This window comes from Nonomuraea rubra, assembly GCF_014207985.1.
GTDB lineage: Bacteria > Actinomycetota > Actinomycetes > Streptosporangiales > Streptosporangiaceae > Nonomuraea > Nonomuraea rubra.
This window is the reverse complement of the sequence record NZ_JACHMI010000001.1, coordinates 7,110,541-7,167,616: the sequence shown is the minus strand read 5'-3', so window position 1 is coordinate 7,167,616 and position 57,076 is coordinate 7,110,541. Positions and strand designations below refer to the sequence as shown.

Below are 57,076 nucleotides of genomic sequence, written 5' to 3'. Positions count from 1 at the left end.
CCCGGTTGGTCAGGCCGGCCGCCGCCAGCCGGGCGATCTGCAACTCCTGTGCCGACAGGTTGTCGCTGCCGGCAGGGGTGCGCCCGGCGGCGGCCTCGCCGGCGGCGCGGAGTTCCCGGCGAGCCCTCTCGCCCAAGGCGACCAGGCCCAGCGCGTCACAGGTGTCACGGGCGATCCGAAGGGACTCGCGGGCCTCCTTCACCCGCTTGTGCCTGCGCAACCAGACACCGTGGGCCAGCCACAGCCGCGCCCGGGCCGTCGGCCAGCGGGTCAGGTCGGCGGCCAGGGCGGTCGCGTAGAGGGGCTCGGCGTCGGCGAGCAGGGCGCGGGCGTGCCGCAGGCCCACGTGCGCCAGCGGAGCGGGAGCGTCGGCGACGGCCTTCTCCATGTCGGCGAGGATCCCGCGGAAGGCATCCTCCTGTCCGCTGCCCACGGCGGCCTCGGCCAGCTCGCTGACCGACCAGAGCCGCCAGCGAGGGTGGTAGGCGACGTCCTGGGGATCGGCGATCCGCCGCAGGTGGCCGAAAGCCTCGGCGTACTGCCCGGCACACAGCGCGATCACTCCTCTGGCGTGCAGCACGAGGGCCAGCACCGACGCGACGCCCTGGGGCCCGAGCGCCCGCTCGGCCTCGGCGGCGAGGGCCCGGCCGAGGTCGGTCTGCCCGCGCAGGCCCGCCAGCAGGGCGCGGGCCGCCAGTGCCGCGGCCAGCCAGCGTGACTGGCCGGTCTCGCGGGCCAGCCGCTCGCACTCGCCGGCGACGAGGTTGGCGCCGGCCCAGTCGCCGCAGAAGATCTGCTCCCACACCTGCGATGACAACGCCAGGGTGAGGGGACCGAGCCGGCCCTGTGCCCGGAGCTCGGCGACCGCGGCCTCCAGGAAGCCGCCGGCCAGGTCGAAGGCGCCGACGCCGGTCGCCGCCACCCCGAGCAGCCGGTTCTGGACGCCGTCGAAGGGAGTGCCGCGCAACCGGACCAGGCGTTCGATCACCTGGTCGCCGCGCTCCAGCCCGGCGGCCAGGCTCAGGCACGCCAGCAACTCGGGATCGTCCGCCGACGGGGCCAGCCGCTCGGCCAGCTCGGCCACCCGTAGCCGCACGTCCGAGCCGGGCTCGGTCCACCAGCAGCGGATGGCGGCGGCCCGGACGAAGTTCATCGCCAACGCGGTGTCGCCGAGCGTCGACACCGACTCGATCGTGCCGACGAGCCGGCGCAGGGGAGTGCGCCCCTCTTCGAGCACCTCCTGCAGCCACGTCAGCCTCGCCTGGCCGAGGTCGGTCAGGACACCGGGGTCCACCTGCGTGAGCAGGTCGGCCAGGAGGTCGCGGCCGCCCAGCTCGAAGGCGAGTTCCGCGGCCTGCAGCAGCCGGTTGGCGCGCAGGGCCGGCCCTTCGGTCAGCTGGGCCGAACGCCGCAGCGCGGCGACGGCGGCCACGACGGCGCCGCGCTGGTGCGCGCGGCGGGCGACGTTGACCAGCTCGGTGGCGACCGCGGCGTCCGGGTGGCTGACGGCCGCCGCTCGGTGCCAGGCCTGCCGGTCCGGGTCGGCGTCGTGGATCTCGGCGAGCGCGTTGTGCACGGCGAGGCGCTCGGCCGGCGTGGCGCGGTGGTAGACGGCCGAGCGGACCAGCGGGTGGCGGAAACGGAACTCACTCGCGGTGAGTTCGACCAGGCGCCGTTCGGTGGCCGGGGTGAGCGCCGCGACGGTGAGCTGCTCCCCGGTCATGAGGCTTCCCGCGGCCAGGGCGGTGGCCAGGTGCCTGCCGTCGTCGGCGGCCGCCGCCAGCAGCAGGGCACGAGTGGGTGGCGGCAGATCCGCCAGCCGTACGGCGAAGGCCCGCTCCAGGCGCGCCGTCAGCGGCAGCAGACCGGAGACCGCCGGCTCCGGTTCGCCGTTGGCCACCTGCGGCAGCTCCACGAGAGCGAGGGGGTTGCCGTCCGCCTCGGCCAGCACGCGCCGGCGCGCACCGGCGCCCAGCCGGGACGCGCGCTGGTCCAGGAGCGTCTCGGCGGCGGCGTGGTCGAGGCCGCCGAGTGGCAGCTCGGACAGGCCGCAGTGATCGAGGTGGGTGGGATGGTCGTCCCGGGTGGCGAAGAGGACGGCGATGGGGTCGGCGCGGATGCGCCGGGCGACGAAGGCGAGCGCCTCGACGGTGGGCGCGTCGAGCCAGTGCACGTCGTCGACGACGACCAGCAGCGGCCCGGCGGCGGCGGCCTCGGTGAGCAGGGTGAGGACGGCCATCGCGATGAGGAACGGCTCCACCCGCGCCTCGCCGAGGCCGAAGGCGCTGTTGAGCGCCTCGCGCTGCCGGGCGGGCAGCTTGGCCACCGCGTCCTGCAGCGGCAGCAGGAGCAGATGCAGGCCGGCGAAGGGCAGGTGGGCCTCGCCCTCCACGCCGGCCGTGCTCATGACCGCCATCCCCCGCTCACGAGCGGTGCTCGTGGCGGCTTCCAGCAGGGCGGTCTTGCCGATGCCGGCGGGGCCGCGGACGATCAGCGCGTCGCCCTGCTCCGGCGAGCGCTCCAGCATGGCGTCGATCGCGGCAGCCTCACGCTCGCGGCCGATCAAGCTGACCACACTGCCCCCTGCCAATGGCGTCATGTGACGGATACTGGGCCGCTGTCATCGGCAGCGTGGTCGAATTCTACGATTTCGCCCTCTTCGGGCTTGCGGCGGACTTCAACAAGCAGCGGTGCTGGTGGGCTGCGCGATGGAGACGAACCGGTGGAGCCAGGAGACCGCCGTCATGTGACGGATACCGCCCGCCGTGCCCGGAAGGAACGCTGATCGCAGCAACCTTCACCACCACGGAGTACGAGCATGGACAGACCCGTCCTTGAACCGGCGGCACAGGCCTTCGCGGACGCGACCGCGAACCCGCCCTTCCTGTTCCAGCTGCCGCCGGCCGAGGGCCGCAAGGCGGTCGACGCGGCGCAGTCACCGGAGATCGAGGTGCCCGGCACGACCCGGGAGGCGGTCGGGAACCTGACGATCTTCCGGCCCGAAGGCGCCGAGGGGCCGCTGCCGGTGCTCCTTTACATCCACGGCGCGGGCTGGGTGTTCGGCAACGACCACACCCACGGGCGGCTGGCCAGGGAGCTCGCCCTGGGCGTCGGCGCGGCGGTCGTCTTCGTCAACTACAGCCTCTCGCCCGAGGCCCGCTACCCGGTGGCCGTCCAGGAGAACGCCGCCGCCCTGGACTGGGTGGGGAAGCACGGCTCGCGCCTGGGCCTGGACGTCTCCCGCATCGCGGTGGCCGGCGACTCGGTGGGCGGCAACATGGCGGCCGCGCTCGCCCTGACCGCCCGGGACCGGCTCAAGGCCCAGGTGTTGTTCTACCCGGTGACCGACGCGGGCTTCGACACCGGCTCCTACCACCAGTTCGCCGAGGGGTACTTCCTGCGCCGCGACGGGATGCGGTGGTTCTGGGACCAGTACACCACCAGCGAGTTCGAGCGGAACGAGATCACCGCCTCGCCGCTGCGCGCCACCGTCGACCAGCTGCGCGGCCTGCCGCCCGCGCTGGTCATCACCGCCGAGGCCGACGTGCTCCGGGACGAGGGCGAGGCGTACGCCGGCAAGCTGCGCGAGGCGGACGTGCCCGTGATCGCCGTTCGCTACCAGGGCATCATCCACGACTTCGTCATGCTCAACGCCCTGCGCGGCACCCACGCCGCGCGGGCCGCCATCGCCCAGGCCATCGCCTTCCTGAAGGAGAAGCTGTCATGAGCCACGACCTCCGGCCGATCGGGCAGGTTCGTCCGAGCGGGAGCCGATCGGTGATCCGTGCGGTCCCGGCCCCAGCGCGGTGGAGGCGGGCGAGTGGCTGAGCGGGAGTTCGGCTCCCTGCTGAGAGAGCTGCGCGCGGCCGCGCGGCTGACGATCGAGGAGCTGTCGGAGGCCTCGGGAGTGAGCGTCCGGGCGATCGGCGACATGGAGCGCGGCAAGGTGAGCTCTCCGCAGCGGCGCACCGCCGAGGCGCTGGCGGACGGGCTGAAGCTGGCGGCCCAGGACCGGACGAGGTTTCTGGCCACGGTGAAGACGCGCCCGCGGGCGGGGGCCCTGGCGCAGCTTCCGGCCGATCTGCCGGTGTTCACCGGGCGTCGCGCCGAACTCCGGCAGGCTCTCGCGTTCCTGGACGAGCGGAGCCAGGAGGCACGCGCCGTGGTGATCGGTGCGATCGGCGGGATGGCCGGAGTGGGCAAGACGGCGCTGGCCCTGCACTGGGCGCACCGGATCGCGGTCTCGTACCCGGACGGGCAGTTGTGGGTGGACCTGCGGGGTTTCGACCGGGGCGGGCAGGTGCTGGACGCGGGGCAGGCACTGGGCGGGTTCCTGCGCGCGCTGGGTGTCGCCGACAGCCGCATCCCGGCCGGCACCGACGACCGGGCCGCGTTGTTCCGCAGCAAGCTGGCCGGCCGCCGGGTGCTGATCGTCCTGGACAACGCCCGTGACAGCGAGCAGGTGCGCCCGCTGCTGCCGGCCACGGCGGGTTGCCTGGCGATCGTGACCAGCCGCAACCAGCTCACCGGCCTGGCCGCCACGCATGGCGCCCGGACGCTCACGCTGGATGTCTGGAAGCCCGATGAGGCCAGGGAAGCCCTGGCCCGCAGGCTCGGCACGGACCGGGTGGCGGCCGAGCCGGAGGCGGTGACGCGGATTCTGGCGCTCTGCGGGCATCTGCCGCTGGCGGTGGCGGTCGTGGCCGCGCGTGCCGCCGCCCGACCGTCCTTCGCGCTCGCGGACATCGCCGCCGAGCTGAACGAGGCTCACGGCACGCTCGACGCCTTCCACGCCCCTGACGGGATCGACCCGCGTGCCGTCTTCTCCTGGTCCTACCAGGCGCTCAGCCCGGACGCCGCCCGGCTGTTCCGCCTCCTGGGCCTGCATCCGGGCCCCGACATCACACTCCCGGCCGCCGCCTCACTGGCCGCCCTGCCGGCCCGCCGGGTCCGGGTCCTGCTGGAGGAGTGCGGCGCCGCCCACCTGGTCACCGAGCACGCGCCGGGCCGCTGGCGCCTGCACGACCTGCTGCGCGCCTACGCCGCCGGGACCGCTGAGGAACAGGACGGTCCCGCCGAGCGCCGGCGGGCCTTCCACCGCCTTCTCGATCATCTGCTGCACAGCGCGCACGCCGCCGACCAGGTCATCAATCCCGTCGTCTCCACGCCGATCGAGCCGGGGCCCGCGCAACCGGGCGTGGTCGTCGACGCCTTCCACGACCGCGAGCAGGCGGCCGCGTGGGCCGCCCGTGAGCTGCAGGTCGTCTGGGCGGCCCAGCGGCAGGCGGAGGCTCTGGGCGGGTTCGACCGCCACCTGTGGCAGCTCGCCTGGACCACCGTGGACGCGTTCTCCGGCCATGCCTGGACCCTCGGCCGGGAATCGCTCGCCTTCCTCACCCGCGCGGCCGACGCCGTGAAGCGCGACCCCGGAGGAGCGCGGTACGTCAGCGCCGTCGTGGGCTGGGTGGCGGTACAAGAACACCGGATCGGGCGGTCGCAGGAGGCCAAGGCACGCCTCCGCCTGCTCCTGCGATCACCGGATTCGCCCGCCCAGTCCCTGGACCAGGCTCGCGTCCACCACGACCTGGGCTGGATCCACGGCGTACTCGGTGAGTACGACGACGCTCTGCGGCACTCCCTGGCCGCCCTCGGCCACTACCTCGCCGTCGGCAACCTGCCCGGCCACGCCAGGGAGCTCGCCTCCGTCGCCTGGTACCACGCCCTGCTCGGCCACTACGACGACGCCATCACCTCCTGCGAACAGGCCATCGCACGCCTGGCCGAGCAGAACATGACGGCCGCGGAAGCGTCGGCCTGGGACACCTTGGGCTACGTCCACCACCATCTCGGCGACCACCGCCAGGCGATCGGCTGCTACCTGCGCTCCCTCGACCTCTACCGGCACACCGGTCGTCCCGCGCTCGAAGCCGAAGTCCTGGAGCACCTCGGGGACGCACACCACGCCCTGGGCCAGGCGGACGCCGCGGGCGGCTTCTGGCAGCAGGCTCTCGACCTCCTCGTTCCGCTCGATCACTCCAGCTCCGACCGCCTGCGCGCCAAGCTCTCCGCCACCGCGGCGATCGACCGGGGTCGCTGAGGCGGCCGCGCTGGAGCCGGACGCGGCCGGCCTGAAGTTTTCTGCCTCCGATGTGCCTGGAGAGCCGCGCGATCTCCTGCTTGGCTGGTCGAGCCCGGCCAGCGGCGAGATCGCCGGTTCACCTCGTCCGAAGGGAGAGCACCTTGAGCGTGGTGTTGACGACTGCTTCGGTTCCCGATCGCGACAGGCTCGCCTTCTGGCGCGACGCGATGAGCAGAACGCTGGTGCCGGTGGCCGTCGCCCCCCGGGACGACACGCCGTTCAACGGCCGGATCGTCGCCGACACCCTCGGATACCTGCAAGTCTGCTCGATCGAGGCGGACGCCGGACGGATCGACCGTACGCCGGCGCTGCTCGCGCATGGGGCGGAGGGTTTCGTGGCGGTCGGCGTTCAGGTGTCGGGCACGGCGACCCTCGTCCAGGACGGGCGGCGGGCGCAGGTGGGAGAGGGCGACCTGGTGGTCTACGACACGACACGGCCCTACTCCCTCGACTTTCCGCAGCCGTTCCGCGCCTACGTCTTCCAGCTGCCCCGCCGCGTGCTGGGCCTGCCGTACGACGACATCAGGCAGGTCACCGGGACCGCCATCGGCACCGGGGACGGCGTCGGCGCGGCCCTGCTGCCCTTCCTGACCACGCTGGCCGCCTCGGCGACGACCTTCTCGCCCACCGTCGCGGACCGGCTGGCCGGCAACGTCACCGAGCTCGTCGCCACCCTGGTGGCGGAGCGCACCCGCCAGCTCCCCCGGAACGGGGACGGCACCCGGGAGCACTTCGTGCGGCGCGTGCGCGATCACATCAACCGGAACCTGGGCGATCCCGCCCTGTCGCCGGAGACCATCGCGCAGGCGCACCGGATCTCCGTGCGCTACCTGCACCGGCTGTTCCAGGGCGAGGGGATCACCGTTGCCCGGCTCATCCAGCAGCGGCGTCTGGACGAGTGCGTACGCGAACTGGCCCGTCGCGGCCGGCGGGCACCGACCGTGTCCGCGGTGGCTCTGCGCTGGGGGTTCGTCAGCCCCGCGCACTTCAGCCGCGCCTTCCGCGCCGTCTACGGCCTTTCACCCCAGGAATGGCGTACCTTGCGCGCCGCCGAAGGCGACGGCGAGGCGGAGCCGGCCTCTACGGCTGCGTCCGGCCACGCGCTGTCCGTCACCTAGGTGTCCATGGCGTACAGTTCATGCACCGCGCTCGTCAGGCGGCCCACGGCCGCGCTCGCGCAGGAGTCTCCGTGGAACACGACCTTCAGGCCCCGCAGCCGCCGCTCGTCCTCGATCGCCGGACGCGGGCGTTCCTCCAGGAGCACCGCTGCCCCGCGGCTCCGGCCGGCGCGGACGTGGCCGGGGCCAGGGCCGCGATCAGGGCGCTGTGGGAGGAGACCGGGCCCCACCCCGACGTGGAGGAGGACTGGCTCGCGATACCGGGCTGCGACAAGGACCGGATCCGGGTGCGCATCCTGCGTCCCGCCGGTAGCGCAGATCCTCTTCCGGTGATCCTCTACCTGCACGGGCTGGGCTGGATGCTCACCGACGCCGCCGCCCACCAGCAGCTGCTCTGCGACCTCGCGCTCGGCGCGGATGCCGCGATCGTCGTCCCCGAGTACGACCGCTCACCGGAAGCCCGTCACCCGGTGGCGGTCGAGCAGTGCTACACCGTCGCCCGGTGGATCGCCGGCAACGGCGCCGAATGCCGGCTGGACGGCAGCAGGATGGCGGTGGCGGGCACGTCCGCCGGCGCGAACCTCGCGGCCGCGGTCGCGCTGCTCGCCAACCGGCGCGGCGGGCCGCGCTTCGCGCACCAGGTCCTGGTCTGTCCCGTCACCGACGCCGGCCTGGACACCTCCTCCTATCACCGGTTCGCCGAGGGCTACTTCCTGGAGCGCGCGGCGATGCGCGCCTTCTGGCAGCAGTACGCGCCGGACCGGGCTCAACGGGCCCAGATCACCGCGTCCCCGCTGCGGGCCACGACCGGCGACCTCGAAGGGTTGCCGCCCACGCTGATCCTCACGGCCGAGGCCGACGTGCTCCGCGACGAAGGCGAGGCGTACGCGGCCAAGCTGCGCGGGGCCGACGTGCCCGTGGTGTCGGTCTGTTACCAGGGCACGATCCACGGGTTCGTCCTCTTCGACGCGCTGCGCGACAGTGACGCCTCCCGGGCCGCTCGCACCCAGGTCATGGACACCCTGCACGTGGCACTGCACAGCCACGGCGGCTGACCCGGAGCTCACGGGCGCGGGCTGGTGACGGGCCGGTCGTTGTGCACGCGCGGTCAAGGGCCTGTGCACATGACGCTGGGTCACCGGCCCGCCGCCGCAATACCGTCCCTTCTGTGCCCACTCGGCCGAGGCAACGGGCCCATCGACCTCCGTCACCCCACACGAACAGGTTTGATCATGAGCGACCACGTTCCCGCCGGTCCCGTCCTGGAACCCGCAGCGGCCGACTTCGCCAGGGCGACCGCCCAGCCGCCGTTCCTCTTCCAGCTCCTCCCGGAGGAGGGGCGCAAGGCCGTCGACGACGTCCAGTCCGGCCCGATCGGCAAGCCCGCCGTGGACGAGGAATGGATCACGATCCCGGGCGGCCCCACCGGCCAGGTCCGTGCCCGCATCGTCCGCCCGGCGGGCAGCACCGGCGACCTGCCCGTCATCCTCTACATCCACGGCGCGGGCTGGGTGTTCGGCAACGCCCACACCCACGACCGCCTCGTACGCGAGCTGGCCGTCGGCGCGGAAGCGGCCGTGGTCTTCCCCGAGTACGACCTGTCGCCCGAGCACCGCTACCCGGTGGCGATCGAGCAGAACTGGACGGTCGCCCGGTGGATCGCCGCCGAGGGCGCGACCAGGGGCCTGGACCCGTCCAGGATCGCGGTGGCCGGTGACTCGGTCGGCGGCAACATGAGCGCCGCCCTGACCCTGATGGCCAAGCAGCGGGGCGGGCTGCCGCTGGTGCAGCAGGTGCTGTTCTACCCGGTGACCGACGCCGCCTTCGACACCGGCTCCTACCAGCGGTTCGCCGAGGGTTACTTCCTGCGCCGCGACGGCATGCAGTGGTTCTGGGACCAGTACACCACCTCCGACTCCGAGCGAGCCGAGATCACCGCGTCCCCGCTGCGTGCCACCGTCGAGGACCTGACCGGCCTCCCGCCGGCGTTGATCATCACCGCCGAGGCCGACGTGCTGCGGGACGAGGGCGAGGCGTACGCGAACAAGCTGCGCGCCGCCGGGGTGCCGGTGACCGCCGTGCGCTACCTGGGCATCATCCACGACTTCGTCATGCTCAACGCGCTGCGGGGGACGCGGGCGGCCGCCTCCGCGATCGAGCTGGCCATCGGCACGCTGCGCCAGGCTCTGCACAAGAGCTGAGCCGATGACCCGCATGACGCGGATCAACCTGAGCGTGCCGGGATCCCAGCGGGACCGCCAGGCACCGCCCCCACTTCCAGTCACTGAAGGACGGATTCATGTCATCCACGTATGCCCGTGACCTCGCCCAGATCGAGCAGGCCAACGCCACCGGCCGGATCCCGGTCGTCTTCGTGCACGGCCTGTGGCTGCTGCCTTCCAGCTGGGAGCGGTGGGCGCGGCTGTTCGCCGACGCCGGCTTCGCGCCCGTCACGCCCGGCTGGCCGGACGACCCGGAAACCGTGGCCGAGGCCAACGCCCACCCCGAGGTGTTCGCGCACAAGACCGTCGGCCAGGTCGCCGACCACTACTGCGACCTGATCGGCAAGCTGGAGCGCAAGCCCGCCGTCGTCGGCCACTCCTTCGGCGGGCTGCTCACCCAGATCCTGGCGGGGCGCGGCATGTCGGTCGCGTCGGTCGCCATCGACCCCGCCCCGTTCCAGGGGGTGCTGCCACTGCCGATCTCCTCGCTGCGCTCGGCGGCGCCCGTGCTCACCAACCCGGCCAACATCCACCGCGCCGTGCCGCTCACCTACGAGCAGTTCCGCTATGCCTTCGCCAACGCCGTCAGCGAGGAGGAGGCCAAGGGGTTGTACGAGACGTTCTGCGTGCCCGCCCCCGGGGCGCCGCTGTTCCAGGCCGCCGTCGCCAACTTCAACCCCTGGAGCGAGACCAAGGTGGACAGCACCACCGAGGACCGCGGCCCGCTGCTGCTCATCTCCGGCGAGAAGGACCACACGGTGCCCTGGGCCATCACCCACGCCTCCTACAAGAAGCAGGCACGCAACACCCACCACGTCACCGAGATCGTGGAGATGCCCGGCCGCGGCCACTCGCTCACCATCGACAACGGCTGGCGCGAAGTCTGCGGTACCGCCCTGACGTTCATCCAGCGCTTCGCCCACCCATGAAGGGCCGCCCGTCAGTCGCCCGCCTCCATCGCGGCAGGGAGGGTGCCCGAGATCCATGGGCCGGCCAGCGACGCGCGGATCTGCTTGCGTGAGACGATCCCGAGCTTCACGAACACCTTGCGCAGATGCCATTCCACCGTGTGCGGGCTGATGAACAGCTGGGCGGCGATCTCGAGGTTCGTCAGCCCGTCACCGGCCAGGCGGGCGATCTGCGCCTCCTGAGCGGTCAGCGTGGTGCTCGCCTCGGCCGGGCCGGCCGAGCGCCGCACCACCTTGTCCCCGGTCGCCTGCAGCTCGCGCCGGGCGCGCTCGGCGAACGCCTCGGCCCCCATCCGGCCGAGCAGCTCGTAGGCGGCGCCCAACTGCTCGCGCGCGTCGGTACGGCGGCTCTGCCTGCGCAGCCACTCGCCGTAGAGCAGCAGCGCGCGGGCGTGGGCGAGGCGCACCCCGGTACGGCCGAGCCGCTCGATCGCCTCCCGGTACAGCTCCTCCGCGGCCGGCTCCGCGCTCACCTGGGCGCGCACGCACGCGGACGTGCCGAGGGCCCAGTCGGTGCCGCTGGCCCCGGTCAGCTCTTCCAGCCGGGCGGCGGCCTGGGCGGCGCGGACCGGCCGCCCGCTCCGGACGGCGGCCTCGACGAGCTCGGCCAGGGACCTGATGAACGGTCCTCCCAGTTCCTGCGGATGTTCGCAACCGCCCTCGGCCGCGGCGTACGCCTCCTCGTAGCGGCCCAGGCCGTTGCAGAGCACCGCGCTCGCCCAGTGGGTGGCGGTCTCCACCTTGCCCTCACCGCGCAGCGCGCTCTCCCGCCTGACCGCCTCGATCGCCTGCCGCGTGGCGGCCTCCCTGCCGCGCAAGGGTTCGAGCACCAGGGCCGTGTACCGGGCCAGGAAGCGGCTGCCGGTCACCTTGCCGATCGCCTGGGCCTCGGCGAGCAGCGTGGCGGCGTCGGCGAGCTCGCCGGCCAGGGCCCGGTTCGACACGCGCAGCAGGAGAGCCGACGGCAGCACCGCCAGCGCTCCCGTCTCGCGCGCCAGGTCCACCAGGCGCGCGGACAGCACCGACCAGCTGTCGAAGTCCCAGACGTTGTGGGCCAGGCGGCAGGCGAGCGGGAGCCAGCCCAGCCCCTCCTCCTCGCCGACCTCGCAGGTGCGGAAGGCGGTCAGGCCGCGCAGCACCATCGGCGCGCCTGCCGCGTAACCCTCCGTGGCGATCACGGCCAGGCCGTTCAGGAGCAGGTCGTCACGCTCCGGCGCGGGTCCAGGAGGCGCGGCGAGGATCGCCCTGGCGACGTCCGCCAGGTGCGGGCCGTCCGGCAGGCCGCCGGAGGTGATGAGCGCCTGCAGCGCGTCACGGTAGGACTCGCGGGCCAGCCCCGGGTCCAGCGCTTCCGACCGCCGGGCCGCTTCGAGCAGCAGCGGCAGGGCGGCGCCGGCGCTGATGGAGGCGAACGTGATCTGGCCGCGCAGCAGGCAGGCGCGGGCGCGTTCGTGCTCGTCCAGGGGGCTGAGCGCCGCCGCGTCGAGCAGTCCGAGGGCGGCGTCGTACCCGCCGGCCAGGCCCTTGGCCCGGGCCGCCGCCAGTGCCCTGCCGCCGCGCCGGGCGGGATCGGGGGTGAGCTGGGCCGCCCGTTCCAGGAACGCCGCCGCCGCCGTCACCCCGCTGCGGGCCCGCACCCGCTCGGCCGAGCGGGCCAGCTCGGCGGCCACCGTCTCGTCGGGTCCCGCTGTGGCGTTGGCCAGGTGCCACGCCCGGTGTTCCGGGTCGGCCAGCGGATCGATCACCTCCGCCAGCGCACGATGCACGCACTGGCGGTTCTCCGGGGTCGCCGCCTGATAGGCGGCCGAACGCAGCAGGGGATGCACGAAGCGCACCCGGGTCCCGAGAGTGATCAGCCCCGCCGACTCGGCCGGCGCGGCGGCGCTCTCGTCGATGCTCAACGTCCGCGCGGCCCTGGACAGCAGGGTCACGTCGCCCACCGGCTCGGCCGCGGCGATCAGCAGCAACTGCCGGGTCGGGGCGGGCAGCGACTCGACGCGGCGCAGGAAGCTCCGCTCGGCCTGGCCGGCCGACAGTGTGTGGGGCAGGGTGTACCCGGCGGCCAGCTCGGCCGGCGTCAAGCTCCGGGGCAGCTCCAGCAGGGCGAGCGGGTTGCCCTGGGCCTCGGCGACGATCCGGTCCCTGACGCGCCCGTCCAGCCGCCCCGGGGTCATCGAGTCGAGCAGGGCGCGGGCGTCGCCGTTGCTCAGCGGTCCCACCTCCAGCTCCGGCAGCCCCGCCAGCTCCGCTCGCAGGGCGGGCTCGCGTACCGCGATCACCAGCCCGATCCGCTCGGTGCGCAGCCGGCGCGCGACGAACGCCAGGGTCTGCGCGGAGACCCGGTCCAGCCGCTGGGCGTCATCGATCAGGCAGATCAGCGGCTCCTGCTCGGCCACGTCAGCGAGCAGGCCGAGCACCGCCAGCCCGAACACGAAACGGTCCGGCGGCGTGCCCCCTCTCAGCCCGAACGCCGCCTCCAGCGCCTGCCGCCGCGGCTGCGGCAGGCGGTGCAGCCGGTCCAGGAGCGGGGCACAGAGCTGGTGCAACCCGCTGAAGGCCAGCTCCATCTCCGACTCCACACCCGTCGCCTGGGCGACCCGGCAGCCGGCAGCGCTGCCCCGCGCGTGCTCCAGCAGCGCCGTCTTGCCGATGCCCGCCTCGCCCCGCACGACCAGGACGGAGCTCGAGCCGCGCCCGGTCTGCACCGTGGCCACGAGCTCGTCCAGCCTGTCGCACTCGATTTTCCGGCCATGCAGCCGCACCTCGGGTGCACCTCCCCTCGGCCTGCCGTCAGACGCCCGCCGTCGACACCCGTAGCCTTGCGGTGCGGGGACTGCGGTCGCCTCAGGGAGTCCCGGGCCGAGGTCCCTAGGGTGCCCCGGGGATACGTGTTCGGCGGTCCCGCGTGACGGTTCAGCGCGGCCCGTGGACGGCCTCGGGGCTCACGGACGGTCGTGGCCCTGGCCGGGCAGCGCCTGCGTGAGCTGGTGGCGAGAGGTGATGGCGAGCTTGGCGAACACCTTGCCCAGGTGGTACTCGACGGTGCGCGGGCTGAGGAACAGCTGGGCGCCGATCTCCGAGTTCGACAGGCCCGTACGTGCCATCCGGGCGATCTGGCTCTCCTGAGGGGTGAGCTGGTCTGGCGTGTCGGCGGCGCGCTTGCGCACGGTCTCGCCGGTGGCCAGCAGCTCGTTGTGGGCCCGCCCGGCGAACGCCTGCATGCCGATCGCGGTGAAGGAGTCGTAGGCGGTGCGCAGGTGGGTGCGCGCGTCGGCCCGCCGGCCTTCCCGGCGCAGCCACTCGCCGTAGAGCAGGTGCGCGCGGGCGAGTTCGGTGGGAAAGCGGGTACGGCCCAGCCGCTCGGCCGCCTCGCGATAGCAGCGCTCGGCCTCCTCGCCCTCGCTGAGCAGCGCCCGGCACCGCGCGTGGATTCCGTGCCCCCAGTCGCTGTCGCCGACGTCGGTCGCCGCGGCCAGCCGATCGAGCGCCTCCGCGGCCTGCCGGGTCTGCCCGGTCCTGCTCGCCGCCTCGATCAGCTCGGGCAGCGCCCACGCGGAGACCTGCATCGCGAAGACCTCTCGGACGCCTTGCGCCGAATCGAGGGCCTTGTCGTACTGGCCGAGCCCGTTGTAGAGGACGGCCGCCACCCACCGGGAGAAGTATTCTCCCACCCCCTGGCCGGCGGCTATGGCCGTGGACATCACGCGCTCAGCCCGCGCGGCAACTCCAGCAGGGCCAGGGGGTTGCCGTTCGTCTCGGCCAGGATCCGCTCCTTGATCCGGTCGTCCAGCGGAAAGCGGATCACCGAGCGCAGCAGCGTGTGGGCGTCCGGCCCCGCCAGGCCGCGCACCTCCAGCTCCGCCAGGCCCTGGAACTCCCTGCCCGGCTCGCGCGCGGCGAAGACGATCCCCACCGGCTCGGCCAGCAACCGCCGCGCCACGAACGCCAGCACCTGCGCCGAGGAGCGGTCCAGCCACTGCGTGTCATCGACCACGCACAACAGCGCACGCTCCTCCGCCGCCTCCGCCAGCAGGGTCAGCACCGCCAGCCCGACCATGAATCGGTCCGGCGGGTTCCCCTGCCGCAACCCGAACGCCACCCCCAGCGCGTCCCGCTGCGGTCCCGGCAGGCCTTCCAGGCCGTCCAGCAGCGGCGCGACCAGCAGATGCAGCCCGGCGTAGGCCAGCTCCATCTCCGACTCCACGCCCGCCGCCCGCACCACCCGCATGCCGGCCGCCGCCTCCAGGGTGTGCCGCAGCAGCGCCGACTTGCCCACCCCCGCCTCGCCCCGCAGCATGAGCGCCCGCCCGCGCCCGGCCCGCACGTCTTCCAGCAGCCCGTCGAGCACCGTACGCTCCCGCTGCCGGTTCAGCAGCGGCGGTCCCGCGTCGGATAACGCCAACATGGCCCTTCCCCGCCCCCATTCAGCCGCCCACCCCGGCGGTGTGGTCAGCCGGCGGTCCTCGGGCGCTCGTCAGCATGGCATTCCCGCGCGGGCACGATCAAGACCGAACCCCGCTCGGCGCCGGAGTCGTGGAGGTGCCGTCAGCGCGGAGGGCCGGAGACGTCCGGCCGCCCACGGGGATGCCGCCGCCGAACCGGACATCCCGGTCGATGGTGATCGGCGAGCCGATGGCGCCCGAGACGCGCCGGCCGGCGGCTGCGGCCTTGTCGGCACCCTGGCCTGGGCGCGGGCGGCGGGGACGACGCAGGCCTGGTCGCCGGGGAACGCCTCGCGCCACACGTATCCGGTCACGCAGATGTCAGGGGCGCCGGCCGCGCCGTGGCGAAGGCGAGGCCGGCCGCGGTCAGCAGCCAGGCGCATCCGTCGAGGATCGGGCTGGGGGCGATCGTCGCGAACACCAGGTGCAGCGGCTGCGAGATCGACACGACGAGGCCGGCCCAGCCGGGCAGGATGCCGCCGCGCCACAGGGCGATGCCCAGCAGCACCACCCCCGCGACGTGGCCGGCCACGAAGACCAGGGTGGGGACGGCGACGGTGGGCTCGTCGAGCAGCTGCCGCAGCAGGCGGGCGGTGACGTCGGCGGGCACGTTCGCGCGCGTTCCCGACTGCGCCACCAGGTCGACGGCCACGATGGCGGGCAGCCCGGAGAAGCCGGCCACCGAGACGACCAGCGCGGCCGTGCCGAGGACGCGGCTGCGGCGGGCGGCCAGCAGGCCGACGGCGATCATGCCGGGGACCAGGGTGAAGCCGGCCAGCAGCGACAGCCACAGCACCGCGGCCTCGGCGACCGGATCGGCGGCCACCTTGGCGGCGACGGCGGCCGGGGAGTCGCCGGTGCCGTACGGCAGCAGCATGCGCAGGATGGCGATGCTGAGCGGTCCCAGCAGCACGAGCAGGGTGAGCGCCGGCCGCCACCCCGCCGGAGGGTTCGAGGTGGACGGCGGCTGTGCGCCCGTGGTCGCGTTCGTCCTGGTCATCAGGTCTCCTTGGCGTTCGGATGCGGCGTTCGGATGCCGCGTTGGGATGCGGCGTTCGGATGCGGCGTTCGGATGCGGCGTTGGGATGCGGCGGATCGGACGCACCGAGCGTGCGGTGCGGGCATCACCGGCGGCGAGGGAGCCGGCGGACGCGCGGCCGGGAGGATTTCCCGCATGGCCTGGGGGCACGCACCCGGGACGCGGCGGGGTCCGAGGCCGCATCATGTGCTGCATGAGCACCGAACGAGCCGCCGGGCCCGGCGAGGCCACCCGGCGCGGGCCGTGGCGGTCCCGGCCATGGGCCGTGGCGACGTTCGCCGTGGTGACCGCCGCGGTCGCCGCCGCCGTGGCGGGCACCCTGCTCGGCGGCCGCTCGTACGCGGAGGTGCTGGACTCCTTCGTGCCGGTGAACGCCACGATGGGGCTGGCGTTCGCCGCGTGCGGGCTGCTGGTCGCCTGGCATCGTCCGGGCAACGCGATCGGCTGGCTGCTGCTGGCCGACGGCCTCGGGCACGCCACCACGGCGGGGACCGCCTCGCTGGCCCTGTACGGCGATGACGCCGGCTGGCCGATGCCGCTCGTGCGCGGTCTGGCCACGGCCGGCGCCTACGCGTGGCCGTGGTCGATCGGGTTGTTCCTGCCGCTGATCCTGCAGCTCTTCCCCGACGGCCGTCCCGCCGGGCCGGTGCTGCGGTGGCTGGCGTGGGCGACGGTGGCGACGGCGCCGCTGTTCGTGCTGGAGATGGGAGCCGGGCCGCAGGCGCTGATCACGGGGCTGAACGGGTATCTGACGCTGCCGGGATACCACGACCTGGAGCCGCTGTGGCTGGTGACGGAGCTGCGCGTCGCCGCGGTCGCGCTGATCGGCCTGGTCGCGCTGGTGATCCGCTACCGGCGGGGTGACGAGGTGCTGCGCCGCCAGTTGTTGTGGCCGCTGCAGGCCGCCCTGCTCGTCGTGCTGGTGCTGGTGGTGTGGGGGGTGTTCGAGGCGGGGCCGGTCTACCAGCTGCTGGCCGTGCCGCTCCTTCCCGCGGCGGTGGCGGTGGCGATCTTGCGTCATCAGCTGCTGGACATCCGGCTGGTCTTCTCGCGTACGGTGCTGTACACGCTGCTGACCGGTGCGGTCGTGCTCGCCTACGTGAGCCTGGTGGCGGTGCTGGACACCGCCGTGCGGCAGCGGGCCGGGCCGGGCAACTCGATCGCCGCCACCGTGCTGATCGCGATCGGTTTCAACCCGCTGCGGGTACGGCTGCAGCGCGGCGTGGACCGGATCCTGTACGGGGACCGGGCCGATCCGGTGCGTGCGGTCTCCCGGGTCGGCGAGCGGCTGGGCGCCGGGCTGCCCGGGCTGCCCGGGGTGCTGGAGGCGGTGCGGGAGGCGCTGCGGATGCCGTACGCGGCGCTGCGCATCACCGCGCCCGATGACCACGACTCGCAAGCCGGCCACGACTCGCACGCCGGCCACGACTCGCAAGTGGGCCATGGCACGGCGGCGGGTTCCGGAACGGCGGCGGTTTCCGGCACGGCGCCGCAGTCGCTCCAGTCGCTGCACGCCGTCCCGCTCGTCTACGGCGATGAGCGGGTGGGCGAGCTGGTGGTCGGACTGCGCCCGGGGGAGAGACGGCTGGCCGCCGCCGACCGTGCCGTCCTGGAGCTGCTGGCCACGCCGCTGGCGGTGGCGGTGCGCGCCCTCGCCCTGTCGCGGCAGCTGCAGCACTCCCGCGAGGCGCTGGTGATGGCCAGGGAGGAGGAGCGGCGGCGGCTGCGCCGTGACCTGCACGACGGGCTGGGCCCTGTGCTCACGGGGGTGACGTTCAAGGCCGACGCGGCCGGCAACCTGATCGCCGCCGACCCCGAGGCCGCGCGGAGCCTGGTCGCCGAACTGCGGGCCGAGACCGCCGGGGCGATCAACGACATCCGCCGGCTGGTCTACGACCTGCGCCCGCCCGCCCTGGACGATCTCGGCCTGGTCGGCGCGATCCGCCAGCGCGCCGCCCACCTGCAACGCGACGGCGTCGCCATTCACGTGGCCGCTCCCGCGGCGCTGCCGGCGCTTCCGGCCGCGGTCGAGGCCGCGGCCTTCCGGATCGCCACCGAGGCCATGACCAACGCCGTGCGTCACGCCGGGGCGGGCAGCATCCACGTACGGCTCGACGCCGGCACGGAGTTGCGGCTGCGCGTCAGCGACGACGGCGTCTCGCCGCGCGACTGGAGGCCGGGTGTGGGATTGTCATCCATGCGCGAGCGCGCCGCAGAGCTGGGCGGGTCCTGCACGGCGGGGCCCGGCGCCGGTGGCGGCGAGGTCGTGGCCATCCTGCCGCTGGGAGCATCATGATCACCGTTCTGCTGGCCGACGACCATCCCGTGGTGCGCGGCGGCCTGCGCGCGCTGCTCGGCTCGATCGACGGGCTGAACGTGGTCGGCGAGGCGGCCAACGGCCGCGAGGCCGTGCGCCAGGCCGTCACGCACCGCCCCGACGTGCTGGTCATGGACATCCAGATGCCCGACGTGGACGGTATCGCCGCCACGCGGCAGATCGCCCGCGACGCGCCGGGAGTCGCGGTGCTCATGCTGACGATGTACCACGACGACGACTCGGTGTTCGCCGCCATGCGCGCCGGAGCACGTGGTTACCTGCTCAAGGGCGCCGAGCAGGACGAGATCGTCCGCGCCATCCGGTCCGTGGCCGCCGGCGAGGCGATCTTCGGGCCCGGCGTGGCGCAGCGGGTGCTCGGCTTCTTCTCCGCCCCGCCGCCGCCCGAGGTGCCCTTCCCCGAGCTGACCGGCCGGGAACGGGACGTGCTCGACCTGATCGCCGGCGGCCGCCCCAACGGTGAGATCGGCCGCCGCCTGGGCATCTCGGCCAAGACGGTGGCCAACCACATCTCCAGCATCTTCGGCAAGCTCCAGGTCGCCGACCGGGCCGAGGCGATCATCCGTGCCCGCGACGCCGGGCTGGGCCTTCAGGGGGAGCGGCTGCCGGGCCCTGGTGCGTCACGGCAGCCGCCCGAGGTGCCGTGACGGTACGCCGAGCTTTCTGGGGGCTCGAACCGCACGTTCTTCGAAGTGTCAGCCGAGCGGGATGATGATGTCGGCCAGCTCGCCGGGCATGGAGAGGAAGGGCGAGTGGGAGGCGTCGAGCGCGACGACGGAGGTCGGGTTGTCCGGAAACGCCGCGTCGGCCTCGGAAATGAACGTCGCCTGCACGCCTGGCCGGATGGCCATGTCCCGCGTGCAGACGATGTACGTGCGCCGCACCGATCCCCAGCCTTCGCGAGTCAGGGCGGTGGTGCCCAGCATGATGCCGATCGGGCCGTCGGGCGTCAGCAGGCCGGTGGCAGCCTCGGCGAGGACCGGGTCCACGTCACCGTAGAACGCCTCGTGAAGCCGCTGCCGGTAGGCCGCGTCGGCCGTGGCGAAGTCGAGCCGCAGCGCGCCTGTCCGGGCCGGGTCGCCCTGCAACAACGGCGCGACCAGGTCATCGGCGGCCTCCGGCAGCCGCGTGTACGCCGCCGCGGACTTACCCGATGCCGGCATGTAGGCGGAAAGGTACACCGCGTGCGCGACCAGCTCGGGTGTCTGCTCGGCCGTTCGCGTCAGCACCGGGCCGGCCGCGCTGTGGGCGACCACCGTGACCGGCTCGCCACGGCCGATCCGCCTGATCTGCGACGTGAGCAACTCGGCCGCATCGTCGAGACTCACGTCGGCCACGGGCGACACCTCGGTGCTGACCGCCTCGCGGTTGTACGGCTGTGCGCGGAACCACCGAGGACGGCGGGCATGCAGCCCGTGCCCCGCCAGGTCCACCGCAACGGTCAGGCGCCCGGCGGCCACCACATGAGGGACGACCTCGCTCCAGCACCAGGAGCCGTGCCAGAAGCCGTGAACCAACACCAGCGTGGACATGAATGCTCCCTGGGGGCGGCGCCTGTGCCGAGGCTCGTGGGGATCGGGTGGACGATGGCGTCGAAGACCGCGCCGGCGATGGCGATCTCTGCGAGATCGCCGGCGCTGGGCGGGGCGGCCTCGTGATCCATACTGCATGCAGCGTGCGAGCCTCGGAAGGTCGGCGTCGGCGGGAAAGAGGCTCGGCCGCAAAGCTCGCACTGGGTGACCTCAGCGATCGCAGAAGGGCCGGGAGAGTTCGAGATCGGCGTCCACCCGGCGCAACCCGTCGAAACCCCACGTGTTGATGCCCTCCAGGTCGACCTCGTTGTAGACGCGAACGGCAAGGTCGTTCAGCGAGCGGGCAAGCCGGGCGTACTCGAGGTGAGTGAGGTCGAGTCCCTCCGCGCCGTAGGCGCGCAGGAAGCGCACGGGGTCGGGTCCGCACAAGCCGGCGAACACGTCGTGCTCGCGCGGCGCCAGCCTCGCGTGACCCCAGTCGAGCAGCGTCGCGATGCGGCCGTCGCGGTCGACGAGGACGTTGTGGGGGAACAGGTCGTGGTGGCACACGACGTGGGGCACGTCGATCGCGCGTGCCCGTTCGATCACCGCTTCGAGCCGGTCGACGTCGGCCATGACCTCGTCGCGGCGGTCCACGATCCAAGGGTGGTCATGCCGGTCGCGCAGCACCCCGATGCACCACTCGTCCAGATCGGCGCGGGGCGGCTCGAGGTCGGTGATCTCGTGCACGGCGCGCATCGCCCGCGCGATCGCGTCAGCGTCGTCCCACGTTCCCAGGCGGCCGTCGACGAACGGGAACAGCGCGTAGCGCCGGCCATGGTGCTCGGAGGTGTACGAGCCGTCACGTGCTCGCTCCGCCGCGGGAACAGGGATGCCCCGAGCCGCCAGCTCAGCGGTCAGCGCCAGAGCGGCGTCACTGTCGGGCCGCTGACGCCAGAGTTTCACGAACCAGCGCCCATCGGTGAACACATCTGCTTCGAACCCGCCCGGATGCGGCCGCAGTTCGCCCACTTCGACGCCGAAGGCGTCGCGGACCTGAGCCGTCGTCGGCGGTCGTGCTTCGCTCCACATCAACCCAGGACGCTACCGCCGCCGACGGCACCCGGTCGACATCTTTTGCAGCCCCGGCCGGCCCAACCCATGTCCGCCATGACGCTTGCCTCCGTCAGCCACCGGCCGGTCCGTAGATGGCGGTGGGGGCGCCGGTGATCAGCGCCCAGTACCTGTCGCCGTAGGACCAGTGCCACCATTCGGTCGGGTAGTTGACGAACCCGGCCCCGCTCATGGCGTCGCAGAGCAGCCGGCGGTTGGCCCGCGCCCCGGCGGAGATCTCCGGGTGGTGCGTGTAGCACCTGCCGCCGCTCTCCTCCGGTCCTGCGTTGACCGGCGTGCCCATCTCCACCTCGACGCCGTCCTCGGCCACCAGCGTGAGATCGACCGCCGCCCCGCACACGTGCGGGGCCACCTCGGGCGGGGCGAGGGAGCGGCTGGCCTGGATGCGGAGGTGCTCCTCGCTCCAGGCGGGATTGGCCCGGCGCAGCTCGTCGCGGTAGCGGGAGAAGTACTTCTCCTGCAGGGCGAGTGGCCGGTAGCCCTCCACGACCAGCAGCCTCAGGCCGGGGGGCAGCTTGCTCTGCGCCACGAGCAGCCTGTCGGTCAGGCCGATCCGGAGCCGGGCATAGTCGCCTGCCTCGTCGGCCTGGCGGTCGTCCAGGAGCAGGGCCGGGAGCTTGCGCAAGTCGAAGAGCGGCTCGCCGCAATCGATCACGGGCACTGCCGCGACCCTGGGGTCGGACAACAACGTGATGGGTCGATCAGTCATCGCCTGGAGGACCTTTCCGGTTGGCGCGTTCCTGACCGATCATGGGTGGGGCCACTCCAAGTTTTCTCTGCAAATCCCTTGAGAGGTAGCAGTGGAATTTCGCGTGCTCGGTCCGGTGGAGGTGTGGGACGGCGATCGGCGGCTGCAGCTGGGCGGGCCCAAGCCGCGGGCGCTGCTGGCGGCCCTGCTGCTCCAGGCCGGGCAGGTGGTGTCGGTCGACCGGCTGGTGGATCTGATCTGGGGAGAGTGCGCTCCGGGCACCGCTCGCGGGCAGATCCAGACGTACGTGTCGGCACTCCGCCAGAAGCTGGGCGACCGGACGGCGTCGATCGAGACCCGGCCTCCGGGATACCTGTTCCGGCTCGGCGACAACGTGCTCGACGCTCAGCTCTTCGAGCAGTATGTCGCGGAGGGCCGCCAGGCGGCGAGAGCGGAGCGGTACCAGGACGCGGCGGGCGCGCTGCGGGCCGCCGAGGCGCAGTGGCGGGGTCCGGCCCTGGGCGGGATCGGCGAGGTGCTGTACGTCGATGCGGCCCGCCTGGCCGAACTGCGGCTGAGCGTGCTGGAGGAACGCATCGACGCCGAACTGATCCTGGGCCGGCAGGCCGAGCTGGTGGCCGAGCTCACCTCGCTCGTGGCCGCGCACCCCACCCGCGAGCGGCTGCGCGGGCAGCTGATGACGACCCTGTACCGGCTGGGCCGGGCGCCCGAGGCACTGGCCAGCTACGACGAAGGGCGGCAGTCCCTCGCCGAGGGGTTAGGCATCGACCCCGGTCCGCACCTGCGTGCGCTGCACCAGGCGATCCTCCTGGACGACACCACCGTCCTGGGCGTCGCCCCGGCGGGCCCGCGGCCCCCGGCCCCGGCCCCGGTCCAGATCCAGGTGGTGCCCGCCCAGCTCCCGGCGGAGGTGCCCGCCTTCGTGGGCAGGGCCGGCCTCGTCGCCGGGCTCACCCCGCTGCTCACCGCGAAGCACAGCGCGCCGCCCGTTCTGGTGATCTCGGGGAAAGGCGGCGTGGGCAAGAGCGCGGCGGCCGTCCATCTCGGCCACCGGGTGACCGAGAACTACCCGGACGGCCAGCTGTTCGCCGATCTGCGTGGCACCACCAGCACACCGGCGACCACCGCCGAGGTGCTCAGCCGCTTCCTGCGGGCGCTCGACGTGCCGTACAACGCCCAGCCCGAGTCGCCGCAGGACCAGGCCGACCTGTACCGGAGCCTGCTGGCCCGGCGCCGGGTCCTGGTGGTCCTCGACGACGCCCGCGACGAGCAGCAGATCCGCCCGCTGCTGCCGGGCGGGGCGGGCTGCGCGGTACTGATCACCTCGCGAAGGCGGCTGGCCGGGCTCGCGTTCGCCCAGCTGACCAGCCTCGACGTGCTCGGCACCGAGAGCGCGCTCGAGTTGCTCGGCTCGGTCGTCGGGGCGGAACGGGTCGCCGCCGAGCCTGCCGCCGCGCTGGAGATCGTCCGGCTGTGCGGGCTGCTTCCGCTGGCCGTACGGACCGCGGGGGCGCGCCTGGTCACGCGACGGCACTGGACCCTGGCGGCGATGGCCGAGCGCCTCGCCGACGAGCGCGTCAGGCTGGACGAGCTGGCCGCGGGCGACGTGGCGGTGCGGGCCAGTGTCGGGCTCAGCTACCGATCGCTGGACCCGCAGGCGCAGCAGGCCTTCCGGCGCCTCGGACTGCTCGGCACGCCCGACTTCGCGGGGTGGGTCGTCGCCCCGCTGCTCGACGTCCCGCTCCGTGACGCGGAGGACGTGCTGGAACGGCTGCTGGACGCCCAGCTCGTCGACTCCGCCGCGGTCGACGCCACCGGCCAGCTGCGTTACCGCCTCCACGAGCTGCTACGGGTGTTCGCCGCGGAGTGCGCGCAGGCTCACGACACCGCGGCGGAGCGAGAGTCGGCCCTCTCCCGCGTGCTGGGCAGCTGGCTCTGGCTGATCGCCGAAACGGGCTCCCGCGCCCCCTCCGGCGAGCTGGAGCTGGCCGAATTCACCGACTCCGCCTACCCGGTCGACGCCCGCGTCGCCAGGCTGCTCCTGGCCGACCCGGCTGCCTGGCTGGAGGCGGAGGGGCCCGCACTGATCGTGGCCGTGGCGCGCGCCGCCCGGCTGGACCTGGACGTGGCCGTCTGCGAGCTGGCCACCGCGCTGTCCTTCGCCCACCTCTTCGTCGCCAACCGGCTGGGCGACTGGCGCGCGGCACTGGACGCCGCACTGGACGCCGCCCGCCGCGCCGGCAACCAGCAGGGCGAGGCCCGCCTGCTGGCCGGACTGAGCCAGATTCACTTCTCGATGGACCGCTTCGAGCAGGCGCGTGAGCATCAGACGGCGGCCCTGGCCATGTTCCGCCAGACCGGTGACCTCCGGGGTGAGGCCGTCGTCCTGACCGGCCTCGGCTACACGTGCAGGGAGTCGTGCCTCCTGCGCGAGGGCCTGGACCACCTGGCCAGGTCGGTGGAGGCGTTCGAGCGGCTCGGTGACGATCTCGGCCTCGGCGCGGCGGCCCGCGCCGCCGCCGCCATACACCTGGAGCTCGGCGATTACGAGGACGCCTGGCAACAGCTCGACCGGGCCATGGCGGCCTACTCCCGCTCCGGTAGCCGGCGAGGGCAGGCGCTCACCCTGCGCACCCGCAGCACCGTCCATCGCGCCCTCGGTGACTACGCTCCGGCCGCGGAGCTCGCCGCTCGCGCCCTGGAGATGCTGCGGGAGGTCGGCGAACCCTTGATGATCGCCTATGCGATCCAGGCGGTGGCCAAGGTGGAGATCCGCCGTGGCCATCCGGCGGCCACCCTCCCCTCGCTGGTCGAGGCCCTGGAGGTGTGCAGGAGCCGCTCCGACCGGTACGGCGAGGCACTCATGCTGCGCACCATCGGCGAAGTGCACCTCGCAGAAGGGCAGCTCGACCTGGCTGAGGCCCACCTGGACCAGGCCATGGCCATCTCGGAGGAGATTCGCACGCCGCTCCCGGCGGCCCGGGCCGCGCGCGACCTGTCCGCTGTGCTGGCCGCCCGCGGCGACACCGATGCGGCGGAGACCGTACTCAAAGCGGCGTTGGAGGTCTTCACCAGACACGGAGCCCGTGAGTCCAAGGAGCTCTCAACGCATTAGAGCGGGCTCGGAGCGGTTTTGCAGGGTGCCTCCCCAAACTCCTCACCATGACAACGCGTCAGGGCAACACCCCATACACCCGCATCCTGAGCTCGCTCCTCACCGTCCCGGTCGTCGCGCTCGGGATGGTCGCCGCCTCGTCGGCCCCCGCTGCCGCGGCCACCCGCTCGACGATCGTCTCCATCGCCCAGGACGAGCTCGGCGACTCGAGCCGGAACCACGAAGCCTCGAGCAAGTGCAACTTCTATACCGGTTACATGCGCGACTGGAAACCCTCATCAGGATGCCCCTCCTCCGACGGCGTCCAGTGGCGCCAGAGCGACTGGTGCGCGGACTTCGCCGAGTACGTCTGGATGAAGGCCGGCGTGTCGGATGCCGCCAAGGGTGACGGCAACACCATCACCGGCTGGGCGGAATCCTTCAGGGAGTACGGCGTCAAGCACGGCACCTGGCACAGCCGCGGCAGCGGTTACACGCCTCAGCCCGGTGACGCCATCGTCTTCGACTGGGGCGGCGACGGCGGGATCGACCACGTGGGTCTCGTCAGATCCGCGAACTCCAGCACGGTCTATACGATCGAGGGCAACACCGACAACGGCCGGATCGCCTCCCACTCCCGCTCCCGCTCCAGCGGCGACATCGTCGGCTATTCGTCACCCGTGGGCGTCGACGACAGCGAGCCGATGATCGGCAACAGCGTGACCGGTGACTCGTACGCCGACCTGCTGGCTGTGGACTCCGGCGGCAAGATGATGCTCTACAGCAACAACTTCGCCCGCGATAACGGTCAGCCTTACACCGGCAGTACCCCGCGCGAGGTCGGGCATGGCTGGGCCGCCTCGACCCGTGTCATCCCGGCTGACGTCACGGGCGATGGCTTCACGGACCTGCTGGCTGTGGATTCCGCCGGCAAGATGATGCTCTACAGCAACAACTTCGCCCGTGACAACGGTCAGCCTTACACCGGTGGCACTCCGCGCGAGGTTGGGCATGGCTGGGCCGCTTCGACTCGCATCATCCCGGCTGACGTCACGGGCGATGGCTTCACGGACCTGCTGGCTGTGGATTCCGCCGGCAAGATGATGCTCTACAGCAACAACTTCGCCCGTGACAACGGTCAGCCTTACACCGGTGGCACTCCGCGCGAGGTTGGGCATGGCTGGGCCGCTTCGACTCGCATCATCCCGGCTGACGTCACGGGCGATGGCTTCACGGACCTGCTGGCTGTGGACTCCGGCGGCAAGATGATGCTCTACAGCAACAACTTCGCCCGTGACAACGGTCAGCCCTTCACCGGTGGCACTCCGCGCGAGGTTGGGCATGGCTGGGCCGCCTCGACTCGCATCATCCCGGCTGACGTCACGGGCGATGGTTTCACGGACCTGCTGGCTGTGGATTCCGCCGGCAAGATGATGCTCTACAGCAACAACTTCGTGCGCGACAATGGCCAGCCCTTCACCGGCGGCACCCCGCGCGAGGTCGGGCACGGCTGGGCCGCCTCGACCCGCATCCTCGTCTGAACCCGCCTCTGCCCGGTGCCGACCGGCACCGGGCCCCTTCTTCGTCTTCTTGGAGTAGCCATGCGCCATGCCCTCATTCGACCCCTGACCGGATTACTTGCGTTCCTGTGCCTCTCGGTGCCCACCGCCGTGATGACTTCGGCTCCCGCGCACGCCGCGGACACCGTGGCCTGCGACAAGAACGGGACCACCTCGGCTGATGCCGCCATGGCCACGCAGCTGAACCGCCAGTTGACCGGCACCATGGAGGACGCGATGACGGCTTACCGGGTGTCCTGCGCCCGCGTCATCATCGCCACCGTCAAGAGCCGCGGCCTGCCGGTCCGGGCCGCGCAGATCGCCATCACCACCACCATCGTCGAATCCACCATCCGCAACCTGACCTATGGCGCCGACGACAGCGTCGGCCTCTTCCAGCAGCGTCCCTCCCAGGGCTGGGGAACGGTCGCGCAGATCCTGGACCCCGTCTACGCCACGAACAAGTTCCTCAGCAAGATGCTCCAGTTCGACTGGCGGAATGATCCCATCGGGGAGATCTGCCAGGACGTGCAGGTCTCAGCCCTTCCCTGGAGGTACCCCGAAGAGACGGCGAACGGCATAGCCGTGGCGAACGCGGTCTGGTCCATGTCGGAACCCGCTGAGCTGCCCGGCAACAGCGTGACCGGTGACTCGTACGCCGACCTGCTGGCCGTGGACTCCGCCGGCAAGATGATGCTCTACAGCAACAACTTCGCACGCGACAACGGTCAGCCTTACACCGGCAGTACCCCGCGCGAGGTTGGGCATGGCTGGGCCGCCTCGACCCGTGTCATCCCGGCGGACGTCACGGGCGATGGCTTCACGGACCTGCTGGCTGTGGATTCCGCCGGCAAGATGATGCTCTACAGCAACAACTTCGCCCGTGACAACGGCCAGCCTTACACCGGTGGCACCCCGCGCGAGGTTGGGCATGGCTGGGCCGCTTCGACTCGCATCATCGCCGCTGACGTCACGGGCGATGGCTTCACGGACCTGCTGGCTGTGGATTCCGCCGGCAAGATGATGCTCTACAGCAACAACTTCGTGCGCGACAACGGCCAGCCCTTCACCGGTGGCACCCCGCGCGAGGTTGGGCATGGCTGGGCCGCTTCGACTCGTGTCATCCCGGCTGACGTCACCGGTGACGGTTTCACGGACCTGCTGGCTGTGGATTCCGCCGGCAAGATGATGCTCTACAGCAACAACTTCGTGCGCGACAACGGCCAGCCCTTCACCGGTGGCACCCCGCGCGAGGTTGGGCATGGCTGGGCCGCTTCGACTCGTGTCATCCCGGCTGACGTCACCGGTGACGGTTTCACGGACCTGCTGGCTGTGGATTCCGCCGGCAAGATGATGCTCTACAGCAACAACTTCGTGCGCGACAACGGCCAGCCCTACACCGGCGGCACTCCGCGTGAGGTCGGGCACGGCTGGGCCGCCTCGACCCGCATCCTCGCCTGAACCCACCCATCGAGTAGGGGACGGGGTCGCCCCCGTCCCCCCTCGATCCCGCCGCTGCGCGGGCCGCTCGGGCGGATGGCGCGCCCGGGCTCGCGGCGGCGCTCAAGCGCTCCACCGGGATCGAGCCGCGGGCCACGCTCACTCTCGGCGCCGGCGGGCTCTTCGTAGGATTGATGAGATCGTACGGCGTGATCTGCGGGGAAGGCCGTGACCGTGCCGGTCTTTGACGAGGTCGTTCACGCGCCCAACCGCCTGCAGATCTGCGCGATGCTCGCCGCCGTCGGGTCCGCCGGGTTCTCCGTCGTCCGTGACGATCTCGGCATCAGCGATTCGGCGCTCAGCAAGCAGGTCAAGGTGCTGCAGACGGTCGGCTACGTGAAGCCTGCCAAGACGTCGGGGCAAGCACATCGGAGCACCTGGCTCTCCCCGACCGCCGCCGGTAGGGACGCGCTGGCCGGTCACCTCGCCGAGCTGCGTCGGATCGCCGACCCGGCCCAGCCGGAGAGCTGACGGGCGAACGACGAGTTGTACGGGCTCGAAGGCGTCCCTGCGGCCGGTGCAGTCCGATGGCCGGCCACAGCGAGCCGGTGCCCAGCCGTACGGCGGTGAGCAGGAGCACAAACCCTTTCCAAGACCGGGATCCTTGGCCCACCCGTACGCCGGCAACGCGACCCACCGGCGCCGCGGTTCAGGACCAGAAGGTGGGCAGACTGCGCGGGCCGGCTACTCGGAACGCCGCGGGGACAGGCCGTCCAGCACGATGTCGACCGCTCTGTCCACGACGGCCCGGTCGCCCCGGGCGTTGGCCAGCGCTCTGATCAGCATGTAGACCTCATCCACCGTCGCGTCCGCGCGCACCTCACCGGCTTGCCGGCCGCGGGAGAGCAACTCCTCGACGGCTTCGCGCACCATGGTGGCCGCGGCCTCCACCTCGTCAGCCGAGCCGGTCGAGTCGGCGGGCTCCTCCAGCAACGCGACGAGCGCGAGCTTGGCCGGAGCGCCTGAGACCATCTCCCGGAACGTCTCCCGGAACGCCGCCCCGGCCTCGCCGCCCTCGCCCCGCGCCCGCGCTGTTTCGGCGAGCAGGGTGAAGTGCCGGACGATCGTGGCCTGGACCAGCGCCTGCTTGGTCGGGAAGTGCCGGAAGACGGTGCCGATTCCGACGCCGGCCCGGCGCGCGACCTCCTCGGTCGAGCCGGCGTTGCCGGACTCGCCGAAGACCTCTTCGGCCGCGGCCAGGACCCGGTCCCGATTCGCCCGCGCGTCGCTCCGCATCCCACCATCTTCCCACCTGGCAGCCCTGCTCCCGCAGGCTCCGGTGATCAACTCTTGCTATCCGGAGTCTTTGCTCCGTATATTCGGAGTTAAGACTCCGCTTAGAAGGATGGTCGCGATGCGAACCCCCGAAGCCACATTCCGTGCCCTGCTCGACGCCGCCTGCCGGCTGCAGAACGGTGATCGCGACCAGGTCGACAAGCTGGCCGCGTTCTACGCCGAAGAAACCGACGTGCGGCACCCGATGGCCCCGCTCGGCGACACCCCGATGCTCAGCCGCGAAGCACTCCGGCAGCACTTCGCCGCGGCCGGGACGGCCGGCCTGGCAGGCTTTCGCGTTGAGGATGTACGCGTCCATCACACTGCCGACCCGGAGGTGGTCATCGGCGAGTTCACCTACCGCGGCGACGGGGGCTGGGCCGTGCCGGGCATCATCGTCTTCCGGATCCGCGACGGGTTGATCATCGAGTCGCGGGACTACATCGACCAGCTCGCGCTCGCTCGCGCCACGAACACACTCGACGCCCTCTGCGCACAGCTGACAGGCGCCTAGCTGATGGGCCGGCGAGAGGGAGGTTGTGCTTGTACCCCCGAGAAACGCGACCTGGCTCGCCTCTGACGGCGCCGGTTTCATGGGATCGGCGGACCTGAGCGGCACTCGCGGGCCGCCGTCCCTCATCCACATGTCAGGAGCATGACCATGGCCAGCAAGACCGTACTGATCACCGGCGCGACCAGTGGTATCGGCGCGTACACCGCGCGGTTGCTCCTCGACCGCGGCCACCGTGTGGCGGTCACCGGCCGCGACGAGAGCAAGCTGAAGACCTTCCTCGACGAGGCCGGCCACCCCGACCGGCTGCTGGGCCTGGTCGCGGACGCGGCGGACTGGCAGGCCACCGAGTCGGTCGTGACCCGCACCGTGGAGCGTTTCGGTGCCCTGGACGCGGCGGTGGCCAACGCCGGATTCATGTCCGGTGACTCCATCGGGGCCGGCGACCCCGCACTGTGGCCGCCCATGGTCCTCACCAACGTCCTCGGCCCCGCCCTGCTGGCCCATGCCGCCCTGCCCCATCTTGAGGCCACTGGCGGACGGCTGGTGCTCATCGGCAGCGTCGCCGGGCTGAAGAACTCTCCCGGCAATCTCTACTCGGCCACCAAGTGGGCCACGACCGGACTGGCCGAGAACCTGCGCCTGCACGCCACGACCCGCGGCATCGGCGTCACTCTTGTCAACCCCGGCATGATCGACACACCCTTCTGGCAAGGCGCCGGCGTTCCCCCCTTCGCCCTGCCTCCCCAGCCCATCGCCGAGGCCATCTGCTTCGCCCTCGACCAGCCGGCAGGCGTCGACCTCAACACCCTGACCGTCCGGCCCATCGGCCAGCCCGCCTGACCACGCCGCTCCTCGCCTGCGGCGGCCTTCTCAGGTGAGGTCGCGCAGCGCTTCGTCGTCCGTGCTGCCGGGCCGGGGGAAGTACACGTACAGGACGTGACCCTCGGACCCGGCGAGCGCGAACGTCTCGAAACTGAGGCGGAGGATGCCGAGGCCGTCAACGGCGAGCCGTTTCTCACCCACCACGCGCTCGTACACGTCGTGGGAGTCCCACAGCGCACGGAACGTTTCGCTGCGCTCGCGCATGCTCGCCACGAAACCGTCGAGCTCTGAGCGGCGCGTGGCCGCGGTGGCGCGCAGACCTGCGACGGCTTGCAGGAGGATCTCCTCCCGATCGGGATAGACCGTTCGTGCGCGCGGGTCGAGGAAGGCGAACTCGATCAGGTTGTGCCCCGGGCTCCAGGCCGGGTTGACCCGGGCCGCGAGCGTGGTGCCGGCCAGCACGTCGCGGCTGGGGCTGACGACGAACGCGGGCAGGTCACGCCATCGCTCCAGCAGGTGCAGCACCCCTGGCCGCACAGCGTGGGCAGGATCGCTGTCGTCGCCGGCCGGTGCCAGGGGCGGCATCGCCACGGACCACAGGTAGGCCCGCTCGGTGTCGTCCAGGCGCAGCACGCGGGCCAGGGCTTCGAGGATCTCCCGGGAGGGATTGCGGTCGCGACCCTGCTCCAGCCGGATGTAGTAGGAGGGGCTGAGCCCGGCGAGCAGCGCCAGCTCCTCGCGGCGCAGCCCCTTGACCCGCCGTCGCGTGTTGTCGATGACACCGGCGGAGGCGGCGTCGATCTTCTCCCGCCGACTGCGCAGGAAGGAACCGAGCCGGTTGTCGTCACCTGCCATGCTGATCGAGCCTACCGCTGCTCACAGGCCCGGCCGCATTCGTGTCACCCGCCGAACTGACCCTGTGAGGGCCACCCTCAAGGGGGCGTGGCACGTGCGCCGGCGCGCTGTTGTCATGGACGCATGCCGAACGAAACCAATGAATCGCCCGTATGGCTGATCACCGGATGCTCCAGCGGCCTGGGCCGCGCCCTGGCCCAGCACGCGCTGGAGCGGGGCGACCGAGTAGCCGTCACCGCCCGCGACCGCGCGGCCGTGACCGGCCTCGCAGGCAGGTACGGTGACCGTGCGCTGGCTCTGCAGCTCGACGTCACCGACCCCGCGTCGGTCGCCGCGGCGGTCCAGGCGTGCGAGCAGGCGTTCGGTCGCATCGACGTGCTGGTCAACAACGCCGGATACGGGTACCTGGCCGCCGTCGAAGAGGGCGAGGAGGCCGCGGTACGTGCCCTGTTCGACACCAACGTGCACGGTGTGGTGACGGTACTCAAGGCCGTGCTGCCCGGCATGCGGGCCCGCCGCTCGGGGCGCATCGTCAACGTCTCCTCCTTCGGTGGCCTGGCCGCCTTCGCCGCCACCGGCTACTACCACGCCACGAAGTTCGCGCTGGAAGGACTGTCGGAGTCACTGGCCGCGGAGCTCGCGCCGCTCGGCATCGCGGTGACGATCGCGGAGCCCGGCGGCCTGCGTACCCGGTGGGCCGGGGCGTCGATGCGGCAGTCCCCGATCCGCCTGGACGACTACGAGCAGACCGCCGGCAAGCGCCGTGAAGCCACGCTCGCCGTGTCCGGCCGCCAGCCCGGCGACCCGGCCCGGGCGGCCGCGGCCATCGCCGCGGCCGTGGACACCGGGATGCCGCCGCTGCGGCTGCTGCTCGGTTCTGACGCGCTCGCCGGAGCGCGCGCCCGCCTGGAACGGATGCGAGGCGAGATCGACGCGAACGAGGCGCTGACCACGAGCGTGGACCTGGGGGAGAGGTGAGCGGTGTGGGCGCGTTCGTCGTGGCCGGCGCCGCTCCCGGCCTGGGGGGCGCGGCGGCCCGCCGGTCCGGCCGCGAGGGGCATCCGGTCGGGCTGATCGCGCGCGGCGCCGAAAGCCTGGTCCGATCGAGGTCGTGCACTTCAGCCCGCGCCCTAACCTCGCGGCGATCAGGCCCGTCCTCGACACCACGCCGTCGGACGTCGCGAGCGCACTGGCACTGAACGTCGTGGCCGCGGCGGCGGTCGTCCGCCCGGTCGTGCCGGACATGCGCCACCAGAGGCACGGCACCCTGCTGTTCACCACCGGCGGCGCCGCCGTCGAACCGCACCGCGACCGCGCGGTGTCGGGAATCGCCTACGCCGCCGAATCGGCCTGCGCGTGCATGCTCCACGACACACTCGCCGGCGGCGGCGTACACGTCGCACAGGTCACGATCGTCGGCCCCATCGGACCCGGCGCCCGCCACGAACCGGACAAGGTGGCCCAGGAACTGTGGCGGCTGCACACCACCCACGACCAGCCACTGCTCGTCCTGCGGTGATGAGTGCGGCCTCTCAGTCATGGTGTGCGCTCAGGGGAGGTGCAGGTTCCTGAGCTGCCGGCGGGACGTGATGCCCAGCTTGCCGAAGATGCTGCGCAGATGTGCGTCGATGGTGCGCGGGCTCAGGAAGAGCTGCGCCGCGACCTCTCTGGAGGTCGCCCCGGTGGCCACGAGCCGCGCGATGCGCAACTCCTGGGCCGTCAGGGCATCGGCGGGCTGCGCCGCCCGCTTGCGCGGCTGCTCGCCGATGGCGCGCAGCTCGCGGGCGGCCCGCTCAGCGAACGCCTCCAGGCCCATGCCGGACAGCAGCTCGTGAGCGGTGCCGAGCTGCTCGCGGGCGTCCCGGCGGCGGCCGCGCGCTCCGGTTCGCCGGCGCGGACGGCCGCCTCGATGAGCTCGGGCAACGCCAGGTTGCTGTGCTCCATAGCCGGGTTTCGAGGTCGTTCTTCGTGTTCATGGCTGCTCCCGGTGAAATTCGCGATGCCGTCAACAGTGGCGCACCTCGTGGATCTCCGGCAGGGCACGGTTCACCTAGGAGCAGCGCACCCAGGCTGGTCAGAGCGTGATGACGGCCTTGAAGCGCACCTCGCCGTCGGCGACCTTCCGGTACGCCTCGTCGGCGCGTTCCAGCGGGAACAGCTCGATCATCGGCCTGACCTGGCCGCGCGCCACGATGTCGAGGGCTTCGGCGAGGTACTCCAGGCCGTTGTGCGCCGAGCCGATGATCTGGTGGCTGTGTGTCGTCAGCGACAGCGCGGGCAGGATCATCTCGTCCTCGGACAGGCCCATCAGCACGAGCTTGCCCCAGGGCCGCAGGCCGGTCATCGCGTCGATGGCGGCGGCGTGCGAGCTGCTGGTGTGCAGCACGACGTCGGCACCACCGATCTCCTTGAGCACCGCACCGTCGGTGACGACGTCGGCGGCGCCGAGCTCGCGGGCGAGCTCGTGCTTGCCGGGGCGGGTCACCGCGATGACGTGGTAGCCGGCGGCCCTGGCGAACTGGATCGCGAAGTGGCCGATCCCGCCGAGACCGACGACGGCGACCCGGGCCCCCGGCCTGGCGTCGGCCCGGCGGATGCCGGCCCACGTCGTGTAGCCGGCGCACACCGTGGGCGCGGCATCCTCGTAGGAGATCCCGTTCGGGAGCAGGACCGTCCCCCCGACGCCGGCGACCGCGTACTCGGCCAGGGCGCCGTCGACGTTGACGCCGGTCAGCGTCGGGCCGGCGCAGTTGCCGGCGGTGACGAAGCTGTCCGGGTGCTCCTCGCGGCAGAAGCCGCAGGCGCCGCAGCGCTTCTGCATCATCGGCAGCCCGACGCGGTCGCCGATCTTCCGCTCGGTGACGCCCGCGCCGAGCGCCACCACCTCACCGACGCCCTCGTGCCCCATCAGCAGCGGAAACTCCCGGAACGACAGGACCCCGTGCGCCATCCACAGGTCGGTGCCGCAGATGCCGCACGCGTGCACGCGCACCAGCACCTCACCCGGCCCCGGCTCCGGCACCGGCCGCTGCCGCACCTCCCAAGCGGCCTTCACAGCAGGCACGACAACCGCCTTCATCAGCTTCGTCATCGGCGAAACCCCTCCCCATCGGTTCAGCGGCGGGCCGGACGGCCGTGGCCCATCCCGCTGGGCTTCTTCGAGTGCTGCGGCCCTCCCGGGACACGCATCCATGCTCGCCACCCGCGCATCGCGGACGCATCGGTGAACATCACCTAGAAACCTCACCTAGGCGTACTCGGCCCCGCGACCTGCCGGCGCCGAGCAGGCGATGGGGTCCCGTGCTGGATCCCCTCCGACTTCTCCCTCGCCAGGGACCGGCTCGACTACGGCGACAACGACCTCGTCGACCTGCGCAGGAAGGCCGGCGACCGTACCCGCCAGAGCCCGGTGGCCTCCACCCCGGTCCTCATCGGCGCCTTCCTGGAGGTGCTGAACGAGCCCTGGTACATCTGGATCGACTGGGAGTCCGGCACCTTCAGCTACCGGGAAGGGCAAGCTCGACCCGCTCGACAACCACCGCTACCCCGGCGTCAAGCCGACCAGCGCCAGGAGTTCTTCCGGCAGGCCACGAGCTGACGTTCCGTCAGCGGGAACCGTACCAACCGGACACTCGCAAGACGGCCCGCTCGCGACCTTCCTGCCTCATCGGCGGGTCGCCCCGTCGAGGTCGGCGCCGGCGATCCAGCCGGTGATCGAGTGGTGCCGGGGGCGCCAGCCGAGCTGGTCGCGGGCGCGGACGGCACGGACGCGGCTGTTGGAGCCGAGGGCGTGCATGGCGAACTGCGGGTGCCAGACGTTGCCGGCGGAGTCGGGGTCCCAGGGGCGCGGGCCTGGAAGACCGAGGCGGTGAGCGATGGCCTCGGTGATCGCGGCGAAGGACTCCTCGCCGTTCTCGACGAAGCAGAACGTACCGGGAGCCGCCTTCTCCAGGGCGAGGAGGTACAGGTCGGCGACGTCGTCGAGGTGCACGGTGGACCAGATGTTGCGTCCCGCGCCGACGTGCTGGACCACCCCGCTCGCCCGCGCCTGCCGCACCAGCGCGGCGATCAGGACGCTGTCGCGGGGGAGCCCGCGTGCGTCTCCGTAGATCAGGCTGTGGCACAGGACCGTGGCGCGCACTTCCTGTTCCGCGGCGGCCAGGACCAGGCGGTCGAGGGCGACGCGGGCCCGGCGTACGGGGTGACCGGGCTGCCAGGTGGAGCCCGGGTCGAGCAGGTCCTCCTGGAAGATCGTCTCGTCGGCTTCGCCGCTGGTGCCGACGCCCACGATGCTGGAGCCGCTGGTGTGGACGAGCGGCTTGCCGGACCCGGCCAGCGCGGTGATGAGGGTTTCCGCCGCTCCGCGGTGGTCGCTGTCGGCCGCGTTGACGACCGCGTCGGCGCGGCGGGCGTGCTCGGCGAGCAGGTCCGCGTCGTCCAGGCCGCCCACCACCGGCTGGACGCCCAGCCGGGCGAGGGTGCCCGCGGCGGTCGCGTCCCGGGTGAGGCCGGTGACGATGTGACCTGCCTCAAGGAGGCGGGTGGCGACGGCTCCGCCGATGTAGCCGCTCGCTCCGGTGACGAAGACGTGCATCAGTGCCTGCTTTCTGGTGCGTTCAAGGTGACCTGCCGGCCGGAGTCATCGTCATCGGCGCCGGGCGGAGGCTCAACTTCCGTTGCCGGAACGGCAAAGAGCCGCCGACCCGTGCTTGCCCGAGCGAGGCGTCTCACGGTGGGAACGCGTGACCGGGGCCGGTGCCTGGCGGCAGCGCCCGGCAGGGGAGCCAAAAACCTTGCTACGCAGACAATTACCTGATCGGAATAATTGCTTGCGCAGGAAGGTTTCACACGATCGGCCGGCTCCCGGTGCCGCCGGCCAGAGAGGAAACGACATGCCATTCGAGATCGGCGTCATGACGTTCGGCGAGCTGACGGAGGATCCGGTCACCGGATCGCTGCCGTCACCGCGGCAGCGTGTCCGGGAGACGATCGAGCAGGCGCAGGTGGCCGACCAGGCGGGCCTGGACGTCTTCGGCGTGGGGGAGCACCACCGCACCGACTTCGTCGGATCGGCCCCGGCGATCCTGCTGGCCGCCGCCGCGGAGAAGACCGAGCGCATCAAGCTGACCAGCTCCGTCACGGTGCTCAGCTCGGAAGACCCGGTACGGGTGTGGGAGCAGTTCGCCACGATCGACCTGCTGTCCGCCGGCCGTGCCGAGATCATCGCCGGCCGCGGCTCCTACACCGAGTCCTTCCCGCTGTTCGGCTACGACCTGAAGGACTACGCGGACCTGTTCCGCGAGAAGCTGGACCTGCTGCTCCAGATCCGTGACCGGAACCCGCTCACCTGGTCGGGGAGCTTCCGCGCGCCGCTGGTCGAGGCCGACATCGCGCCCCGCGCGGACGGCGGCACCATCCCGATCTGGGTCGGCGTCGGCGGCTCGGCCGCCTCGGCCATCAGCACCGGACAGCTCGGCCTGCCCATGGCCCTGGCCCTGCTGCTCGGCCCGCTCACCTTCCACGAGCAGACCGTCCAGCTCTACCGGGCGGCCGCGGCCAAGGCCGGGCACGACACGTACGCGCTGCCGATCAGCATCAACGCGCACGGCTTCGTCGGGCGTACCAGCCAGGGTGCCCGCGACACCATGTACCCCTACTTCGCCAGGGGCATGATGGACAACAACCACCAGCGCGGCGTCGGCCTCCGCCTGCCCCGGGCCGCCTTCGACGCGCAGTCCTCGCCCGGCGCCGGGCTGCTGGCCGGCAGCCCGCAGGAGCTCATCGACAAGCTGCTCACCTACCACGAGCTGTACGGCATCACCCGCGCCATCATCCAGATGGGCTTCGGCGGCATGCCGCAGAAGCAGCACCTCGAAGCGATCGAACTGCTCGCCGCCGAGGTGGCACCCGTCGTGCGCCGCGAGGTCGCACAGAGCGAGAGGAGCATGACATGACCATCGTCCAGCAACCAGGCGACGCGGATCCGGTCACGCCCGTGCCCGGCCCGGTCCTGCGCGTCGTCGTCGTCAACGGCAGCCCCAGCCGGCCGTCCAAGACCATGGGACTCGTCGGCGTCGTCCTCGACACCCTGCAGAACATGCTCCCCATCGAGGTGTCCCGGATCGAGGTGTACCGGCTGGGCGCGGGGTTCACCGGAGCGATCGAGCGCGACGACGTCACGCCGGAGGTCGAGAGCACGCTCCGGCTCGCCGAGGGCGCCGACCTGCTCATCGCCGCCGCGCCCGTCTTCCGCGGCACCTACCCGGGCATGTTCAAGCACTTCTTCGACCTCGTCGACCAGTACGCGCTCGCGAACAAGCCCGTCCTCCTCGCCGCGACAGGCGGCGGCGACCACCACGCGCTCGTCCTGGAGCACGCCATGCGGCCGCTGTTCGGCTTCTTCCAGGCGCTGACGATCCCGGTCGCCTTCTTCGCCTCCGCCGGGGACTTCGACGGCACGACACTGCTCAACCCCCGCGTCTACGGGCGCATCGAGGTCGGGCTCGCCGACGTCGCGGACCTGCTCAGAGCTCGCGCGACAGGCCCGGGAACAACCCAGGACCGCACACCGGCCACCGACCGGCCCCCCGCCAGGTCACTCGCCCTCCAGCTTGATCGTTGACCGCCGTGCCCCGCGCCGACCTGCGGGCGTGATGGCAAGCCGGATCGCGAATCAGGAGCGCCCGTGAGACGCCAAGGCGGCGTCAGGCGGCCCGCGTGGTCACGGGTGTCCGGGCCAGGAACGGCAGGACCACGCCGGCCATCTCCTCCGGTACCTCCTCGGCGAGGTCATGGCCGGCGTCGAAGACGTGCCCAGTGACGTCGTCGGCCATGAGCCGCATCTGCGCCTCGTTGCGCTCGCCGATGAACGCCGAACCGCCGAGCGCCAGCACCGGGATGTCCAGCTTCCGCCGCGCGGCCTGCCGGTTCTGCTCGGCGTCGACGAGCATCGCCCGGTAGATCGAGAGCATCGCGCGGATGCCGCCGGGCATGGAGTAGCAGCGCACGTACTCGTCGATCGCGTCGGGGGAGGCGCTGTCCGGGCGGCTGCGCTCGGTCTTGATCATGTACGTGATCAGCTCGCGCTCGTGCCCGGCGATCAGCATCTCGGGCACGTCCGGCTGGAAGTAGAAGCCCAGATGCCACAGATGCATGCCGCTGGAGACGTTCTCGGCGGTGAGCGCGGTGTGGTCCTCGAAGCCGAACCCGGGGAACAGCGCCTCGGCGAACACCAGGGCGGTGACGCGGTCGCGGTGCCGGGCGGCGAGCTGGTAGCCGATCACGGCTCCCCAGTCCTCGCCGATCACGGCGTAGCTCTCGTGGCCGAGACCGCTCATCAGCGCGGCGATGTCGTCACTCATGGTCGCGGAGTCGTATCCGCCCGCGGGCCGGGCGGAGTCGCCGAGGCCACGCAGGTCGGGGACGACGACGGTGTACTGGGGCGTCAGCTTCGGGAGGAGGTGGCGCCAGTGGTAACCGGTCTTCGGCACGCCGTGCAGCAGCACCACCGCCGGCCCGGAGCCGGCCGTCCGATAGTGCAGGCTTGTCCCGTTGACGGCGGCGCGGCCCGTGCGGACGGGTGTTCCGTCATGGTCGAACATCAGGTGCTCCTTATTGTGGATCGCTTGATACAGATTGCGGGCATGAGAAGTCAGTCGAGGGTGGCAAGCGCCACCTCCACGAGCGGATCGAGGGCGCGAGCGTCCGGCGTGACCTTCGCGGACACGAGCAGGCCGTTGAGGAAGGTGACGAGGAAGGCGGCGAGCGTGTGCGGGTCGTGCCGCGCCGCGATCTCGCCTCGTTCCGCCGCGACCCGCAGCACCTCGGCGATCGCGTCCCGGCCAGCGTCCTGCATGTCGCGCACGATGCGCCGGGTCGAGGGGTCCTCCGGCAGGCGCTCGCAGGCGGCGTTGATCGCCAGGCAGCCTCGGCCCTCGTGCTCGACGGCGATGCGGACCCGCTCGGCCAGCATCGTACGGATGGCCGACCGGGCATCCGCCCCCTCCTGCAGGCTGCGCAGGGCGGCTGCCGCGAGCGTGGTGCGGTAGTGCTCCAGAGCGGCCCTGTAGAGGCCGTCCTTGTCGCCGAACGCCGCATACAGGGATCCCTGCCCGATCCCCAGGAGCTGGGTCAGGTCGCGCACGGTGGTCGCCTCGTAGCCGCGCGTCCAGAACAGCTCCATCGCGCGGCTCACCGCCGCCTCGGTGTCGAACTCCCGGGTCCTTGCCATGGCCCCTACCGTAACCTATCTGGATCGTACGTTCAAAAAAGCGCCGGTACTACAGGGGCCGGTCTCGCGATTCCTCCATGATCCGGAGCGGTGCCCCGCCCTCGCCGGGCCCGACGTCCGCGCCGGGGCATGACCGCAGGACGAGGTCCCAGGCCGGCACCCCAACGTGGGCGATGGCGTTGTCCCGGAAGCGAAGGCCGCCGGTGTCCTTGGCGTCGAGGGCGGGCACGCCGTCCAGCACGAAGCGGTTCCCCTCGACGACGACGCCGTGATGGACGGGGTGGGCGGGATCGGAGCCGGGGTTGCGGGGATCGACGAACACGGCGGGCCCACCAGGTTCGACGATCTCGTTGCCCCGCACGGTCAGGTCGCGGACCGGCCCCGACTCCCACCATTCGGTGGCGTCACCGGAGACGTACACCGCGGACATGCCCGTGCGCTCGAACCGGTTGTCCTCGATGAGCACCTTGCGGCGGGTGGTCACCAGCACGCCGCGCGTGGGCACGTTGCGGAAGACGTTGCGGGCGAGGTGCACGGACGGGGTCCTGGTGACGTTCTCGACCGCGGCGCGCCCCGACAGCCCGCCGGGAAGCGCGGAGCCGACCGTTACGACGATCGTCCGGAGGGGGACGTCGTGGTCACGGCCGCTGGGCTGGCGAACCCGCTCCACCGCCGCCACGGCGATCGGCAGCAGCGTCTCGCGGTCGACGATCTCGACCCGGTCCCCGGGCGCGAACTGGGGGATGCCCGCCGTCTCCGGGTGCGCGTACTCCAGCTCCAGGGTGCGGGGACCGGGCTGGCCGGCCACGCGCAGGTAGGTACCGTGCACGTTGACCGGATCGTCGTGCGGCCCGTCGAAGAGGCAGTCGCGCACGACCGCACGGCCCGAGCAGCCGGAGAACTGCACGAAGTCGGCGAACCCGGCGCTGTGCCGGCCCGTGCCGGGCGGCGTCCTGAACTCGCAGCTCTCGATGCCGACGTCACGGCTCGCCTGCGCCACGATGCCGAAGCCGTGCAGGAACCGGAAGACCACGCCGGACAACGTCACCGCGGCGCTGTCGAGCACCAGCCCTCCGGGATGGTCCCGCGTCGTCCGCCGCATCTGGTAGACGAGGCCGGCGTCGGCCGGTGCCTCGCCGTGGTCGTAGTCGAGCCGGATGGTGCGCCGTCCCACCCGCGTCGCCTTCCGCACCCTGTCGAAGAGCGGGTTGGGGGCACGGCGGGTCCGCCCGCCGGCGGGATCGTGCACCTGCGAGTACTCCAGCGCGTCGTACCCCTCCCAGGCGTAGGCCCCCGCGCCGATGGGCTCCCCGTGCCAGCGCACGGACCGGCCTTCGACGGAGAACAGGGTGGCCTCGGGCACGCTGATCACCCGGAACGCCCGGCCCGCCGTGACGCCGGCGTCCACGACCGTGGCGTCGACCACGGTCGGCACGGCGAAGTCGAACTCGAGCCCCTCGATCCGTACCCGGCGGGAGTCGATCACGGCGAAGGTCGTCTGGAGACCGTGCAGGACCAGGCGGGCGCCCGCGCCGGAGATCACGAGGTCGTCGGCCGCTTCGACGAGCACGGCGATCGTCTTGTCGCGCCAGGCCGGGTCGTCGCCCACGGTGTTGGAGACGTACAGCTCACGGCGTGGTGCGCCGTCCGGCCAGAGGTGGTACTCGCCCGGCGGGAACCGGACCGTCACCCGGCCCGCCCGGGCGGTGGCCGCCTGGAGGGCCGCCACGATGGCGGGCGCGGCGTCGCCTCGCCCACCGGGAACCGCGCCGAAGTCGGTCACGTCAAGCGAGGTCGTCACCGGCCGGCCCCTTCATCGGAGCGCTGTCGGACGCGCCCGCCACGGTGTCCCGGATGACGGGTACGGCTCACCTTTCACCGGATCGCCGGAGCCGGGCGAGCCCACCGGACGGTACGGCCAGCACGTGCGGGCCCGCGGCCAGGGCGATCTCCCCGTCGGTCACCAGCCGCCCCCTGGCGTCGCGCGTCTCCAGGTGGGCACGCACGTCGCCGCCGTCGTTCAGCAGGATCGGCGCGCTGTCGTCGGCGTTCGCGATCAGGAGTTCCGTCCAGTCGCCGGGAGGGATGCCGATCGCGTGCGGCGCGTACCTCGCCACGAAGTGCCGGCCGCCGAAGCCGGCCCGGACCACGGGATACAGCAGGTCGGGCCGCTCGGGCGTCAGCCGGCCGTGCAGCAGCAGGTCGCGGTGCTCGCGCCAGACGCCCAGCCAGAACCGCAGCGCGCCGGACTGCTCGTCGGTGAGCCGCGTCAGGTCCACGGAGACCTGCGGCACGCCCATCAGCGAGTTGATCAGGTGGTGGGCGACCCGCTCCGCGCCGTCATCCTCCGCCCACATGATCGGGTCGCTGTGGATCGGCGTGCCCGGCCGCGCCAGGCGGAGGTCGAGGATGCCGATACGGTTCTGCAGCGCGTTCAGCGGGCAGTCGCCGACGCGGATCATGGAGGCGAACCGGGCGGCGACCGGATGAACGTACGGCTCGCGGAACTCGATCAGCGGGTCGATCCCGCGAGCGCGCAGCCGGCCGACGAGCTCGTCCATCAGGCCGACGGCCGCCGCCACGGCCCCCGGGGCGTCCTGGTCCTCGAACTCCTCCAGGAAGTCGAGTTTCAGGCCGTCCGCCGCCGTCCGCACCATGATCTCCTCGACCCTCCCGATCAGATGGGCCCGCGCGGCCGGGTCTCGCGGATCCAGCACCCGCGCCTGCAGTTCGGGCCTGTCCCGGAGCGTCGAGAACCCCAGGCCGCGGGCCTCGGCCCGGTGGCCGAGGAAGGGCATGCCGATCCACCACACGGTCCGCAGCCCCCGATCGCGCAGTTCCGCGACCAGCCCGGCGGCGTCGGGGAACTTCTCCCGCGCGATCTCCCAGTCGCCGCACGACCCGTATCCGCGGCCGTGCGAGGTCGTCTGCCAGCCGTCGTCCACGATCAGCGTGCCGAATCCCATCGCGGCGGCGTGGTCGGCCTGCGCCAGCACCGCGCCGGCGGTGACGTGCTGGTGGGCGAAGTACCACGTGCACAGGACCGGGTCCTCGGCTCCGGGGACGTCGCGGTGGCCCGCGTCCCCCTGCAGCCAGTGCCCCGCGCCGGCCACCGCCTCGGGGAACGGCCGGCCGGACGTGTCCAGCAGCAGCCGCACCTCACCCGGCAGGCCGGAGCCGCCGACGGTGACCATGATCGCGAAGTCGGCGGTCTCCTCCACGAGACCGGCACGCACCGTGGTCACGCTCGTGCCGGCGTCGAGCGCGTACACCAGGCGGGTGGCGTCGCGGGGCGCGAGCAGAGCGCCGAGCGGAAGCCCGCGCAGGGCGGTCGCGTCCTCAGGCTCCGCCCAGGACGGCGGGATGGTGGCGTCCCGCACCGCGCTGCCCGGCCGCCACCAGGCGACGGTGTCGGTGGCGGGGATCGCCACGGTCAGGCTGAACGGCTCGCCGAGGGTGCCGAACACCACCTCGACGACGCCCTCGCCCAGCTCCCGCACGCGCGTCCCGGCCGAGCGGGACGCCTGCAGCCGGAGCCGGGTGCCGGGAGGGCCGCCGTCCAGGACGACCGGGGTCTCGGGCGGTGCCTGCGACCGGCCCGGCAGCCAGAAGGTAACGGTCGACGGCGATGCGACGTCGGTCATTTGCTCCCCGTGAAGGATATTCCGCCGATGATGTGGCGCTGGGCGATGAAGAACAGCAGGACGCAGGGCAAGGTGATCACCAGGGCGGTGGCCATCAGGAGGGGCGTGTCCGTCCCGTTGACGGACTGGAAGCCCGCCAGCGCCAGCGGCAGGGTCTTCCACCGGTCCGTCGTCAGATAGATGGCGGCCTGGAAGAAGTTGTTCCAGTAGGACATGAACTGCAGCACCGCGGTGGCGATGATGATCGGGCGGGACAGCGGCAGGTAGATCGAGAACCAGATGCGGAACCAGCTCGCGCCGTCGATCAGGGCGGCGTCCGTCAGCGCCTCCGGCAGCCGCAGGTAGAACTGCCGGAAGAGGAAGATGAAGAACGCGGAGCCGAAGAAGGTCGGCACGATGATCGGCCACAGCGTGTCGATCATGTCGAGGTTCTTGAACAGGATGAACTGCGGCACGATCGTGACTTCCTGCGGGAGCAGGAGCGTCGACAGGACGACCGCGAACAGCGGGCCGGAGCCCCGGGCCCGGATCCGCGCGAACGCGAATCCGACCAGCGAGGAGGAGAAGACCACCGCGACGACCGGCACGAGCGTGCTCAGCAGCGAGTTGCGGAGATACGGCCAGAAGGGGAAGGAGTCGAGCCCGTCGGCGAAGTTGGACCACTGCCACTGAACGGGCCAGAGCGACGCTCCGCCGTGCGCCACCCCCTCCGGCGTCCGCAGCGCGGTCGCGATCATCCAGAGGAACGGGTAGATGAAACCGGCGGAGCCGATCACGAGCAGGGTGAGCGCGAGGATCCGGGTGCCGAGGGGCCCGCGCCGCGCTGCGCCGTCCCCGGCCACGGCTCTTGCTTTCGCGTCAGCCGGCATGGGCACCCCGCTTCCGCGCCTTCGGCCGTTGCGATTCGTAATAGACCCAGAAGGCGCTGCCGCGGAACACGAGCGCCGTGAGCACCATGATCATGACGAAGAAGATCCAGGCCAGGGCTGAGGCATATCCCATCCGGAAGAAGGAGAACGCGTTGTTGTAGAGGTAGAGGACGTAGAACAGCAGGGAGTCGGACGGGCCGCCCCCGTTGTGGGTGACCACGTATCCCTGGGTGAAGGTCTGCATGGCGTAGATGAGCCCGGTGACCACGTTGAAGAAGATCACGGGGCTGATCTGCGGGAGGGTGATGTTCCACAGGGAGCGCCAGCGGCCGGCGCCGTCGATCTGCGCCGCCTCGTAGAGCTCCTTGGCGATGTCCTGCAGACCGGCGAGATAAATGATCATGTTTCCGCCGACCGTCCAGAGGCTCATGATGACCACCGTCGCCAGGGCCCAGTCGGCGTCGAAGAGCCATCGGGGGCCCTCGACACCGACCAGCCGGAGCAGCCCGTTGACCAGCCCGTAGCTCGGGTTGAACACCCAGATGAACAGCACCGCCTGCGCCACCCCGGTGACCAGCGACGGCAGGTACCAGATCGTGCGGAACACGTGGATCCCGCGCACCTTGACGTTCATCAGCAGGGCCACCGCCAGCGACAGCACCGTCTGCAACGGGACGCTGACGGCGGCGTAGACGAGCGTGACCTTGAGCGACTGTCCGAGATCGGGATCCGAGAACGCCTCGGCGTAGTTGGCGAACCCGACGAACTCCGCCGGGTCGATGAGGTTCCAGTCCGTGAACGACAGGATCAGGGAGTAGACCATCGGCCCTCCCGTGAACAGGAGGAACCCGACGATCCACGGCGAGACGAAGAGCCAGAAGGCGGCGGTGTTCCGCCCGATCCAGCGCGCGCGGACGGCCCCCCGCAGGGCGGCGAAGGCGACGGCGAACACGGCGGCCAGCATGATCACCAAGGACAGGATGGGTCTGAGCCCCGCGTAGATGTGCAGCCGTTCGAGAAAGCCCTCGAGGCCCTGCACGATATCCGACATGTCGATGTTCTCTCCCCACGCCGCCCGCGGACGGCTCCAGCCGCCTACTTGGTCGCGTCGAGCATCTTCTGGCACTGGGCCTGAAGCTCCGGCAGTACGGTCGCCGGGTCCTCGGTGCCGGTGCCGATCGCGGTGCGCGAGTTCAGATCGGTGGAGAAGGTGCTCTCGATCTTGACCTTGTCCTTCACGTAGGCCGTGGTGACGGCATTGGTGACGGCGTCGGTGAAAGCCTGCAGGTTGACCTTCGGGGCGATCGCCTTGAAGGCCTCGAGCGAGCCCTGGACGACCGGCACGCCGAGTGCCGACGTCGTCGAGGCCAGCAGGTTCTGGGCGGCGGGGCTCGTGCTCATGAACGTCGCGAACGTCTTCGCCGCGGCCACCTCCGCCTCCGTCGCCGACTTGGCGATGCCGAGGCTGTCGACCTCCATCGGCTCGCCCTTGCCCGGCATCGGCACGATGAGGAACTTCGAGGTGTCCAGCGCGGCGATCTTGGCGATGTTCCACGGCCCGAAGTCGGGCAACATCGCCACCTTGCCGTCGGAGAACCACTGGAACATGTCCTGGCCCTGGGCGTCGATCGAGCTCGGCGCGAACCCGTCGGGCTTCGTGGAGTCGACCACGGTCTGCGCGGCCCGGATGCCGTCGGCGTTGCCCATGGTGCAGGTCCGGCCGTCCGCGCCGTAGTACGAGCCGCCCTCCGCGACCAGCCAGCCGTCGTACCACAGGGGCGCGGAGCCGTAGACCTTCTTCGCGCCCGATCCCGAGGTCAGCTTCTTGGCCGCGGCCACGAACTCCGCGGTCGACATCGGGGCCGTCCCGGACGGGACGGCGACGCCGGCCGCTTCGAAGGCGGCCTTGTTGATCGCCATGACCTTGCTCTTGGCGACGAAGGGGACCGCGTAGTCGGTGCCGCCGACGTTGCCGGCCTTCGCGACGGCCGGCGAGTAGTAGACGCCGTGGTCGACCTGCACCGGGGCGAACGCGTTCGCGAAACTCGGCAGGGCGGTGTTGGAGATCTGGGCCACGGTCGGGGCGTCCCCGCCGGCGATCGAGGTCTGGAGCTTCTGCTCGTAGTCGCTCTGGATCCAGTTGGGCTCGACCTTGATGGCGGGGTTCGCCTTCTCGAACGCCGCGATCATCGACTTGATGGTGGCGGCCTCGTCGTTGTTGCCCCAGAAGGCGTACGTGATCGTGACGGTGCCGGAGCCACCGTCGGCCGGACCTCCGTCCGGCGTGCCGGCGCATGCCGCGAGTGCGAGGAACGAGACAGCGGTGACGGCGGCGAGCGCCTTTGCCTGCATGGGGGGTCTCCTTCGCTAGTGATCTGTTGACGGGCTCTGTTGACGGGCTCTGTTGACGGACTCTGTTGACCGGCTCTGTCAGCGGATGGGGAGCCGGACGACGCCGCCGCCGGCGGACGCCCGTACACGGGTGCCGCTCGGCACCTCGATCGTGGAGATCTGCCCGTCGTCCCAGGTGGGGGTCCAGATCACGCCCGGGCCCCCGGTCACCTGGAACTCCGTGGCCTCGCGGCCGTCGTGCCTGACGCCGACGAGGGACCCGCCGACGGGAACGTTCCCGACCTCGAGCCACTCGCCTGCGGGAAGGTGGGACCGCGTGCGGACGACGCCCCGCGCCGCACCGGGTTCCAGCCCGGTGAGGCCGGCCGCCACGTGGGCGACGTGCGTGAAGGGCACCTCCGGGTAGTCCGCGCGGGAAGCGGCGAGGAAGCGGATCCACCGCAGCGCCTCCTCGTCCCTGCCGTAGCGGAGGAACGCCTCGGGGAGGTACGTGAAGGCTTCGATGTTGGCCGGCGGCGCCGCCTCGACCCCGGACCGCAGGAAGTCGAGGTGCGCGTCCGCGCGCTCGCCGGCGCGCAGGATGCCCTTCACCGCGGGGAACCACGTGCTCTCCAGCCGGAAACCGGACACCGGGCCCTCGGCGGTGAATCCCGCCGTGTAGTGGCGCTCGTCGGGCGACCACCACGCGTCGGAGAAGTGCTCGCCCAGCTGCGCGGCCCGCGCGCGGTTCCACGCGGCGAACTCCTCCTCGACGACCGGGTCGCCGACCGAGCCGAGCGCCCGGTGCGCCGCCCACTGGCTCGCGATCCCGTCGGCGGCCACTTGCAGGTACGGCGGCCGTTCCACCTCGTTGTAGGTGGCCGTGCCGGCGAAGAAGTCCCCGGTGCCCCGTTCGCCGGCGACGCCGGTCCCGAGCGGGTCGTGGAGGTCGACGAACGAGGTCATCGTGGTACGCAGGAACCGGGCGATCACCGGGTCGAGCAGGAACCGCGCGTCCCCCGTCCAGCGGTACTGCTCGACCGCCTTCTCCACGAGCTCGAACGGCGCGGGGATCTCCCGGACGAAGTCGTCGTCCGAGCGGTAGTCGATCGCGGCGGGAGTGCCGTCGAACTCGAACGCCCACAGCGGATACCAGCCGCGAGCCTCGGTGGCCGAGCCGGCGAAGTGCCGGAGCATCGAGAGGTTCTCGGCGTCGAGTCCCAGCAGGTGGGCGCCGAGGATCTGGTGGGCCAGGTCTCGCGAGTAGAACATCGGCCGGTCCGTCATCGCCGCCCAGTAGCTGGGCAGGAAGGCGGAGCTCCGCCCGGTCTGCACCCACTCCTGCGAGCGCGTTGACGCCCAGCTGAAAGAATCGACAAGATCCGACATGCTCGAATCAACCCGAACAGGTACACATGGGCTGTTCTTTCCCGATCTGCCGGCCTGGGCCGCAGATGATGACTTGGTCGTCATGGGGAGCGAGTGTTACATAGGCGCCATAAACCCGTCAATGCTCCGTCAATTGGCTTGCACTGAAGGGCTAAGCGGCATGTGCGCGCGGTTCAGCGCCAGGGCGCTCCACAGTGGGAGAGCTACCTGCATCTCCGCAGGCAGCAGGGAGTTTTGGCGCGCCATGGCATGCTTGGGGAAAGTGTGACGTCTTCTTGCAGGATTACGTCAAAAACACGGCACGGTGCATGCTCAGCGAGGAGCTGCCGTCGACTGCCGGATGATCAGCTCGGGATCGAACATCAGCTCCCCGGCGGGCACCTGCCGCCGGTTCACCAGATGCACCATCGTGGCGGAGATGGCCTGCGAGATCCGCTCGATCGGCTGGCGGACCGTCGTCAGCGGCGGATCGACGAACCCCATGATCTGGTGGTCGTCGTAGCCGACGACGGAGACGTCGTCGGGAACGGACAGGCCGCGGCGTCCCGCCGTGCGGATCGCCCCCAGCGCCATGTAGTCGCTCGCGGCGACGATCGCCGTCGCGCCCTGATCGAGGAGGGACTCCGCGGCGGACATGCCGCCCTCCACGCTGTACACCTGGTGCGCGACCAGCCTGCCCGGATCCTCGGCCCCCAGCGCGCTCATGGCCTCGACGAAGCCCGCCAGGCGCCGCTCGCTGGGCCGGTTGCCCACCGGGCCGACGATCATGCCGATCTCCCTGTGGCCGAGATTCCACAGGTGCTCGACGGCCAGGGCGGCCGCGACCTTGTCGTTGGTGGAGAAGCTGGGCGCGGAGATGCCCTCGATCGCACCGTTCATCAGGACGAACGGGATCTGGCGCTCCTGCAGCAGCCGGTACGGCCCCGGGTCGGCACCGACGAGGGTGTTGCTGGCCGAGGCGAAGACCGCTCCCGCGATCCCCAGGTCCATCATCGACGTGACGAAGTCGATCTCCTGGAGGCCGCCGACCGTCGTGGAGCAGACGACGGCCTTGAACCCCTGGGGAGCCAGCGCCGACTCGATCAGCTCGCACAGCCGCCCGAAGAAGGGCTGGGCCAGACCGGGGGTCAGGACGATGACGAGCTGGCTCTGCGATCCGCGGTCATAACCCAGCTCGCGGATCGCGTCCTCCACGGCCCGCCGCGTCGTGGCGGCGACGACTCCCCTCCGGTTGAGCACGCGGCTGACGGTCGCTTCGCTGACCCCGGCACGGGCGGCGACGTCACTGATTCCGACCTTGGCCATGGCTCCCTTTTGATCTATCCGGACCGCGCGTGATGTCACTATACGGCCAGCGGAAGACAGGCGGGTGGGCCGCCGGTTCCGGTGCGAAGGCCCGGAACCGGCCGGGCCCCGGGGGCCACGGAGCGGACGTGCCGCTCTCCGGCTCCCGGCGACCGCGGCAACCCGTGTCACCATGGTCACAGGACCGCGTGCTCGGCGCTTCCCGGGAAATCGGTGCTGAGCGCGACCTCCCGGCCGGCGTCGAACTCCGCCCGGAGCAGGGTGAGCTTGGCATCGATCCTGCGGTGGGCGTCGCTGCCGAGCACCACCCAGTGGCGGGGCTGCCCGGACGTGGCCGCCTCGTACATCGCCTCCGCCGCCCGGACGGGGTCGCCGGGGAACATCTCCGGGGTGAGGCCGCCCATCATGCTCCGGAACGCTCCCGCGGTCGCGTGGTAGGCGTCGATGGGGGAGCCGGAGGCCTTGGTGCGGTGCTCGATGCCGGTGCGGAAGGAGCCCGGCTGGATGATCATCGCGTTCAGGCCGAGGGGTTCGATCTCCTGCCAGAGGGCTTCGGTGAAGCCCTCGAGCGCGAACTTGCTGGCCGAGTAGTAGCCGTTGGCGGGCAGGCTGGCCAGGCCGTCCATCGAGGAGACGTTGACGACGATGCCGCGTCCCCGGGCACGCATGCCCGGCAGGACCAGCCGGGTGAGGGCCACGGCGCCGAAGAAGTTGACCTCGAACAGCCTGCGGTAGTCGTCCTCGTCCTGCTCCTCCAGCGCGCCGATGAAGTCGATGCCGGCGTTGTTGACCAGGACGTCGATGCCGCCGAAGTGTTCTTCGGCCTTCCTGACGCCGTCCTCGCGTTGCCGGGGGTCGGTCACGTCGAGGGGGAGCGCCAGGGCGGTGTGCGGGTGGCGGGAGGCCAGTTCGGTGGTGGCCCTGGTGCTGGAGGCGGTGAGAACCGCCTGGTCTCCCTGGGAGAGGACGTATTCGGCGAGGGCGCGCCCGAGGCCGCTCGACGCGCCGGTGATGAGCCAGGTTCTGGGGTTCATGGGGCCTCCTTGTCGTGGTCAGCGCTCGTCGGCGGGGTAGTCGGCCGAGCGGCTCACCGCGGCCCACTTCTCGGTCTCCGCGGCGCGGGTCACGGCCGCCTGCTGGGCGGCGGCGACGGCGTCGCTGCCGAGCAGGAGCCGCCGGGGCGGGTCGTCGTGGCCGGCGACGTCGATGATGATCCTGGCGGCGCGCGCCGGGTCGCCGGGCTGGGTGCCGTCGGTCTCGCGCCGGTAGCGGTGGATGGCGCCCACGGTCTGCTCGTAGTCGGGGCCGACCGGGTGGATCTCCATGGAGGCGCCCTGCCAGTCGGTACGGAACGCGCCGGGCTCGACGATGACGACCTTGACGCCGAACGGCGCCACCTCGGCGGCGAGCACCTCGGAGAAGCCTTCCACGGCGAACTTCGCGCTCTGGTAGGCGCCCATGCCCGGGGTGCCGCCGACCCGGCCCCCGATGGAGGAGAACTGCACGAACATCCCCGATCGCTGGGCGCGCAGGACGGGCAGGGCGGCCCGGGTGACGTTCACGACGCCGAAGAAGTTGGTCTCGATCTGGGCGCGGAAGTCGTCCTCGGCCATCTCCTCGATGGGCGCGCTGTTGCCGTAGCCGGCGTTGTTGACGACCACGTCGAGGCGGCCGAAGGCGGCGGTGGCCGCCTGGACCGCCCGGGAGGCCGCGGCGGCGTCGGTGACGTCGAGCGCGACCGCCCTGATCCGGTCGCCGTACCGGGCCACCAGATCGCCGAGTTGCTTGGGGTCGCGGGCGGTGGCGGCGACCTGGTCGCCCGCTTCGAGGACGGCTTCGGTGAGCCGGCGTCCGAAGCCGCGTGACGCTCCGGTGATGAGCCATGTCCTGGCCATGAGGACCTCCTTGATCTTTAACTGTCTCATCAATGTAGCACTTATGAAGATAAAATGCTCGTTAGCGGGGCGGGGTCAGCTACAGGCGGGCATGCTGATCCCGGTATGTCTCCAGCAGCCGCAGCCACACCTCGCTGATGGTGGGAAGGGCGGCACGGCGTGCCAGAGCCGCTCGACGGGGATCTCGCCGGTGATCGCGACGGTGGCGGAGTGCAGGAGCTCGGCCACGCCCGGGCCGGCGAAGGTGACGCCGGCGACGGTGCGGCGGCCGGGGTCGATGAGCGCGCGGGCCCTGCCCCGGTAGCCCGGATCGTGCTGGAGAGCGCCGGCGACGTGGCCGAGTCGAGCGGGGCTCCGCAGGCGCGGGCGGCGATGACCGCTCCCGCGATGCGGGCCTGGTACTTGCCCTGGTGGGTGGGCAGGGCCCGCCGGTTGACGTCACCTGCCGCGCTGAGCCGCTCGCCGTCGGACAGGGCGAGGCGGACCTCGCCGCCCGTCCGGGCGGCAGAGCTCACGGTGACGCCGAACCGCAGGTCCGCGCCCGCCTCGCGCAGGCGTTCGGCGACGAGCTCGCCGGCGAACGGCTCCAGCCGCGGCAGCAGGCGGCTGCCGCGGGCGAGGAGGACGACCTCGCTGCCGAGAGCCTGCCAGGCGGTGGCCATCTCGGCGGCCACCACGCCCGCCCCGACGACGACGAGCCGCCCGGGCGGCCGCGCGGCGCTGGTGGCCTCGCGGCTGGTCCAGGGGCGCAGCCCGGCGAGCCCGGGCAGGCCGGGAAGGGCGGCCGCGCTGCCGGTGCACACGGCCACCGCCTGCCTGGCCCGCAGGTGCACGGTGCCGCCGCCGGGAGTGGTCACGGCCACCCGTCGTGGCCCGTCGAGGCGGCCGTGGCCACGCGCGGGCCGCAGCAGGGCCTTGCTCGGCTCGCACGCCCAGGAGGAACATTCGCCGCCGACCAGCTCGCTCTCCACGATGACGGTGCTCAGGCCGGCGGCGGTGGCCCGGTCGGCGACGTTCTCGCCGACCGGGCCGGCCCCGATCACGACCACGTCATGGGTACGGATGTCTTCGGCGGTCACTGGTCCTCCACGGTGTGGTCGTGTCTCGGGAACGCCGCCGGGTCAGCGGCCGGGCAGCCGTACGGTGATCTCCTGGAGGAACCAGCGGTTGCCGTCGGGGTCGGCGAACGCGGCGAACGAGCCGTAGCTGGCCCGCTCCGGGTGCGCGCCCATGACCCGGCCGGTCTCGCCGGCCTGGTGGAACGCCCCCGTGGCGTCGTGGAACGGGCCGGTCACCTCGACACCGCGGCCCGCCAGCTCCTTGCCGGCCTGCTCGATGTCGGACACGATCAGGTGCAGCCCCTGCACCGTGCCGGGCTCGGCGTCGGTGAGACCGTCGCCGAAGATGATCGAGCAGGCCGAGCCCGGGGGAGTGACCTGGATGATCCGGTAGCCGTCGTGGATGGCGAAGTCCGCGTCGAGGCGGAAACCGAGCTGCCGGGTGTAGAAGTCCTTGGCGCGGTCGGCGTCGGATACGGGCAGCACGACGACTTCGAGCTTCATGTCCATGGTGGTGATCTCTTTCTGTTCGGGTGTCATCGGGTGGCGCGGGCGGCCCGCTCGATGACGCCGGCCACGGTCTTCGGCTGGGAGACGGCGACGGAGTGGGAGGCGCGTACCTCGACGGAGTGGGCGTGGGCGCGCTTGGCCATGTAGCGCTGGACCGCGACGGGGATGTTGAGGTCCTGCGTCGTGATGACCGCCCAGCTGGGCTTGTCCTGCCAGGCGGCGACCTCGGTCTTCTCCTCCAGCGCCGCCTGGGCGATGGGCCGCTGGGTGGCGGCCATGAGGGCCGCCGCGCGGGCCGGGACGTCGGCGGCGAACTGGTGGTGGAACTTGCCGGGCTTGATGTACAGGTCGGTCCCGGTGGTGCCGCCGGGCAGGGTGAACGTCGCGGGGTCGAGGGCGTCCGGGAGGGTGGAGCCGGGGAACTTGTTCGTCAGCTCCAGGGCGGTCTCGCCGGGGGCGGGCAGGAACGCGGCGACGTACACGAGGGCCTTGACCTGCGGGTCGTTCGCGCCGGCGACGGTGATGACCGACCCGCCGTACGAGTGGCCCACGAGGATCTTGGGGCCCTTGACGTGGTCGAGGACGCTGCGCAGCGCCGCCGCGTCGTTCGCCGGTCCGCGCAGCGGGTTGGCCGCCGCGACGACGGGATAGCCGTCCGCGCGCAGCTCCTCGATCACCCCGTTCCAGCTGGAGGCGTCGGCGAAGGCGCCGTGCTCCAGCACGATGGTCGGCTTGGCGGGTTTGTCCGCCCCGAAGGCGGGCGTGGCAGTGGCGAGCAGACCGATGGCGAGTACCGAAAGCGCGCCTGATGTGAGCCGCCGGCTGCGCACACCCTTGATGCTGACCATGACGATTTCCCTTTCATGTGGCTTCAGTGAGCTGGTGCCATCACTGTCGTGCGGGGAGGGCCGCGGTCACATCAGTCGTTTGACGGTCAGTTGTGAGGCGCCGGCGGGCCGGTGCCGGCACGTGGCGGACGGACATGGGCGTCCGCGCCCGGGGGCGTTGAGTCACTCGACTGCCCAGCCGGTGACGAGGGCACGGGCGGACTGCGCGGCCACCTCAAAAGGCGCCGCTGACGTGCTCGCGGTTGCTGACCGTCAACTGACTGATGTGCCGGTGCGGGGCGTGGGCGAACGATGAGGGGCACTGCGAGATCCACTACAGCCATGGGAAACTCATGAAAAGACTTCTGGCCGTCCTGGCGGCCGGTGTGCCGCTGGCGGCGGCGATCTGCCTGCCGACCAGCGCCGCGGTCGCCGCGGTCGCCGCGCCGTTCAGCTGCTCGCCGTCCATCTCCGTCAAGGCGCCGGCGGGCACCACGGTGGAATCGGTGACGGCGCAGCACCGCGAGGCGGGCACGGTGCACGTGCCGCCGGTGCCGCCGCTGCCGGGCGTGGACGTCCCGGGCGTGCCGGCGCACTGCGCGGTCACCGTCACCCTCACCCACCCCGGCGTCGGTGACCACGCCAAGGTGCAGGTCTGGCTGCCCGAGACGGGCTGGACCGGCCGGTTCCAGGCGGCCGGCGGCAGCGCCTTCGCCGCCGGCGACTACGGCGCCGCGCTGGCCGGCGCGATCAAGACCGGCTACGCCGCCGCCACCACCGACGCCGGCCTCAGCACCTACATCGACACCACCTGGGCCCTGACCAGCGACGGCCAGGTGAACAAGGACCTGCTGAAGAACTTCGCCGACCGCTCCCAGCACGAGATGACCCTGGTCGCCAAGCAGGTCATCGCCACGGTCTACGGCAAGCCCGCCTCCTACTCCTACTGGAACGGCTGCTCCACCGGCGGCCGCCAGGGCTACATGGAGGCCCAGCGCCACCCCGGCGACTACGACGGCATCCTGGCCACCGCCCCGGCCATCAACTGGGACGAGTTCGAAGTCGCCACCCTGTGGCCCCAGGTCGTGATGAACCAGGAGCACACCTACCCCGCCCCCTGCGAACTCGCCGCCTTCAACCAGGCCGCCATCAAGGCCTGCGACCCGCTCGACGGCGTCCGCGACGGCGTCATCGCCGAGCCCGCCCGGTGCACCTACGACCCGCGCAAGCTCATCGGCACCACCCTCGAATGCGACGGCAAGCAGGAGACCATCACCGCCGCCGACGCCACCGTGATCCGCAAGATCTGGGACGGCCCGCGCACCCCGTCCGGCAAGAAGCTCTGGGCCGGCCTGCCCATCGGCGCCGGCTTCGACCTGGCCGGCACCCAGCCCGGCCCGGACGGCACCCGCATCGGCGCCCCGTTCCCGGTCCCGGCCGCCTGGGTCACCACCTGGCTCAAGCGCCAGCCGTCCTTCGACCTGACCACCATCACCTACGCCGACTTCGCCCAGCTGTTCGCCCAGTCCCAGGCCGAATACGACCAGATCATCGGCACCGACGACCCCGACCTGTCGGCCTTCCGCAAGGCCGGCGGCAAGCTCCTGTCCTGGCACGGCCAGTCCGACCAGCTCATCCCCACCCAGGGCACCGTGGACTACCGCGAGCGGGTGGCCCGCGCGATGGGCGGCTCGCACCGCGTCGACGACTTCTACCGGCTGTTCCTCGCACCCGGCGTCGACCACTGCGGCAACGCCACCAGCACCGGCCCCGTGCCCACCGACGCCCTGGCCGCCCTGACCGCCTGGGTCGAACAGGGCAAGGCCCCGCGGACGCTGAGCGCCGCCATCACGGACAGCTCCGGCAAGACCGTCACGCGCGAGCTGTGCCTCTACCCGTCCGTCTCCCGCTACACCGGCTCCGGCGACCCCGCCGACGCCGGCAGCTACTCCTGCGCCGCCGTCCGGTACTGACGGCCTTCTGAAGGGTCACTGATCATGAACGCGAAGTCATCCCTGATCAAGCTGTACCTCGGCCGGGGAGTCCTGGCCGTGGCGTGGGCCGCGGCGTTCGCCTCCGCGCACGACCCCATCGACGCCCTCACCATCACCCTGCTGGTCGCCTATCCGCTGATCGACGCGGTGTCGTCGCTGATCGACCTGCGCACGCTCCCGAGCGGGCCGGAGCGCAGCCTGACGGCGTTCAACGGGGTGCTCAGCACCCTGGCCGCCGCCGGCGTCGGCCTGGCGGGGGCGGGCGGGGTGGCGGCGGTGCTGCACGTGTTCGGTGCCTGGGCCGTCGTCTCGGGCGCGGCGCAGGTGCTGGTCGGGTGGCGGCGGCGCGGCCCCGAGCTGGGCAGGCAGTGGCCGATGCTGATCGCGGGCGGCCTGTCGTTCCTCGTGGGCATCTTCTACAACATCCAGGCCCTCGGGAACGACGCCTCGCTCGACGTGCTGTCGGTCTACGCCACCGGCGGGGGCGTGTTCTTCATCATCCAGGCCGGGCTGCTGGCCTGGCGTGCCCGCCAGCGCCGGACCCTGACCGTCTGACGGCGGCCGTGGGGGCGGAGGGGGAACCAGTTCGACGGCCGCCCGGAGCCCCGATGCATACGTCCTGGAGACAGAGCCGCGCCGGACGTCAAGCATCCGTCAATGTCGTCCTCCCGCCCGGCTCCTACGCTGGTCCGGCATGTCGCTGAGCGGGCATGACGCCGGGACTCGCGGTGCCCGCGCCGATCCGCTCGCGCCGGCCGCCCGGGAGGACGGCATTCACCCTTCGCCTCAGGAGAGCTTCTTGCTGACACTGCCCGACGTACTCACGCGCACCCTCCAGGACGCGCTGGTCTGCTCCTACACCTCGCTCACCCGGGACGGCCGGCCCATCACCTGGCCGGTCGTCCCGTACATCGGCGAGCGCGGCACCCTGGACGTCACCACCGGCCTGACCTACCCCGACAAGGCCGAACGCGCCCGCCGTGACCCGCGGGTCGCCCTGCTCTACACCGGCGACCCGGTGATCGTGCTGGTACAGGGCCGCGCCACCGTCCGCGACGCCGACCTGCAGGCCAACACCGACCGGTACGTCCGCGAGTCGCTGGCCAAGACCCCGGCCGGGTTCGCCGGCCTGCCCTGGTTCCTGGTCAAGCGGCTGACCTGGTACTTCGCCCGCATCTACGTGGAGGTGACCCCTGAACGGCTCACCTGGTGGCCCGGCGGCGACCTGACCCGCGCCCCGCAGACCTGGGTCTGCCCGCCCGGGGTCGCCGTTCCCCCTTCCGACCCGGCGCCCACCGGCCCCCGGCTGCCCGGCCGCTCCACGCCGCCCGCCGACTGGCGCCCCTACGCGCGCCGCGCCGAGCGGCTTGGCCGGCCGGAGGTGTCCTTGCTGGCCGGCGGCCTGCCCGTGACCGTTCCGGCGCGGGAGTTCACCGCCACCGCCGGCGGTTACGAGGTGCGCCTGCCCGCCGGTGTCGAGGCCGCGTCCGGGCCGGTGTGCCTGACCTTCCACCAGTACGGGCCGGGCATGCGCTGGCAGGAGAACGTCGTCATGGTCGGTGCGGCGACCGCGGCGGGCGACCGGCTCTCCGTCACGGTGGAGCGGGCGCTGCCCGACTGGAGCCTGCCGTCCGACCGGCGCGGGCGCTCCTTTCTCGAGCACGGCTCGCAGCTGAGACGGCGGCTGAAGGCCGAGGCCGGGCGCCGCTCGCAACCGGTCCCGGAAGTCCGCCGCCCGGCCTGAACCGGCCCGCTTCCGTCCAGAGACTCAGCGCGGCGACGGCAGTA

General features: G+C 72.0%; 50 protein-coding genes (2 of these 50 running past the window's edge). 22 read left to right on the top strand and 28 right to left on the bottom strand.

Annotation, left to right across the window (positions count from 1 at the left end; translation table 11 throughout):
- Positions 1–2,599: the 5' portion of an AAA family ATPase gene (locus HD593_RS32695; RefSeq protein WP_185105802.1), read on the bottom strand. 116 nt of this gene lie to the left of the window's left edge; only the first 2,599 of its 2,715 coding nucleotides appear in the window; the start codon lies at positions 2,597–2,599; its stop codon lies off the left edge, out of view.
- A gap of 219 nt (positions 2,600–2,818) precedes the next feature.
- Here HD593_RS32695 and HD593_RS32690 point away from each other — a divergent pair, with 219 nt between their 5' ends.
- The 6 genes from HD593_RS32690 to HD593_RS32665 all read left to right on the top strand — a co-directional run bounded on the left by HD593_RS32690 (position 2,819) and on the right by HD593_RS32665 (position 10,408).
- Positions 2,819–3,727, top strand: a complete 909-nt coding sequence (locus HD593_RS32690; RefSeq protein WP_185105801.1) for an alpha/beta hydrolase — start codon at positions 2,819–2,821, stop codon at positions 3,725–3,727.
- A gap of 93 nt (positions 3,728–3,820) precedes the next feature.
- Positions 3,821–6,097, top strand: coding sequence for a helix-turn-helix domain-containing protein (locus HD593_RS32685; protein WP_185105800.1), 2,277 nt, complete (start codon positions 3,821–3,823; stop codon positions 6,095–6,097).
- 149 nt (positions 6,098–6,246) lie between these two features.
- Positions 6,247–7,257: an AraC-like ligand-binding domain-containing protein gene (locus HD593_RS62120; protein ID WP_312904462.1), complete on the top strand. Its 1,011-nt coding sequence runs from the start codon at positions 6,247–6,249 to the stop codon at positions 7,255–7,257.
- A 71-nt stretch (positions 7,258–7,328) separates the two neighbouring features.
- On the top strand, positions 7,329–8,312 hold the full coding sequence (locus tag HD593_RS32675; RefSeq protein ID WP_221525114.1) for an alpha/beta hydrolase: 984 nt from the start codon (positions 7,329–7,331) through the stop codon (positions 8,310–8,312).
- Positions 8,313–8,489: 177 nt separating this feature from the next.
- Positions 8,490–9,458: an alpha/beta hydrolase gene (locus HD593_RS32670; RefSeq protein WP_185105797.1), complete on the top strand. Its 969-nt coding sequence runs from the start codon at positions 8,490–8,492 to the stop codon at positions 9,456–9,458.
- Between the two features lie 98 nt (positions 9,459–9,556).
- A complete protein-coding gene (locus HD593_RS32665) occupies positions 9,557–10,408 on the top strand; it encodes an alpha/beta hydrolase (protein WP_185105796.1) in 852 nt (283 codons plus the stop codon).
- A gap of 11 nt (positions 10,409–10,419) precedes the next feature.
- Here HD593_RS32665 and HD593_RS32660 read toward each other — a convergent pair whose 3' ends face one another.
- The 4 genes from HD593_RS32660 to HD593_RS32650 form a co-directional block, all read right to left on the bottom strand.
- Positions 10,420–13,209, bottom strand: a complete 2,790-nt coding sequence (locus tag HD593_RS32660) for a LuxR family transcriptional regulator (RefSeq protein WP_185105795.1) — start codon at positions 13,207–13,209, stop codon at positions 10,420–10,422.
- 180 nt (positions 13,210–13,389) lie between these two features.
- The gene (locus HD593_RS62115; protein ID WP_246546825.1) at positions 13,390–14,148 is read right to left on the bottom strand and encodes a helix-turn-helix transcriptional regulator; all 759 of its coding nucleotides are present in this window, start codon (positions 14,146–14,148) and stop codon (positions 13,390–13,392) included.
- Positions 14,148–14,852 (bottom strand): AAA family ATPase, encoded by a 705-nt coding sequence (locus HD593_RS62110; RefSeq protein ID WP_246546824.1) that lies wholly within the window; start codon positions 14,850–14,852, stop codon positions 14,148–14,150. Before HD593_RS62110 ends, HD593_RS62115 begins: the two co-directional genes overlap by 1 nt.
- Positions 14,853–15,199: 347 nt before the next feature.
- The gene (locus tag HD593_RS32650) at positions 15,200–15,889 is read right to left on the bottom strand and encodes a hypothetical protein (RefSeq protein ID WP_185105794.1); all 690 of its coding nucleotides are present in this window, start codon (positions 15,887–15,889) and stop codon (positions 15,200–15,202) included.
- Positions 15,890–16,121: 232 nt separating this feature from the next.
- On the opposite strand from HD593_RS32650, the gene HD593_RS32645 reads away from it, so the two are divergent.
- The gene (locus tag HD593_RS32645; RefSeq protein WP_185105793.1) at positions 16,122–18,224 is read left to right on the top strand and encodes a GAF domain-containing sensor histidine kinase; all 2,103 of its coding nucleotides are present in this window, start codon (positions 16,122–16,124) and stop codon (positions 18,222–18,224) included.
- On the top strand, positions 18,221–18,910 hold the full coding sequence (locus HD593_RS32640; protein ID WP_185105792.1) for a response regulator transcription factor: 690 nt from the start codon (positions 18,221–18,223) through the stop codon (positions 18,908–18,910). The genes HD593_RS32645 and HD593_RS32640 overlap by 4 nt, the downstream gene beginning before the upstream one ends.
- 48 nt (positions 18,911–18,958) lie before the next feature.
- Here HD593_RS32640 and HD593_RS32635 read toward each other — a convergent pair whose 3' ends face one another.
- From HD593_RS32635 to HD593_RS32625, 3 genes are all read right to left on the bottom strand, one after another.
- Positions 18,959–19,795, bottom strand: coding sequence for an alpha/beta fold hydrolase (locus tag HD593_RS32635; protein WP_185105791.1), 837 nt, complete (start codon positions 19,793–19,795; stop codon positions 18,959–18,961).
- A 210-nt stretch (positions 19,796–20,005) separates the two neighbouring features.
- Positions 20,006–20,866: a phosphotransferase enzyme family protein gene (locus tag HD593_RS32630; RefSeq protein ID WP_246548965.1), complete on the bottom strand. Its 861-nt coding sequence runs from the start codon at positions 20,864–20,866 to the stop codon at positions 20,006–20,008.
- A 94-nt stretch (positions 20,867–20,960) separates the two neighbouring features.
- Positions 20,961–21,617, bottom strand: coding sequence for a M15 family metallopeptidase (locus HD593_RS32625; protein WP_185105789.1), 657 nt, complete (start codon positions 21,615–21,617; stop codon positions 20,961–20,963).
- A gap of 103 nt (positions 21,618–21,720) precedes the next feature.
- Between HD593_RS32625 and HD593_RS32620 the strand changes: the two genes are divergently transcribed.
- From HD593_RS32620 to HD593_RS32605, 4 genes are all read left to right on the top strand, one after another.
- Positions 21,721–24,732 carry an AfsR/SARP family transcriptional regulator gene (locus tag HD593_RS32620; RefSeq protein ID WP_221525113.1) on the top strand — a complete coding sequence of 1,004 codons (3,012 nt, stop codon included), beginning with the start codon at positions 21,721–21,723 and terminating at the stop codon, positions 24,730–24,732.
- A 47-nt stretch (positions 24,733–24,779) separates the two neighbouring features.
- Positions 24,780–26,252 (top strand): FG-GAP-like repeat-containing protein, encoded by a 1,473-nt coding sequence (locus tag HD593_RS32615; RefSeq protein ID WP_185105787.1) that lies wholly within the window; start codon positions 24,780–24,782, stop codon positions 26,250–26,252.
- Positions 26,253–26,312: 60 nt separating this feature from the next.
- Positions 26,313–27,731 carry an FG-GAP repeat domain-containing protein gene (locus tag HD593_RS32610; protein ID WP_185105786.1) on the top strand — a complete coding sequence of 473 codons (1,419 nt, stop codon included), beginning with the start codon at positions 26,313–26,315 and terminating at the stop codon, positions 27,729–27,731.
- Between the two features lie 213 nt (positions 27,732–27,944).
- On the top strand, positions 27,945–28,241 hold the full coding sequence (locus HD593_RS32605) for a transcriptional regulator (protein WP_312903866.1): 297 nt from the start codon (positions 27,945–27,947) through the stop codon (positions 28,239–28,241).
- A 213-nt stretch (positions 28,242–28,454) separates the two neighbouring features.
- Here the strand turns inward: HD593_RS32605 and HD593_RS32600 are convergent, their stop codons facing one another.
- Positions 28,455–29,006, bottom strand: a complete 552-nt coding sequence (locus HD593_RS32600; RefSeq protein WP_185105784.1) for a TetR/AcrR family transcriptional regulator — start codon at positions 29,004–29,006, stop codon at positions 28,455–28,457.
- A 109-nt stretch (positions 29,007–29,115) separates the two neighbouring features.
- Here HD593_RS32600 and HD593_RS32595 point away from each other — a divergent pair, with 109 nt between their 5' ends.
- Complete coding sequence (locus HD593_RS32595; protein WP_185105783.1) at positions 29,116–29,559, top strand: nuclear transport factor 2 family protein; 444 nt, start codon at positions 29,116–29,118, stop codon at positions 29,557–29,559.
- Positions 29,560–29,706: 147 nt separating this feature from the next.
- Positions 29,707–30,399 carry an SDR family oxidoreductase gene (locus HD593_RS32590; protein WP_246546823.1) on the top strand — a complete coding sequence of 231 codons (693 nt, stop codon included), beginning with the start codon at positions 29,707–29,709 and terminating at the stop codon, positions 30,397–30,399.
- Positions 30,400–30,429: 30 nt separating this feature from the next.
- Here the strand turns inward: HD593_RS32590 and HD593_RS32585 are convergent, their stop codons facing one another.
- Positions 30,430–31,236, bottom strand: a complete 807-nt coding sequence (locus HD593_RS32585; protein ID WP_185105781.1) for a helix-turn-helix domain-containing protein — start codon at positions 31,234–31,236, stop codon at positions 30,430–30,432.
- A 123-nt stretch (positions 31,237–31,359) separates the two neighbouring features.
- Here HD593_RS32585 and HD593_RS32580 point away from each other — a divergent pair, with 123 nt between their 5' ends.
- Both HD593_RS32580 and HD593_RS32575 read left to right on the top strand, forming a co-directional pair.
- On the top strand, positions 31,360–32,214 hold the full coding sequence (locus HD593_RS32580; RefSeq protein WP_185105780.1) for an oxidoreductase: 855 nt from the start codon (positions 31,360–31,362) through the stop codon (positions 32,212–32,214).
- A 133-nt stretch (positions 32,215–32,347) separates the two neighbouring features.
- Positions 32,348–32,755 (top strand): Rossmann-fold NAD(P)-binding domain-containing protein, encoded by a 408-nt coding sequence (locus HD593_RS32575; RefSeq protein WP_221525112.1) that lies wholly within the window; start codon positions 32,348–32,350, stop codon positions 32,753–32,755.
- Between the two features lie 30 nt (positions 32,756–32,785).
- Here HD593_RS32575 and HD593_RS32570 read toward each other — a convergent pair whose 3' ends face one another.
- Positions 32,786–33,052: a helix-turn-helix domain-containing protein gene (locus tag HD593_RS32570; RefSeq protein ID WP_221525111.1), complete on the bottom strand. Its 267-nt coding sequence runs from the start codon at positions 33,050–33,052 to the stop codon at positions 32,786–32,788.
- Between the two features lie 258 nt (positions 33,053–33,310).
- Positions 33,311–34,327 (bottom strand): alcohol dehydrogenase catalytic domain-containing protein, encoded by a 1,017-nt coding sequence (locus HD593_RS32565; protein ID WP_221525110.1) that lies wholly within the window; start codon positions 34,325–34,327, stop codon positions 33,311–33,313.
- Between the two features lie 318 nt (positions 34,328–34,645).
- Between HD593_RS32565 and HD593_RS32560 the strand changes: the two genes are divergently transcribed.
- Entirely contained in the window at positions 34,646–34,834 is a 189-nt protein-coding gene (locus tag HD593_RS32560) for a hypothetical protein (protein ID WP_185105779.1), read from the top strand.
- Between the two features lie 66 nt (positions 34,835–34,900).
- Here HD593_RS32560 and HD593_RS32555 read toward each other — a convergent pair whose 3' ends face one another.
- Positions 34,901–35,830, bottom strand: coding sequence for an NAD-dependent epimerase/dehydratase family protein (locus tag HD593_RS32555; RefSeq protein WP_185105778.1), 930 nt, complete (start codon positions 35,828–35,830; stop codon positions 34,901–34,903).
- A gap of 298 nt (positions 35,831–36,128) precedes the next feature.
- Between HD593_RS32555 and HD593_RS32550 the strand changes: the two genes are divergently transcribed.
- Entirely contained in the window at positions 36,129–37,190 is a 1,062-nt protein-coding gene (locus HD593_RS32550) for an LLM class flavin-dependent oxidoreductase (protein WP_185105777.1), read from the top strand.
- Positions 37,187–37,858: an NAD(P)H-dependent oxidoreductase gene (locus tag HD593_RS32545; protein ID WP_185105776.1), complete on the top strand. Its 672-nt coding sequence runs from the start codon at positions 37,187–37,189 to the stop codon at positions 37,856–37,858. The genes HD593_RS32550 and HD593_RS32545 overlap by 4 nt, the downstream gene beginning before the upstream one ends.
- An 82-nt stretch (positions 37,859–37,940) precedes the next feature.
- On the opposite strand, the gene HD593_RS32540 is transcribed toward HD593_RS32545, so the two are convergent.
- The 14 genes from HD593_RS32540 to HD593_RS32475 form a co-directional block, all read right to left on the bottom strand.
- Positions 37,941–38,837, bottom strand: coding sequence for an alpha/beta fold hydrolase (locus tag HD593_RS32540; protein WP_221525109.1), 897 nt, complete (start codon positions 38,835–38,837; stop codon positions 37,941–37,943).
- Positions 38,838–38,887: 50 nt separating this feature from the next.
- The gene (locus tag HD593_RS32535; RefSeq protein WP_185105775.1) at positions 38,888–39,466 is read right to left on the bottom strand and encodes a TetR/AcrR family transcriptional regulator; all 579 of its coding nucleotides are present in this window, start codon (positions 39,464–39,466) and stop codon (positions 38,888–38,890) included.
- Between the two features lie 49 nt (positions 39,467–39,515).
- On the bottom strand, positions 39,516–41,267 hold the full coding sequence (locus HD593_RS32530) for a right-handed parallel beta-helix repeat-containing protein (RefSeq protein ID WP_185105774.1): 1,752 nt from the start codon (positions 41,265–41,267) through the stop codon (positions 39,516–39,518).
- Between the two features lie 67 nt (positions 41,268–41,334).
- Positions 41,335–43,110, bottom strand: a complete 1,776-nt coding sequence (locus tag HD593_RS32525; protein WP_185105773.1) for an alpha-galactosidase — start codon at positions 43,108–43,110, stop codon at positions 41,335–41,337.
- Positions 43,107–43,979: a carbohydrate ABC transporter permease gene (locus tag HD593_RS32520; RefSeq protein WP_185105772.1), complete on the bottom strand. Its 873-nt coding sequence runs from the start codon at positions 43,977–43,979 to the stop codon at positions 43,107–43,109. The genes HD593_RS32525 and HD593_RS32520 overlap by 4 nt, the downstream gene beginning before the upstream one ends.
- Positions 43,969–45,030, bottom strand: coding sequence for a carbohydrate ABC transporter permease (locus tag HD593_RS32515; RefSeq protein WP_221525108.1), 1,062 nt, complete (start codon positions 45,028–45,030; stop codon positions 43,969–43,971). Before HD593_RS32515 ends, HD593_RS32520 begins: the two co-directional genes overlap by 11 nt.
- 44 nt (positions 45,031–45,074) lie before the next feature.
- Entirely contained in the window at positions 45,075–46,331 is a 1,257-nt protein-coding gene (locus tag HD593_RS32510) for an extracellular solute-binding protein (RefSeq protein ID WP_185105771.1), read from the bottom strand.
- 78 nt (positions 46,332–46,409) lie between these two features.
- Positions 46,410–47,645, bottom strand: a complete 1,236-nt coding sequence (locus HD593_RS32505) for a hypothetical protein (protein ID WP_185105770.1) — start codon at positions 47,643–47,645, stop codon at positions 46,410–46,412.
- Positions 47,646–48,011: 366 nt separating this feature from the next.
- A complete protein-coding gene (locus HD593_RS32500) occupies positions 48,012–49,004 on the bottom strand; it encodes a LacI family DNA-binding transcriptional regulator (RefSeq protein ID WP_185105769.1) in 993 nt (330 codons plus the stop codon).
- Between the two features lie 176 nt (positions 49,005–49,180).
- Positions 49,181–50,038: an SDR family NAD(P)-dependent oxidoreductase gene (locus HD593_RS32495; RefSeq protein ID WP_185105768.1), complete on the bottom strand. Its 858-nt coding sequence runs from the start codon at positions 50,036–50,038 to the stop codon at positions 49,181–49,183.
- 18 nt (positions 50,039–50,056) lie between these two features.
- Positions 50,057–50,899, bottom strand: coding sequence for an oxidoreductase (locus HD593_RS32490; RefSeq protein WP_185105767.1), 843 nt, complete (start codon positions 50,897–50,899; stop codon positions 50,057–50,059).
- A 41-nt stretch (positions 50,900–50,940) separates the two neighbouring features.
- Positions 50,941–51,978, bottom strand: a complete 1,038-nt coding sequence (locus HD593_RS65290; protein WP_425262864.1) for an FAD-dependent oxidoreductase — start codon at positions 51,976–51,978, stop codon at positions 50,941–50,943.
- A 42-nt stretch (positions 51,979–52,020) separates the two neighbouring features.
- Positions 52,021–52,461, bottom strand: a complete 441-nt coding sequence (locus HD593_RS32480; protein ID WP_246546822.1) for a VOC family protein — start codon at positions 52,459–52,461, stop codon at positions 52,021–52,023.
- Positions 52,462–52,493: 32 nt separating this feature from the next.
- Positions 52,494–53,315: an alpha/beta fold hydrolase gene (locus HD593_RS32475; RefSeq protein WP_185105765.1), complete on the bottom strand. Its 822-nt coding sequence runs from the start codon at positions 53,313–53,315 to the stop codon at positions 52,494–52,496.
- Positions 53,316–53,647: 332 nt separating this feature from the next.
- Between HD593_RS32475 and HD593_RS32470 the strand changes: the two genes are divergently transcribed.
- The 3 genes from HD593_RS32470 to HD593_RS32460 all read left to right on the top strand — a co-directional run bounded on the left by HD593_RS32470 (position 53,648) and on the right by HD593_RS32460 (position 57,032).
- The gene (locus tag HD593_RS32470) at positions 53,648–55,267 is read left to right on the top strand and encodes a tannase/feruloyl esterase family alpha/beta hydrolase (RefSeq protein ID WP_185105764.1); all 1,620 of its coding nucleotides are present in this window, start codon (positions 53,648–53,650) and stop codon (positions 55,265–55,267) included.
- Positions 55,268–55,291: 24 nt separating this feature from the next.
- On the top strand, positions 55,292–55,843 hold the full coding sequence (locus tag HD593_RS32465; RefSeq protein ID WP_185105763.1) for a DUF308 domain-containing protein: 552 nt from the start codon (positions 55,292–55,294) through the stop codon (positions 55,841–55,843).
- 244 nt (positions 55,844–56,087) lie between these two features.
- Positions 56,088–57,032, top strand: a complete 945-nt coding sequence (locus HD593_RS32460; protein ID WP_185105762.1) for a pyridoxamine 5'-phosphate oxidase family protein — start codon at positions 56,088–56,090, stop codon at positions 57,030–57,032.
- A gap of 24 nt (positions 57,033–57,056) precedes the next feature.
- Here the strand turns inward: HD593_RS32460 and HD593_RS32455 are convergent, their stop codons facing one another.
- Positions 57,057–57,076 carry the end of an SDR family NAD(P)-dependent oxidoreductase gene (locus HD593_RS32455; RefSeq protein WP_185105761.1) on the bottom strand. It continues 433 nt past the right edge of the window, so only the last 20 of its 453 coding nucleotides appear in the window; its start codon lies beyond the right edge, outside the window — the gene reads right to left on this strand; its stop codon occupies positions 57,057–57,059.

Coding starts and splice junctions, on each gene's coding strand:
- HD593_RS32690 (WP_185105801.1), top strand. CDS start 2,819: ATGGACAGACCCGTCCTTGAACCGGCGGCACAGGCCTTCGCGGACGCG.
- HD593_RS32670 (WP_185105797.1), top strand. CDS start 8,490: ATGAGCGACCACGTTCCCGCCGGTCCCGTCCTGGAACCCGCAGCGGCC.
- HD593_RS32665 (WP_185105796.1), top strand. CDS start 9,557: ATGTCATCCACGTATGCCCGTGACCTCGCCCAGATCGAGCAGGCCAAC.
- HD593_RS62115 (WP_246546825.1), bottom strand. CDS start 14,148: ATGTCCACGGCCATAGCCGCCGGCCAGGGGGTGGGAGAATACTTCTCC.
- HD593_RS62110 (WP_246546824.1), bottom strand. CDS start 14,852: ATGTTGGCGTTATCCGACGCGGGACCGCCGCTGCTGAACCGGCAGCGG.
- HD593_RS32650 (WP_185105794.1), bottom strand. CDS start 15,889: ATGACCAGGACGAACGCGACCACGGGCGCACAGCCGCCGTCCACCTCG.
- HD593_RS32645 (WP_185105793.1), top strand. CDS start 16,122: ATGAGCACCGAACGAGCCGCCGGGCCCGGCGAGGCCACCCGGCGCGGG.
- HD593_RS32640 (WP_185105792.1), top strand. CDS start 18,221: ATGATCACCGTTCTGCTGGCCGACGACCATCCCGTGGTGCGCGGCGGC.
- HD593_RS32635 (WP_185105791.1), bottom strand. CDS start 19,795: ATGTCCACGCTGGTGTTGGTTCACGGCTTCTGGCACGGCTCCTGGTGC.
- HD593_RS32630 (WP_246548965.1), bottom strand. CDS start 20,866: ATGTGGAGCGAAGCACGACCGCCGACGACGGCTCAGGTCCGCGACGCC.
- HD593_RS32625 (WP_185105789.1), bottom strand. CDS start 21,617: ATGACTGATCGACCCATCACGTTGTTGTCCGACCCCAGGGTCGCGGCA.
- HD593_RS32615 (WP_185105787.1), top strand. CDS start 24,780: ATGACAACGCGTCAGGGCAACACCCCATACACCCGCATCCTGAGCTCG.
- HD593_RS32610 (WP_185105786.1), top strand. CDS start 26,313: ATGCGCCATGCCCTCATTCGACCCCTGACCGGATTACTTGCGTTCCTG.
- HD593_RS32600 (WP_185105784.1), bottom strand. CDS start 29,006: ATGCGGAGCGACGCGCGGGCGAATCGGGACCGGGTCCTGGCCGCGGCC.
- HD593_RS32595 (WP_185105783.1), top strand. CDS start 29,116: ATGGTCGCGATGCGAACCCCCGAAGCCACATTCCGTGCCCTGCTCGAC.
- HD593_RS32590 (WP_246546823.1), top strand. CDS start 29,707: ATGGCCAGCAAGACCGTACTGATCACCGGCGCGACCAGTGGTATCGGC.
- HD593_RS32585 (WP_185105781.1), bottom strand. CDS start 31,236: ATGGCAGGTGACGACAACCGGCTCGGTTCCTTCCTGCGCAGTCGGCGG.
- HD593_RS32580 (WP_185105780.1), top strand. CDS start 31,360: ATGCCGAACGAAACCAATGAATCGCCCGTATGGCTGATCACCGGATGC.
- HD593_RS32570 (WP_221525111.1), bottom strand. CDS start 33,052: ATGGGCCTGGAGGCGTTCGCTGAGCGGGCCGCCCGCGAGCTGCGCGCC.
- HD593_RS32565 (WP_221525110.1), bottom strand. CDS start 34,327: ATGACGAAGCTGATGAAGGCGGTTGTCGTGCCTGCTGTGAAGGCCGCT.
- HD593_RS32555 (WP_185105778.1), bottom strand. CDS start 35,830: ATGCACGTCTTCGTCACCGGAGCGAGCGGCTACATCGGCGGAGCCGTC.
- HD593_RS32550 (WP_185105777.1), top strand. CDS start 36,129: ATGCCATTCGAGATCGGCGTCATGACGTTCGGCGAGCTGACGGAGGAT.
- HD593_RS32545 (WP_185105776.1), top strand. CDS start 37,187: ATGACCATCGTCCAGCAACCAGGCGACGCGGATCCGGTCACGCCCGTG.
- HD593_RS32540 (WP_221525109.1), bottom strand. CDS start 38,837: ATGTTCGACCATGACGGAACACCCGTCCGCACGGGCCGCGCCGCCGTC.
- HD593_RS32535 (WP_185105775.1), bottom strand. CDS start 39,466: ATGGCAAGGACCCGGGAGTTCGACACCGAGGCGGCGGTGAGCCGCGCG.
- HD593_RS32525 (WP_185105773.1), bottom strand. CDS start 43,110: ATGACCGACGTCGCATCGCCGTCGACCGTTACCTTCTGGCTGCCGGGC.
- HD593_RS32520 (WP_185105772.1), bottom strand. CDS start 43,979: ATGCCGGCTGACGCGAAAGCAAGAGCCGTGGCCGGGGACGGCGCAGCG.
- HD593_RS32515 (WP_221525108.1), bottom strand. CDS start 45,030: ATGTCGGATATCGTGCAGGGCCTCGAGGGCTTTCTCGAACGGCTGCAC.
- HD593_RS32510 (WP_185105771.1), bottom strand. CDS start 46,331: ATGCAGGCAAAGGCGCTCGCCGCCGTCACCGCTGTCTCGTTCCTCGCA.
- HD593_RS32500 (WP_185105769.1), bottom strand. CDS start 49,004: ATGGCCAAGGTCGGAATCAGTGACGTCGCCGCCCGTGCCGGGGTCAGC.
- HD593_RS32495 (WP_185105768.1), bottom strand. CDS start 50,038: ATGAACCCCAGAACCTGGCTCATCACCGGCGCGTCGAGCGGCCTCGGG.
- HD593_RS32490 (WP_185105767.1), bottom strand. CDS start 50,899: ATGGCCAGGACATGGCTCATCACCGGAGCGTCACGCGGCTTCGGACGC.
- HD593_RS32480 (WP_246546822.1), bottom strand. CDS start 52,461: ATGAAGCTCGAAGTCGTCGTGCTGCCCGTATCCGACGCCGACCGCGCC.
- HD593_RS32475 (WP_185105765.1), bottom strand. CDS start 53,315: ATGGTCAGCATCAAGGGTGTGCGCAGCCGGCGGCTCACATCAGGCGCG.
- HD593_RS32470 (WP_185105764.1), top strand. CDS start 53,648: ATGAAAAGACTTCTGGCCGTCCTGGCGGCCGGTGTGCCGCTGGCGGCG.
- HD593_RS32465 (WP_185105763.1), top strand. CDS start 55,292: ATGAACGCGAAGTCATCCCTGATCAAGCTGTACCTCGGCCGGGGAGTC.